Raw genomic sequence first — 56723 nt, forward strand, 5'->3', positions numbered from 1 at the left:
CGACTGGTCAATGCCTGTGCCGGCCGCTATCTTCGCCTGCGCCTGGAGGAGCACGAGCTCACCCTGATCGGTACCGACGGTGGGCTGCTCGAGCAGCCCCGGTCGCTGGAGGAACTGCTGCTGACACCGGGCGAGCGTGCCGATCTGCTGGTGCGTATCAGCGAGCAGGGGGGGGAGCGCTTCGTACTGGCCAGCCACCCCTACGAGCGAGGCTGGATGGGCGCTCGGCCTGCACATCTGGACGAGGTGGCCCCGCTGCTGACGATCCATACCCGTGAGGCCGATGTGCTCCCCGCCGTGATCCTGCCGGCGCGGTTGGCCAGGATCGAGCCCCTCGGCGAGCCCGCCGTGCGCCGCACGATCGCACTGACGGAAGTGATGCCCGACATGGAGCATGACGCCGGCGAGGCCGATGCCGGTGGCACGATGGATCATGGCGGACACGGTGGCGATGCCGGTGGCACGATGGACCACGGCGGTCATGGCGGCGACGCTGACGGCATGATGAGCGACAACGGCCGCCCGCCGGTGGACTTCCTGATCAATGGCCGCAGCTTTGCCATGGGCGAGGTGATGTTCGAGGGCCAGGTCGGCGAAGTGGAAGAGTGGGAAGTGTTCAACGACTCCCACATGGATCACCCCTTCCATGTACACGGCACGCACTTCCAGGTGATCGCCAGCCGCGAGGCCGATGGCGAGTGGCGGGAGGCGCCCTGGCTGGCCTGGAAGGACACCGTGAACCTGGCGCCGAACCAGCGCCTGCGCTTGCGGCTGGTCTTCCGTGAGCCCGGCGACTGGCTGTTCCACTGCCACATCATCGAGCATGAGGAACTGGGCATGATGGCGGCGATCCGTATTCGCTGATCGTTTGGCTTCACTGACGCCCGGCGCCGCCCCGGCAGGCGGTGGTGCCGGCCCCCGAGATCACGATGAGAGTTCAGGCATGACCAATTTCCGAGGGCGCCTCGCCCCCCTGTTGCTGGTGTCCGCGCTGCTGGCCGGCTGCTCCAGCGAGCCAGACGGCACCAGTCTGGAGCAGTTGCGCCAGCAGACCCATATCCACGGCCTGGCCTTCGATCGCGCCGACAGCGAGCGCATCCTGCTGGCCACCCACCATGGTTTCCATGTCGTCGGTGGCGATGGCCTGGCCCGTCAGGTCTCGAACGAGACCCACGATTTCATGGGCTTCACGCCCCATCCCCAGCACGCCGAGACGCTCTTCTCCAGTGGCCATCCGGCGCGTGGCGGCAATCTCGGCGTGCTGGTCTCCAGTGACGGCGGCCGGAGCTGGGAACAGCGCTCGCCGGGTGTCGACGGGCCGGTGGACTTCCATCAGCTGACCATCAGCGAGGCCGACCCGGACGTGCTCTACGGGGCCTATGCCGGCCGGCTGCAGGTCAGCCGCGACGGTGGCCATGGCTGGCGGGTGCAGGCGGCCGTGCCGGACGGATTGATCGGGCTGGCGGCCTCCAGTCGCGACCCGGAGCATCTCTATGCCGCGACCCAGGCGGGGCTGCTGATGAGCCCGAATGGCGGCCAGCGCTGGCGCCAGCTGCATCCCGAGCGTCGCCCCGTCAGCCTGGTGGTGGCCGATGGCGAGGTGCTCTACGCCTTCATGCTCGGTGTCGGCCTGATCCGCGCCGATGAAGCCACCCGCCAGTGGGAAGTGGTCAACGGCGACTGGGGCGAGCGCTACCTGACCCACCTGGCGGTGGCTCCCGATGATCCTGCCCGGCTCGTGGCGGCGGATGACCAGGGTCGGCTGCTGCTCAGCACCAACGGCGGGCAGGACTGGTCGCCGCTGTGAGCGAGCGCCCCGCACCACCCACGATTGACACTGAAAGGGACATCATATGATCCAGTATCCTCAGATCGACCCCGTGGCCATCGGCATCGGACCGTTGCAGGTCCACTGGTATGGCCTGATGTATGTGGTCGGCTTCGTCGCCGCCTGGTGGCTGGGCCGGCGTCGCGCTCACCGCCTGGGCCTGAACCACGACGACATCGGCGACCTGCTCTTCTATGGCGCCCTGGGGGTCGTGGTCGGCGGGCGCCTGGGCTACGTCCTCTTCTATGGCATGGAGCAGTTCCTGGCCAATCCGCTGTGGCTGTTCAGCGTCTGGGAGGGGGGGATGAGCTTCCACGGGGGCCTGGCCGGCGTGCTGATCGCGGCGCTGCTGTTCGCCCGCAGGCACCGGCTCGCCTTCTTCCAGCTCACCGACTTCATCGCTCCCCTGGTGCCGATCGGCCTGGGGGCGGGGCGCCTCGGCAATTTCATCAACCACGAGTTGCCGGGCCGTGTCAGCGAGCTGCCCTGGGCCATGCCGTTCCCGCACATGGGGCCGGAGCCGCGCCATCCCTCGGCGCTCTACGAGTTCGCCCTGGAGGGTGTGGTGCTGTTTGCCATGCTGTGGTGGCTTTCCCGCGAGCCCCGGCGGAGGGGGCTGATCTCGGGACTGTTCCTGTTGCTGTACGGCGTCTTCCGCTTCGCGGTGGAATTCGTGCGCCTGCCCGACGCCCATATCGGCTTCATCGCCTTCGACTGGGTGACCATGGGCATGCTGCTGACGCTGCCGATGCTCGCGGCGGGTACGGCACTGGTCGCCTGGTCGCGTCGACGGCCGGTGGACGAGGCGAAACGGCCGGAGCCGACCGGGTGTGCCACCCTTCGTTGAGCCTCGCTGTCACGGCAAGAAGGCGTATCGAGATGCTTTCAGCCCCGTTTCAGGGTCGTGGCTTATAACGGAGGCTCCACTGACGACTACAAGAGGGATTCACATGCGTAAGATGCTGCTGGCGATGGCCGTTGGGGTGTTCTCCACCGCCGCCCTGGGTGCGGGGGAGCATGGTGGTGGTCACCAGGGTGACTCGGGCGATGTCCAGGTCGACCGCACCATCAGCTTCGAGGCCGGCGATATGTGGTTCACCCCCGGCCAGCTGGACATCAAGCCGGGCGAGACGGTGAAATTCGAGATCACCAACACCGGCAATCTCGAGCACGAGTTCGTGATCGGTGATGCCCAGGCCCAGGAGGAGCACCGCGAGATGATGCAGGCGATGGGGTCGGGCGGCCACGGCGGCCATGCTGGTCACGGTGGCCACGACATGGCGGAAGGCGCGCACGGTGGCCAGATGCCTTCGGTGACCATCGCACCGGGCGAAACCGCTACCCTGGTGTGGACCGCCTCCCAGGACGTCACCGCCCTGGAATTCGCCTGCAATCTTCCCGGCCACTACGAATCCGGCATGGCGGGAGACATCCACATCCGGGGTTGAACGCATGAAGCTGTTGCTTCTCGAAGACGATGATCTGCTGGCCGAAAGCCTGGCGGAAACCTTGGGAGACGACGGCTATAGCGTCGATTCGGCCACAAGCATTCGCGTGGCCGAATCGTTGATGGCCACCGAGGAGTATGCCCTGGCCATTGTCGACCTCGGCCTGCCCGATGGCTCGGGTCTCGACCTGTTGCAACGCTGGCGTGAGCAGGGGCATCGCTTGCCCATCCTGGTCCTCACGGCCCGCGACACCTGGGAAGACAAGGTCATCGGCCTGCGCCGCGGTGCCGACGACTATCTGACCAAGCCCTTTCACGAGGCCGAATTACTCGCCAGGCTGCATGCCCTGCTCAGGCGGCGGTCGGGCGGCCTGACGCAGATACTGACCGTCAATGGGCTCCAGCTCGACGAGCATACGCAGCGGGTCAGCACGGATGGCGCTACCTGGCAGGTCCTGACGGCCACCGAGTTTCGGCTGCTCCGCTACCTGATGCACCACCCCGATCGCGTGCTCTCCAAGTCGCAACTGCTCGACCAGCTCTACGCCCTGGATCAGGACGCCGCGGCGCCTAATCTGGTGGAGGTCTATATCGGCCGATTGCGCCGTCGACTCGGCAAGGAGGTCATTCAGACACGCCGCGGCCAGGGGTACCTGCTTGCGTCACGTTGACCGGCGCAGCCTGCGCTTTCGCCTGCTCACCTGGCTGGGCGGCGTGGCCGTGATCGTGGTCGGCGTCACCTGGCTCTTGCACGGCATCCTGCTGCACGATCTCGCCCGCGGCTTTCTCGGTGAACGTCTGCGCCAGGAGGCCGAGCACACGCTGCAGCAGTTTCGCCAGGAGCAGGACTCGCTCCCCGCCTGGCTCGAGTCGGCTGGCGGGGGCTACCAGGTCTTCCATCACCTCTATGCGCTGCGGCTGGATGGCGAGATCACCACCTCCCACCCTCGCTGGCTGGCGCCGCTGGAACCCCACCTGAAAGGAGACGACGACACCCTCGTCGATATCCATTGGCAGGGTCGGCAACTGCTGGCCTATCGCAAGGTGTTCACTCTCGATGGCCACTCAGGGGTGCTGCTCATCGGCGAAGATTTCGCCCAGGTGGCGGCGGGGCTGACCACGCTGCACTGGTGGGTGGGGGGAATCGCCGGCGTGCTGCTGATGCTGCTGGTCGCGCTCAATCTGATCGCCGTCAACCGGGGGTTGCGGCCGTTGTCCCGGCTTCAGCGACAGCTCGACGAGCTGCAGTCGGGAGAGCGGGAGCGACTGCGCCTCGACACTCCCTCCGAACTCGACAACCTGGTGGCGCAGCTCAACCGTTTCATGGACGACCAGGACCGGCGGTTGCAACGCTCCCGAGAATCCGTCGCCAACCTGTCGCATGCCCTGAAGACGCCGCTGGCCGCCGTCACCCAGGTGCTGAGAGGCTCCCGTCCCATCGATGACGGGCGTCGCGCGAAAATGCTGCTCCGCCTGGAAGACATGCATGCCCAGCTCGAGTCCGAGCTGCGTCGCTCTCGCATTGCGGGGCCCTATACCGGCCAGCGGACCCTTATCCGGCGCGAGGTCGAGAGATTGATCGACATGTTCGGGGCCCTGCATCCCGACAAGCGCTTTCGCCTCGCGGCAATACCGGCGGCAGAGGCCAGCGTGAGCGTGGAGCGCCAGGATTTCACCGAGATGCTGGGCATCGTTCTCGACAATGCCGGCAAGTGGGCCGATCGCGAGGTGGTCTGCCGTCTGGAACTGGCGGAATCGTTGACGCTCACCGTCGAGGATGATGGCCCCGGCGTCTCCGCGGAAGACATCGCCCTGCTGGGCAGGCGCGGCCTTCGCCTCGACGAAGGCAGGCCCGGCCACGGGCTGGGGCTCTCCATCCTGCGGCAACTGGTCGAGCAGTACGGTGGCGTGCTGAAGTTCGAGGTCGGTGGGCGAGGCGGCCTGCGGGTGGTGATCACCCTTGCGCATGGCGATCCGGGGCCCTGACCGTGCCGTTCAGCCTTGTTTCAGCTTGTTGGGCCACTATCGACTCCTGTTTCATCCCCGACAGGAGACACGCATGGCAAGCTCGAAAGCGGCGGCTTTCCCTCTCTCGCGCCGTCAGCTCCTCATGGGCGGTGCCGCCCTTGGGCTGAGCACGGCCTCCCTGGGTCTGCGGCCGGCCTGGGCCAATCCCTGGGGCCAGGCCAATCCCTACCCCAAGGGGGTGGAAACCGGCCCCGAGGTCTCGCTGGCCATCCGCCGGGAGTCACTGCCCATCGATGGCCGGGCCGCCCGCCCGATCAGCATCAATGGCACCAGCCCCGGCCCCTTGATCCGGCTCAAGGAGGGGCAGGATGCCGTCCTGAGGGTCACCAACCTGCTCGAGGAGCCGACGTCCATTCACTGGCATGGCTTGATCCTGCCGGCGGAACAGGATGGCGTGCCGGGGGTCAGCTTCGCCGGCATCGCACCGGGGGAAACCTTCACCTACCGGTTTCCGGTCCGCCAGAGTGGCACCTACTGGTATCACAGCCACTCGGGGATGCAGGAGCAGCTCGGCCATGCCGGGCCGCTGATCATCGATGCCGCCGAGCGTGAGCCCTTCCGTTACGACCGCGAGCACGTGCTGCTGCTCACCGACTGGACCTTCGAGGACCCGGCCAGTGTCTTCCGTAACTTGAAGACCGCCGAGGGGTATTACAACTTCCAGGAGCGCACCATCGCCGACTTCCTGGCCGACGCACGCGCCGACGGCTTCGCCGACACGGCCAGGATGCGCGCCATGTGGGCCCAGATGCGCATGAGCTCACGGGATATCGCCGACGTCACCGGCAGCACCTATACCTACCTGCTCAACGGGCATGCCCCGGGAGAGAACTGGACGGCGCTGTTCCAGCCCGGCGAGCGGGTTCGCCTGCGTGTGATCAATGGCTCGGCGATGAGCTACTTCGACGTGCGCATCCCCGGGTTGAAGATGACCGTGGTGGCCGCCGACGGCCAGCCGGTACAGCCCGTACCCGTCGACGAGTTCCGCATCGGGGTCGCCGAGACCTATGACGTGCTCGTCACGCCCGAAGCCGATACCGCCTATACCCTGTTCGCCGAGGCCATGGACCGCAGCGGCTATGCCAGCGGCACCCTGGCGCCCCGCGAGGGGATGACGGCGGCCATTCCGGAGCGTAGACGGATTGCCGACCGCGGCATGGAGGCGATGGGCGCGCATGGCGGCATGGACCACTCCAGCATGCCGGGTATGGATCACTCCAATATGCCGGACATGGATCACTCCAATATGTCGGACATGGACCACTCCAGCATGCCGGGTATGGATCACTCCAATATGTCGGACATGGATCATTCCAATATGGCGGGCATGGACCACTCCAGCATGGCGGACATGGATCATTCCAGCATGGCGGGCATGGATCATTCCAATATGGCGGGCATGGACCACTCCAGCATGGCGGGCATGGATCACGCCAGCATGGCGGACATGGACCACTCCAATATGGCGGGCATGGACCACGGCGAAGCCCCGCCTTCTGGAGAAGGCGAGGGCGCCATGCTTCCCGCCGGTGTCGCTCAGCCCGGCTCCCAATACGACCAGGCCGGTATCGGCATCGATCCTGACGAGCGCCGCGTGCTGGTATATCGCGACCTCAAGGCGTTCACGCCGTGGCCCGACCGCCGTGAACCGGGCCGTGAGCTGGAGTTGCATCTGACCGGCAACATGGAGCGCTACATGTGGTCCTTCGACGGCAAGAAGTTCAGCGAGGTCACCGGTCCCATCCACTTCCGCAAGGACGAGCGCCTGCGCCTGATCCTGATCAACGACACCATGATGGAGCACCCCATTCACCTGCACGGCATGTGGATGGAACTGGAGAACGGCGCCGGTGAGCTGATCCCCCGCAAGCACACCTTGAACATCAAGCCGGGGGAGCGGGTCTCGGCCCTGATCACCGCCGATGCCGAAGGCAGCTGGGCGTTCCACTGCCATCTCCTCTATCACATGGATGCCGGCATGTTCCGGGTCGTCAAGGTCTCGTAAGGAGTTCGCATGAAAACCAGCACTGCATTGCCCGTTGCCTGCGCCGCCCTTGCCATGCTGACGGTGACCGGGGCTCACGCCGAGGATGGCTACGACGCCCCGGCCGACTGGCCCTCGCCGATGATGGAACACAACACGGGCGCGGTGCTCTTCGACCGCCTCGAGTATGTCGTTCCCGACAAGGGCGACGAGGCGCTGGTCTGGGATTTCGAGGCCTGGTACGGCGGCGACATCAACCGCGTGTACCTCAAGAGCGAAGGCGAGAACGTCCAGGGCGACGGTGAAAGCGCCGAGTTCGAAGCCCTCGACCTGCGTTACAGCCGCCTGATCGCGGATTTCTGGGAACTCCAGGGCGGTATCGGTTACCAGGGCAACGTCGGCTCGAACGACCATCCCGAGCGCTTCTACGGCGTGATCGGCCTGCAGGGGACGGCGCCCTACCGCATCGAGACCAGCCTCGACCTCAAGGTCAGCGAGGATGGCGACGCCTGGGCGCAGCTCGAGGCCGAGCACGACGTGCGCCTGACCCAGCGCTGGTACCTGCAACCCCGCGCGGAGGTGGTCGCGGCAGGTAGCGAAGTCCCAGAGTTCGGTGTCGGCGAGGGACTCAACTCGGTCAACGCCAGCCTGCGGTTGCGTTACGAGATCACCCGCAGGTTCGCCCCCTATGTCGGCGGCTACTGGGAAAAGCGCTATGGCGACACCGCCGACCTGGCCCGGGCGCGAGGCGGCCATGTGGAAGATACGGGCATCGTGGCTGGCATCCGTGTGCTGTTATGACGTGAGACGCCGTGCGCTTCTGCCCCCGGGCGGCGCCGTGACCTGGGCCTGACCGGAACACGCCGGCGCTTGATCTGCATCAACGCGGTCGGCGTCGTCCATTGCCATACTGGATGTGTCGGCATGCCATTGTCGCGTATCGTCGGACCCCCTTGGCATGAAAGGCACATCTTATTGCCTCTCGAGATGGACGGCGCACCGTTCCCCATCAGTCGCTTACCACATACCGTCACATCCGTTTATCTCGCCACGGCACGGCTGCGTATCTGAGCGCGTCCCTCCTCGACGATACCCAGACACGAGCCGTCCATCGAGTTCGGCCCTTGAGATGGCCGCACTCCACCATGCGAGGTGAACCATGGAACACGACAAGCCCCCCTCCGATTCCGGTGGCCTGCAGCCAATACGCTTCTGGTTGCCGCTGGGACTCTTTCTCGCCTTCGTGGTGTACCTGCTCTGGGCCGAGCACAGGGTTCACTTCATACAGTTTCTGCCATTTCTCATTCTACTGGCTTGCCCGCTGATGCATGTGTTCATGCACGGTGGTCATGGGGGGCATGGTAAACACGGCAAGGGCGGAGGGGATGAGACATGAATGCCGAGCAAAGCGCCTACGGGCTATGGATACTGGTGGTTCTGAACTCGGCGGTATTCATCTTTTTTGCTTTCAGCTTCATCAAGCCCCGCAGCAAGACGGGCTCGCGAAGTCTGAGTGCGACGCAAACTTAGCAGAAGAGGTGCCGGTTGAGCAGGACCGGTACCACACGTGTCAGGAGTCTGCGTCGCCGCTGTCTTTCCCGGTGCGGGTTGAGCTTGGGATGGGATGCATTCATCGTGAAGGGCCTCTCACTCATGTCGTGACCAACGCTTCATCGGCGCCGAAATATCGTCCATGCCGTCAGGTACAGCGGTACGCCGATCAGTGCCAGGGCGAGGGCATGGGGCCACAGGATCTCCATGCCGGCGCCCTTGAGGAAGATGCTCAGGGTGATGTCCAGGTAGTGTCGCAGTGGACTGGCCAGCGACAGCTGCTGGAGCAGGTTCGGCATGCTCTCCACCGGCACCATGGTGCCGGACAGGAACATCAGTGGGAACAGGCCGAAGAAGGCGAGCAGCAGGGCCTGCTGCAGGGTTCGCGAAACCGCCGCCACCAGGACGCCGAGGCCGATGGCACTGAGCAGAAACAGCGCGGTGAGGGCGAAGAACAGCGGCAGGCTGCCTCTGACCGGTACGCCGAACCAGCCGACCAGCGCCAGGCTGGGGAAGAGGGCGATCAGGCCGATCAGCAGGGTGGGCACGGTCTTGGCGATGAACAGTTCGCCACGGCGAATGGGCGTGACCATGAGCTGCTCGATGGTGCCGACCTCTTTCTCCCGGACGATGGAGGCGGCAGGGTGGACAACGCCGATCATCAACCCCGCCAGGGCGATCATCGCCAGTACCGTGAAGCTGACGTTGGTCTGGTCCGGGTTGTACCAGGTGCGCAGTTGCGGTGCTACCGCCGCTAATTGTCGCGCGTCGAGTGTCCCCTGGCGCATCCGGAAGCCCTCCACCGTCTGCAGCGCATAGCCACGGGCGACGGCGGCCGTGTTGGCGTTGCTGCCATCGGCCAGGAACTGCAGTGCCTGACCGCCGCCGCGCTGGAGTTCGCGCTCGAAAGCGACGGGGATGACCAGTACCGCCTGTGCCTCACCGCGTTCCAGGTACGGCTCGGCCGCCGCAACATCGCGCAGGTGCGCCACCAGACGGAAGTTGCCGCCTGCGACGAAGTCATCGATCAGGCGGCGGCTGGCCGGGCTCTCGTCGGCATCGACCACCGCCAGCGGCAGGTCGCGCATCTCCATGCCCAGTGCGTAGGCGCAGATCACCACTTCGATGGTGTAGAGCCAGAAGATCAGGAACAGCACCACGGGATCGCGGAAGAACTGGATCAGCTCCTTGTGCAACAGGCTCGACAGGCGCATCAGGCCACCTTCTTCTTCAGCCGCCAGGCCGCCAGGGCGAAGACCAGCAGGGTGTAGACGGCGACGATGGCGATGCTCGGCCACAGCACCTCGAGCCCGACGCCCTTGAGCACCACGCCACGGGAGATATCGACGAAGTAGCGGCCCGGAAAGGCCAGGGTGTAGAGCTGGACCACATAGGGCATGGTGAAGATCGGAAACAGCATGCCCGAGAACAGGATGGAGGGCATCAGGGTCACGATCAGCACGGCCAGCAGGGCGACCAGCTGGGTACGGGTCACGGCCGACACCAGCAGGCCGATCCCCAGGGTACAGAGCACGTACAGCAGCGATATCGCCAACAGGAAAGCGACGCTGCCCCGGAACGGCACCCCGAACCAGAGAAAACCGACGGCGATCACCATCGCCATCTGCACGAAGGCGATGATCGCGTAGGGAATCAGCTTGCCGGCGAGAAACTCGACGGAGGAGAGCGGCGAGGCATAGATCTGCGCAATGGTGCCGGTCTCCTTCTCCCGCACCAGGGCGAGCGCGGTGAGCAGCGGCGGGAAGGCCATCAGGATCACGGCATAGAGGCCGGGCACCACGGTGTGCACGCTGCTGAGCGAGGGGTTGTACCAGACGCGGGTTTCCAGCTGCAGGGCCGGCGGCCCCGCTGCATGGCCGAAGCCGCTGGCGATGGCCAGCGCATGACTGCTGACCAGCGTCGCCGTGGCGGAATAGGTGCCGTCCACCAGCAGTTGGAGCGGGCTCGGCTCATGGCGGGTGAGGGCGCGTTCGAAACCAGGCGGGATGATCAGCGCCAAGCGGATCTCGCCGCGTTGCAGGGCTCGCTCCACTGCATGCGGGTCGGTCAACTCACGCTCGAGTTGGAAGACGCCGCTCGCCGTGAACGCTTCCGTGAGTTGTCGACTGGCGGGGGTGTGGTCCTCATCCAGTACGCCCAGGGTGATGTCGTCGACATCGAGCGTGATCGCATAGCCGAACAACAGCAGCATGATCAACGGCATGATCAACGCGACCCCGACGGTGATCGGGTCGCGCAGTACGTCTTTCGCCTCCTTGGTCGCCACGGCGGCGATGCGCCTCGGGTTCATGATGCCAGCTCCCGCTGTGCGTGCTCGATATGGCCGAGGAAGACCGCTTCCATGCCGGCATCGGCCGGAAGCCGCAATGCCTGGCGCAGCTGCTCGAGGGTGCCAAGGGCGACCAGGCGGCCCTGGTGCATCAACCCCAGACGGTGGCAGTAGCTCGCCTCTTCCAGGTAATGGGTGGTGACGAACACCGTCATGCCGCCGCTGGCCAGGGTCTGGATCAGCTGCCAGAAGCGCTGACGGTTGAGCGGATCGACGCCGGAGGTAGGCTCGTCCAGAAACAGCACGGCCGGGCCGTGCAGGATGCTGCAGGCCAGCGCCAGGCGCTGGCGTACCGCCGCCGACAGCTCACTGACCCGGCGTGCCTCCATCCCGGTCAGGGCCGTCATCCCACTGGCCCACTCGATCGTCTGGCGTCGACGCTTGCCGCCAAGGCCGTAGGCGCCGGCGAAGAAGCGCAGGTTTTCGGCCACCGTGAGATCCGGGTAGAGCGAGAAGCGCTGCGACATGTAGCCGATGCGGCTACGCAGGGCACGTGCCTGCCGGTTCACCGAGAGGCCGGCGACGAAGGCCTCGCCATCGCTGGGCATCAGCAACCCGCAGAAGACCCGGATCAGGGTGGTCTTGCCGGCCCCGTTGGGTCCCAGCCAGCCGATCACCTCGCCCGGCGGCACACTGACCGAGACTCGGTCAACGGCAGTGAAGTCGCCGAACCGCACGCAGAGTCGTTCCGCCCGCACCTCGCCACCCTGCGTTTCCATGACGGCCGGTGACACCGGCGGCGGCGCTGCTGCCGCTGCTGTGCTCAGGGCGATGAAGGTCTCCTCCAAGCCTGGCTCGGCAGGCGTCAGAGTGGCGAGCCCGCGCAGCCGCGCCAGGGTGGCCGGCGGCAGGTCGGCACCGGCATGCAACTGGATGCGCAATCGGTCCGCCAACCACTGCAGATTCAGCACCTCGGGGGCATCGCGCAGGATGGCCTGCACGGCGGCGGTCATGGCGGTCCGCACCTCGTAGATCCGCCCCTGGACCCGGGCACGCAACTGCGCCGGGGTGTCCACCGCCAGCACCCGGCCCTGGTCGAGAAAGGCGAGCCGGTCACAGTATTCCGCTTCGTCCATGTAGGGGGTGCTGACCACCACCGTGCTGCCGTGTTGCTGGTAACGCCGCAGCAGTTGCCAGAGCTCACGGCGCGACACGGGATCGACGCCCAGGCTGGGCTCGTCGAGCAGCAGCAACGGTGGGGCATGAATCAGGTTGGCGCACAGCGAGAGCTTCTTGCGCATGCCGCCGGAGAGCTTGCCGGCGGGTCGGTCGAGGTAGGCCTGTAGCCCGGCCATGGCCAGCAGTTCGTGGCTGCGGCCGGCAAAATCCTGCGCCGCGACGCCGCGGATACGGGCGGCAAACTGCAGGTTCTCGAGGACGCTGAGCCGGTCATAGAGCGTGAAGCCCTGTGACATGTAGCCGACCCGGGCATTCACCTCGGCCGCCTGGCGCACCGTGTCGAAGCCGAGCACCGTCGCCTGACCCTCGCTGGGATCCAGGATCGCCGCCCACAGCTGCATGAGCGTGGTCTTGCCGGCGCCGTCCGGGCCCAGCAGCCCGAAGATTTCGCCCTGCTGGACCGCCAGCTCGACCCCTGTGAGCACCTGGCGGCCGGCGAAGCGCCGCCCCAGCCCGGTGGTGCGGATCACTGCGGTCATGGTGGCACGACCAGGGTGTCGGGCCACGGTGCCTCGTCCTGCCAGCGGAGCCAGGCGTCGGCCGGCATGCCGGGCTTGAGCACGCCGTCGGGATTGGTGACCCGCAGGGTCACTCCGAAGACGGTACGCGCCCGCTCGTCGGGCAGGTGAGTGTCGCGTGGGGTGAACTGGGCCTGGCCGTCGATGGCACTGACCTCGGCTTCGAAGTAGCGGTTCGGGAAGGCATTGACCCGCACCCGGGCCGGGGCACCGAGCCGAACCCGGCCCAGCACCTGTTCGGTCACGTAGATCTTCAGCCGGGGGCGGCCCAGGTCGACCAGCACGCCCAGTGACTGTCCCGGCGCGACCACCTCGCCGATCTCCACCGCCTTGACCAGCACGGTGGCATCGAGGGGGCTGCGCAGCAGCGTCTTGTCGAGCTGGAGGGCGAGCTGGCTGCGTTGCTGCCGCAGCGCCTCCAGATTGGCGGTGGCCTCTGCTCGCTGCGCTTGCAGTACCTCGACTTCGCCCGACGCCTCGCGGCGGCGATCTTCGCTGTGCTCCAACTGCTGCGCGGGGATCGCGCCGGTGCGACGCAGGGTGCGCGCGCGTTGCAGCTCGGCCTCGGCATTGCCGAGATGGTGGCGTGCCGTGTCGAGCATGCGCTCGAGCCGAACCACTGCCTGTTCACCGGCACTCAGGCGCGCCTCGAGTTCGGCCTGTTGCAGGCGAATGAGGCGATCGTCCAGGCGGATCAGCTCGGCCCCCTCGCCGACGGTCCGGCCCTCGACCAGAGAACTTTCCACCACGCGTCCGGGGATTTCGGCGGCAAGGCGGATCTCGGTGGCTTCGATACGGCCACTGCCATACAGCAAGCCGGGCGGCAGTTCCGCCGGTCGCAGCGCCAGGAAGCCCAGATAGCCGCCGGCGGCGAGCAGCATGATCGCCGCGATCGTCCACAGCGAGTATCGCATTGCCGCTCCTATTGTCTCTGCACCTCCCCCCCCCTTCATCTCGGGAGAGGTGTCGGCTGGAGAACCCTCCCACGATCAGTCCGCATTCGCTGCCGACATGGCAGGATCATGAACCCTTCAGAGATCCCGGGCGCGGTTGGTCTGGTGGACCAGGCGCATCGCTTCATGCTGCTCCAGCTTCAGCAGCTCACCGATCAGCTCGCGCGTCTCGGGAATCTCGGCACGCCCCTCGAGATAGCGGTAGAAGCCGATGACCTGACTGTGGAGATCGAAGATTTCCTGGCAGATCTCGTCGAAGCTCATCTCCGCATAGGGCGCGCTGCACGACAGGTGGGACTTGATGGGCGCGTAGGAAATGTAGTCGTAGAGCCAGGTATTCAATGCCTTGGGGGCGGCCTGCCCCTCGAAGCCGGCCACGGCCCTTTCCAGGGCCGCCTCGTGTTCCGCCAGATACTCCAGCAGCCACTTGGCGCGCTCTTCCTCCTGCTGTGTTGAGCAGTGCTGCAGGCACTCAGCCAAGTGTTGATGCAATGCCCGTGTCCACTCGACCACATCGTGAAAGGTTGAAACGTACATCGGTCGATCTCGCTTGAGGAGCCGGGGGGATGGCTCAGGTGAGGAGGTAACAACGTTTTCAGCGTAGTCCAATGGCTCCCGGGTCGGCTTGATCCGCGTCAAGGCGAGCTGTGCTGGCCAGCCCGCATGTCCCATCGAGGTCGTCAAGATTGCCTGGCACCGATCACCATGGAACACTGCGTCTCTAGTCGGTAGCCAAGCTGGTCCGCTGGGCGCTGTCGACGCCGTACCTGTTCCGGAGGTAAGTCATGGCGGTGGGACCATCCAGGCCTGGCGGGCTGAAGCGGGGACTGGCCACGCCGGAGTTCAACGTGACGCTGTTCGCCTTTCTGCTGAACTATCCGTGGGAGTTCCTGCAGGTGCCGCTCTTCGCCGGCATGCCGACCATGACGCACTGGGACGCGGTGCGCTTCTGCACCCGGGCGGCACTGGGGGACGTGCTCATCGCGCTCGTGGCCTTCTGGAGCGTGGCGGCTGTACGGCGGCGGGCCTGGATTCGTTGTCCCGATGCCCCGGCGCTATTCGGCTTCGTGGCAGTCGGCGTCGCGATCACGATAGGACTGGAGTGGCATGCCACCGTGCTCCAGGACCGCTGGCAATACGCTGAGCTGATGCCCACCCTCCCGCTGCTGGGAACGGGGCTGGCCCCACTGCTGCAGTGGCTCGTCTTGCCGCCGCTGCTCGTCTGGCTGGTGCATCGCCAGATGCTCGGCGAGCGTTGGCTGATGGCGTGCGGCGAGCGTGCCGGTGCGGGAAGCGAGGTTCAGGAGTGACGGGTGCCAAACGTCGTCGGCCCTGGCGCCGGTTGCTGCTGCTGCTCGGCATTGTGCATCTGGTGGGCCTGGCCTCGTCGGTGGACGCCATGATGTCGAGCCGCACCGCCCAGGGGGCCATTGCCTGGATCGTGTCGCTCAATACCGTGCCCTATGTGGCGGTGCCCGCCTATTGGGTCTTCGGGCGCACCAAGTTCCAGGGCTATGCCACCTCGCGGCGTGACGAGGACTCTGAGCTGACCAGGGCGTTGGCTGACAAGCTGGCCGAGCTGCGTTCGCACCGAGTGGCGGCGGCCCAGAGCGACAAGCACCTGGCCGGAGTGGAGCAGTTGGCCAGGCTGCCCTTTCTCGGCAGCAACCGGGTGGAGCTCTTGATCGATGGCGCACAGACATTCGAGAGCCTGTTCGCCGGCATCGAGTCGGCGGAGCGCTATCTGCTGGTGCAGTTCTACATCGTCAGGGCCGACGAATTGGGGCTGGCATTGCAGGCGCGACTGATCGAACGGGCCCGGCAGGGGGTCGAGGTCTATTTTCTCTATGACGAGATCGGTAGCTATGCACTGCCGGGCGCTTACCTGCAGACCCTGGAAGATGCCGGCATCAGGGTCCACCGTTTCCACTCCACCCGGGGGCTGGGTAACCGCTTCCAGTTGAACTTCCGCAACCATCGCAAGATCGTCGTGGCCGACGGTGTCAGGGCCTGGGTCGGCGGTCTCAACGTCGGCGACGAATACCTGCAGGGTCACCCCCGTATCGGGCCATGGCGGGACACGCACCTGATGATCGAGGGGCCGGCCGCCCTGGCACTACAGCTGGTATTCCTCGAGGACTGGCACTGGGCCACCGAGGAGCTCCCCGACCTGCCTTGGGAACCGGTGGTGCCGTCGCACCACGCCACCCCGGTGTTGATCCTGCCCTCGGGGCCGGCGGATCGTTTCGAAACCGCCAGCCTGATGATCCAGCAGGCGATTCATGCCGCCCACGAGCGGATCTGGATCTCGAGTCCCTATTTCGTACCCGACGAGGGCGTGCTGTCGATGCTCAAGCTGGCCGCCCTGAGTGGGGTGGACGTGCGCATCCTGATCCCGGAGCGGCCGGACAACCCCCTGACCTACTTCGCCGCCTATGCCTTTCTCGGGCCGCTGCTGGAGGCCGGGGTCGAAGTGCGTCGCTTCCAGGAGGGCTTCCTGCACGGCAAGGCCTTCCTGGTGGATGATGTCGGTGCCGCCGTGGGAACGGTGAACCTGGACAACCGCTCCTTCCGGTTGAACTTCGAGGTGACGGCGCTGGTAATGGACCCGGCGTTCGCCGCCGAGGTCGAGGCGATGTTCGAGGAGGACTTCGCTCGAGCCCGGCAGATGCGGCGCGAGGACATCGAAGACCAGCCGCTCTGGCACCGGGTGGCGGCGCGGGCGGCCCATCTGCTGGCGCCGGTGCTGTGATCGCCGGCTGCCAGGGGGGCAGGGGGACAGGGGGACAGGGCCCTGCGTAAGGTTGGGGAGGCCTTTGTGACAAAACCCAACAGTGTTCCTGCTCATGATCGGGGCGCTCCCCCGGTACACTGTTCGCATGATGATTTCGCCGAGGTCTCGCGGACCGCGGCAACATGGATGAGGCGAGAAGATGGCAATGGCGAGATGTAATCCTGGGATGTCGGGGCAAGCCCCGCGGTGGTTGAGGCGGACCCTGGGCGGCCTGCTGGCAGCCGGTGGCCTGCTCTTCTCGGCCGGTACCCTGGCCGAAGAGGAGCCCGAGTGGCCCAGAGGGCATTACCCGTTGCCCGCGGAAGGCGACGTGATCGGCGAGGTCTACACCGTCGAGACCCGCGGGGACGAGACGCTGCTCGACGTGGCCCGCGAGCACAACGTGGGCTACGAGGAGATCCGCCGGGCCAATCCGGAGGTCAGCATCTGGGTGCCGGGCGAAGGCACCGAAGTGGTGATCCCGGCACGCTTCATTCTGCCCGATACCGAGCGCACCGGCGTCGTGATCAACATCGCTGAACTGCGCCTCTACTACTTTCCCGAGACGAAGACGGGGGAGGCGCCGCGGGTCGAGACCTACCCGATCGGCATCGGCCGCGAGGGCTTCGACACGCCCCTGGGGGTAACCAAGACCACCATGCGCCTGGAGGATCCGGCCTGGTACCCCCCGCGTTCGGTTCGCGAGGAGGCCGCCGCGCGCGGCGAGTCGGCGCCGGGGGTGGTGCCGCCGGGGCCCGACAACCCCCTGGGCCGCCACGCCATCCTGCTCGACATCCCCGGCTACCTGATCCATGGCACCAACCAGCCCGACGGCGTCGGCATGCGTGCCAGCCGTGGCTGCATCCGCATGTTCCCGGAGGACATCGCGTCGGTGTTCGGTCGCGTGCCGGATGGCACCCGGGTCGAACTCGTCGACCAGCCGATCAAGGCCGGTTGGGCCGATGGCACCCCCTATGTGCAGGCCTATGCCGCGCTCGAGGATCAGGAGGAGGGCATGGCGGCGCTGCTCGAGACGCTCTCCCTGCTCGAGCGGGCCGACGACGGAGCCGCCATGGTGCTCGACTACGAGCAGCTGCGCCGCCTGCTCGACGCCCCCGATGGCCGGGTCGTCGCCCTGGAGCCGCCCCCCGAACCCGAGAAGGCACCCGCCGCCGACAGCGGCAACGGCTTCCTCGACGAGGTCAAGGTCTAGCGAGCCCGGTCGGTGGCCGCCCCGTGCGCCTCGGCAAAGGAGACCAGGCGACGCTGCTCCTCATCCCACAGCACGAGCCGCACCGACTCGAGGCTTTGCCCCAGGGTGAGGCGGCCGATATGGCGGAGTGCGGGATGGTCGCGCAGCACTTCGGGCAGCCGATAGGAGGGGATGCGGCTGCAGAGGTGATGGACATGGTGGATCCCGATATTGGCGGTGATCCAGCGCAGGGGGCCCGGCAGGTCATAGTGGGAGCTGCCGTACAGCGCCGTCTCGTGGAACGTCCAGTCGGCGTCGTGCTCCCACAGGGTGGCCTCGAACTGGTGCTGGACATAGAACAGCCAGACGCCGATCGATGAGGCGAGAAGCGTGATGGGCAGTTGCACGAGCAGGAAGGGGATCACGCCGACCAGCCAGATCATGGTGGTGACGAGCAGCGCGATCGCCGCGTTGGTGCTCATGGTGCTCAGCCAGGGCATCCAGCCTGCGCGCATGAAGCCCACTGGCAGGCGATGGTCCAGGATGAACAGGTACGTCGGGCCGACACCGAACAGCACCAGCGGGTGCCGATACAAGCGATAGAGGAGCCGCTGCGTTCGCGGCAAGCCCCGGTACTCGCGCACGGTCAGGGTGTCGATGCCGCCGACACGCGGGCGATCGAGATTGCCGGAGCCGGCATGGTGGAGGGCATGGCTGTGCCGCCAGAGATCGTAGGGCGTCAGGGTCAAGACGCCGATGGCTCGGCCGACCCAGTCATTGGCATGTCGGGAACGAAAGAATGACCCGTGGCTGCAGTCGTGCTGGATCATGAACAAGCGCACGAGAAAGCCCGCGGCGGGCACGGCGAACAACAGGCCAAGCCAGTAGCCGGCGCTCAGGGTGCCCCACATCAGTATCCAGAGGGCGGCGAAGGGGATCACCGTGACCGTGAGTTCCACGATGCTGCGCGCCAGGCGCGGCGTGCGGTACTCGCCCAGGGCGCGCTTCAATGCCCGTGGCTCGGCGGTGATGTCGATAGTCGGCGCTGAGAGATCCATGAATCGTAGGTTGGTGTCCGGCACGCACGAAGTCTGTACGGTACCGCACCCTCCGGTGGAGGAACCGTCTCCACCTACCGCTGCCGAGGTGCCGTCGGTAGCGCCTCCACCAGCCCCAGCGCCACGCAGATCCTGACCAGCTCGGCGAGGTTGGCCGCCCCCAGCGCCTTCATGGCGCGCAGCCGGTAGACCTCCACGGTCTTGGCGCTGACGCCGAGGTGGTCGGCGATCTCGCGGCTGGTCATGCCCTCGGCCACGTGCACCAGGATCCGCTGCTCCTTGGGGCGCAGGGTGGCGTAGCGCGCCTGGAGGGCCTCGAGCCGTGATCGGGCCAGGCGCTCGCGCTGGTGCTCGGCCAGCGCCTGCTGCACGCAGTCGATCAGCTGCTGGTGGTTGAAGGGTTTCTCGATGAAGTCGAAGGCGCCGGCCTTGAGCGCCGCCACCGCCATGGGCACGTCGCCGTGGCCGGTCATGAAGATCACCGGGGTGGCGTCGCCGCGCTCGTTGAGCCGTTGCTGCACCTGCAGGCCGGACAGGCCGGGCATGCGCACGTCGAGCAGGATGGCGTCGTGGGCCTCGGGCAGGGTGGCGAGGAAGGCCTCGCCGTCGCCGTAGGCACGCGTCGACAGGCCCACCGATTCCAGCAGCCAGGCGAGGGAGTCGCGCAGGGCCTCGTCGTCGTCGACCACGGCGATACAGGGCGGGGGACTGGCGGTCTCGGTCACGCGGGGCTCCGGGCAGTCAAGGCGGGGTGGGCTCGGTGAGCAGTGTACCGGCAAAGGTGGCACCGCCGGAACCGTCGTCCGGGGCCAGCGCCAGGCGGCCGCCCATGGCCTCCATCAGCGAGTGGCTGATGGCGAGCCCCATGCCCAGGCCGTCGGGGCGAGTGGAGTGGAAGGGGGCGAAGATGCGTTCGCTGTCGCCCGCCGCGATGCCCGGGCCGCGGTCGCCGACCGTGAAGGTGACCTCCCGCGGGCCGGTGCGCTGCGCCCGGATCTCGACCCGGTCGGCACCGGGATGGTCGCGGCTCGCCTCCAGGGCGTTGAGCAGCAGGTTGACCAGTACCTGCTCGAGCGCCACCGGGTCGGCCTGTACCCGCGGCAGGGTGGCGGCGAGCTCGTGGGCGAGCCGCACGCCGGCCTGGTGGTACTGCCATTCGCAGAGCCGGCAGGCGGCGTCGACCACCTCGGCGAGCACCACCGGCCGCGGGCGCGTCTGGCCCTTGCGCACGAAGGTGCGGATATGGCGCAGCCGCTCGGCCAGGCGCTGGACCTGGTCGCTGATGCGCGTCAGCGGCAGTTTCAGGTCGCCGGCCGGCCGGCACGGGTCGGCGGCGAGCTGCCCCAGGGCGCCGCTGGCGTAGTTGGCGATGGCGCCCAGCGGCTGGTTGAGTTCGTGGGCGATGTTGGAGGCCAGCTCGCCGGTGGTGGCCAGGCGGTTGGCGTGGGCGATCTGCTCCTGGTGGCGGCGGGCCTGTGCCTCGGCGGCCTTGCGCAGGCCGATGTCGCGGTTGAGCAGCGAGAGGTGGTCGGGCTCGGCGCCTGGGCCGCGGTGGGCGAGCACCACGCTGAGCACCGGCACCGGCCCCCGCGGGCCGCACATCTCCAGCTCGCCGCTCCAGGAGCCGTAGCGGGCCACGGCGGGCAGCACGATCTCGCGCAGCTCGGCCAGCGACGCCGGCGTATAGGCCTGCTCGAGGCGGGCATCGCCCCCCTCGCGGGGCAGGGAAAGCAGCCGGCGCGCGGCCTCGTTGGAGTAGAAGAGCCGCTCCTGGCCGTCGACGAACAGCACATAGTCGGTGGTGGATTCGACCACCCGGGCGAGGCGCTCGCGGTTGGCCTCGGCGCGGATGCGCCGGCCCACGTCGCGGGAGACGCAGAGGATGTCGAGCAGTTCGCCGGTGGCCGGGTCGCGGCGGGTGCGGCTGGTGGTCTCTAACCAGACGTAGTGACCGTCCCGGGCGCGGAAGCGGTAGGTCTGCTGGTAGAAGCCGTCGTGATAGTAGACCCGCGGCGACTTGTTGAGCAGGTCGGCCAGGTCCGCCGGGTGGAAGAGGTCGTAGGCGGAGGCGCCGATCAGCTCCTCGGGGTCATAGCCGAGCAGGTCGCGGGCGGCCCGCGAGGCGTAGAGGAAGGTACCGTCCCGGGCGTGGCGCGAGATCAGGTCGGTGGTGCTCTCCGCGAGCCATTGGTAATGGCGTTTCTCCACCTCGAGGGCCGCGTTGCGGGCCTCGAGCTCGGCACAGCGGGCCTCGAGCACGGCCCGCCGCGACGGGCGCCGGCGGGTGTCGTCGTCGCCCGCCATCAGCGCGCCGGGTCCACCCGGCCACCCAGCGAGGCGTTGCGCCGGAACCAGCCGGCGATGCTGGCTCGCGGCAGGCGGGTGGGCAGCACCTCGTGGGGAACGGTCTCGGAGAGGAAGCAGGCGAAGGTGCCGGCGGCGGGGCGCACCCGGGCCACCTCGCGCTCGAGATCCATGGCGTCGAAGAGCACCATCTCGCCGCCGCCGTCGGCGGGCCAGTCCGGGTTGAGGTAGCCCACGGTGGAGATGACCCGGTTGGCGCGGCCCCGAAAGCTGTCGAGATGGCGCTGGTAGAAGGCACCGGGCGGGTAGTGGGCGAAGTGGGCCTCGTACTCGAAGAGCCCCAGGAACAGCGCCTGGTTGAGCGCGTTCTGCAGTTCGCCCATGGCCTCGAGGTAGCGGCGCTGGGCCGGGCTCTCGCGGTCGAGCCAGCGAATGGCGTCACCGCGGACGTCGCGGCGCAGCGCATGCGCCTGGCCGCGGCCGATGCCGGCGGGGTCCAGGGCATGGTGGTCGGCCAGGGCCATCAGCTCGCGGTGGAGCTCGGCGCAGAGGTCGGCGTCGATGACGTCCTCGCCGACGTACCAGCCCTGTTCCACCAGGGCGTCGACCAGGCGAGGCAGGGCGGCGGGGTCCAGGACGGGGCGTGCGAGTCGTGGTGTCAGTGGTGTGTCCCCATGCGGCAGAAGAGAGGGGGGTCAGGGGGCCTGGGTCAGGCCATCCCGGGCCCGCAGGAGTCGCTCGGGAAAATAGCACAGCCGACCGCCCGCAGGCTCGCGGTGGAGGCTGATCTCGCGGCCGAAGCCCTCGGCCAGCAGCTCCACCAGCATCATGGCCGAGAGCCCCCAGATCACCTGGCCGGCGACATGGTAGCTCGGCACAAAGTACGGCCGGCCGTTCACCGGGATCACGTCGGTGTGGTGGCGACGGTCCTCGAGGAACAGCGACAGCGGCACCTCGAAGATCGCATCCAGCTCGTTGAGGTCGGGCACGAGCGGCAGGTCCGGGGGAATCAGGCCCACGTAGGGGGTGACGCTGATGCCGTGCAGCGAGATGACGTCCGAGAGCCGGCCGAGCAGCTCGACCCGTTCGCGGGGCAGGGCGATCTCCTCGAGGGATTCGCGCAGCGCCGTGCTCAACAGGTCCGGGTCCTGCTCCTCGCGCTTGCCGCCGGGAAAGGCCACCTGGCCGCTGTGGGTGGTGAGGTGATCGGCGCGGCGGGTGAACAGCAGGGTCGGCGCGTGGCGGTCGACGATCGGTATCAGCACCGCGGCCTGGGGCAGGTCGAGCGCCAGCCGCTGCGGCCGGTGTGCTTGCAGGCGTTCGCGAAGTTTCTCTAACATGGGGTTTCCATCGGGTTTGATCCCTTCTACCCGGCCGCCGTCGCCGGCGTCAAGCCCGGAGTCGGGCGGCATCCGGGCCGCTCGCCAGCTTGCCAGGGAGCACCATGAACTTCTGCAGCCACTGCGGCCATACCGTGCGCTTCGCCATTCCGGACGGGGATGACCGTCCGCGCTACCTGTGCGACGAGTGCGGCACCATCCACTACCAGAACCCCCGCATCGTCGCCGGCACCCTGCCGGTGAGTGGCTCACGGGTGCTGCTGTGCCGCCGGGCCATCGCGCCGCGCAAGGGCTTCTGGACCCTGCCGGCCGGCTTCATGGAGAACGCCGAGACCACCGTCGAGGCCGCCGCCCGGGAGACCCGCGAGGAGGCCTGCGCCGAGGTCAGCATCCACGGCCTCTATACCCTGATCAACCTGCCGCACATCAACCAGGTCTACATGATCTTCCGGGCGGACCTGGCGGGCAGCTTCGACGTCGGTCCGGAGAGCCTCGAGGTGGCGCTGTTCGAGGAGCACGAGATCCCCTGGGACGAGCTCGCCTTTCCCACCATCGAGCGCACCCTGCGCCATTTCTATGCCGACCGCGGCGACGGCCATTTCCCGCTGCATATCAGCGATATCACCGCGGCGGATCGCGAGCGCTACTTCGGTTCCGCCTGATCGGGGCGGGACCGGGATCGTAGGGAGTGGCGACGGTATCATGAACACCGTCGTACCGGCGGAACGAGGATGACAGGCCGTGGACAAGTTCGAACGCAAGCTGGACCAGGCCGCGCGGGCCGCCTGGATGTCCTATGTGGGAGGGATCACCCAGGACGAGATCGCCCTGCAGCTCGGGGTGTCCCGGCCCGGCGTGCAGCGCCTGCTGGCCCTGGCCCGGCAGGAGGGCCTGATCAAGGTGCGCATCGATCATCCGATCTCCGCCTGCATGGCCATGGCCGCGGCCATCCGCGACCGCTATGGCCTGGACTACTGCGACGTGGTGCCGGCCGAGCCGGATGCCCCCGACGGCGCCGCCGCCTATCTGGCGGCGGCCGGGGCGGAGCGGGTGTCCCGCCTGGTGGTGCGCAGCGAGCCGCTGACCCTGTCGCTGGGGACGGGGCGCTCGGTGCGCGCGACCGTCGAGGCCATGAGTCGTCACGATCGGCCGCAGCACCGCTTCGTCTCGCTGGTCGGCAACGTGGCGCGTGACGGTTCCGCCAACCGCTACGACGGCGTCATGGTGCTGGCCGACAAGACCGGCGGCGAGCGTTTCCTGCTGCCCACCCCGGTGGTCGCCGACTCGGTGGAGGAGAAGGAGGCGATGCGCGGGCAGCGCCTGTTCCAGGCGATCATGGCGGTGGCCAAGCAGGCCGAGACCGCCTTCATCGGCGTGGGGCGCATCGACCGCCAGGCGACGCTCTTCCAGGACCACTTCATCGACGAGAGCGACCTCGAGGAGCTGCTGGATCTCGAGGCGGTGGGCGAGCTGCTCGGCTGGCCGATGAACCGCGACGGTGAGGTCATCGACTGCTCCATCACCCGCCGTGTCACCAGCCTGCCGCTGGAGATGCTGAGCGATCAGCCCCTGGTGGCCATCGCGGGCGGCCGGGAGAAGGGGCCGGCCCTGCTGGCGTCCCTGCGCGGCGGTTGGCTCAATGGGCTGATCACCGACGAGACGGCGGCCCGCTATCTCACCGAGGCGTCGTGACGCAGCGCATTATCCGCAATCGCTGAAATCTGTACCTAAAGTCTAATACCCGAGGCTTTGCTTTTTTTCGGGGCATGTTCGATCATTTGATCGTCAGATGATCAATATGATCAAAACAACAACGCCAAGCTGTCCCGACAGGAGCCCACCATGAGACTCACCCGTCATCTGCCCTTGACGAGCCTGGCCGCGGCGATCGCCCTGGCCGGCCCGGCCCAGGCGCAGACCGAGATCACCATCGCCACGGTCAACAACAACGACATGGTGATCATGCAGAGCCTGACCGATGCCTTCGAGGAGGCGCATCCCGACATCGCGCTGGACTGGGTGGTGCTGGAGGAGAACGTGCTGCGCCAGCGCATGACCACCGACATCGCCACCCAGGGCGGCCAGTTCGACGTCATGACCATCGGCACCTACGAGGTCCCCATCTGGGCCGAACGCGGCTGGCTGTCGCCCCTCGACGGTCTCCCCGATGACTACCAGGTCGACGACCTGCTCACCTCGGTGCGCGACGGCCTGAGCAACGACGGGACCCTGCATGCGCTGCCGTTCTACGGCGAGAGCTCGATGATGTACTACCGCCAGGACCTGTTCGACGAGGCCGGCATCGAGGTGCCCGAGCAGCCGAGCTGGGAGGAGGTCCGCGACTGGGCCGTCCAGCTGCATGATCCCGAGGCGCAGCGGGCCGGTATCTGCCTGCGCGGCAAGCCGGGCTGGGGCGAGAACATGGCCCTGGTCTCGACCCTGGTGAATACCTTCGGCGGGCGCTGGTTCGATGAAGACTGGCAGCCCCAGCTCGACTCGCCCGAGTGGCAGGAGGCGATCCAGTTCTATGTCGACCTGCTGAACGACTACGGCCCGCCCGGCGCCAGCTCCAACGGCTTCAACGAGAACCTGGCGCTGTTCTCCCGTGGGAGCTGCGCCATCTGGGTCGACGCCACCTCGGCGGCCGGCAAGCTCTACGACCCCGGCGAGTCCGACGTGGCCGACCGGCTGGGCTTCGCGCCGGCGCCGGTGGCCAGGACGCCCAAGGGCTCGCACTGGCTGTGGTCCTGGGCGCTGGCCATTCCCGCCACCTCCGAGAACCAGGAGGCCGCCAGGACGTTCATCCAGTGGGCGACCTCGCGTGAGTACATCGAGCTGGTCGGCGACACCCGGGGCTGGACCAGCGTGCCGCCCGGCACCCGCGAGTCCACCTACGCCAACGAGCACTACCAGGACGCGGCCCCCTTCGCCGGCTTCGTGCTCGAGGCGATGCGCAGTGCCGATCCCACCGACTCGACCCTGGAGCCGAGCCCCTATGTCGGCGTGCAGTTCGTCGGCATTCCCGAGTTCCAGTCGATCGGCACCCAGGTGGGCCAGACGGTGGCCTCGGCGCTGACCGGTGATGCCACGGTCGAGCAGGCGCTGCAGACCGCGCAGCGCGCCACGCAGCGTGCCATGCAGCGCGCCGGCTACCTCGACTGAGCGGAGTCTGCCGTTCCCGGCCGGGTCTTCCCGGCCGGGCCCTTTTCCCTACCTGGTTTTGCGGGTAATCCCATGAACAAGACAAGAGCTTCCGGGCGCACCGTCGGGGGTCTGAGGACCCTGTCGCTGCAGGCGCCGGCCGTCACCCTGCTGTTGCTGTGGATGCTGGTGCCGCTGGGCATGACCCTGTGGTTCTCCTTCCAGCGCTACAACCTGCTGATGCCCGGCATGACCGGCTTCGCCGGGCTGGAAAACTACGAATACCTGTTCACCGACCCGGCCCTCTGGTCGGCCATGGGCACGACCCTGCTGCTGGTCGGCTGGGTGCTGGCGATCACCGTGGTCGGTGGCACCCTGCTGGCGGTGCTCTTCCAGCAGGAGTTCGCCGGGCGCGGCATCGCCCGGGTGCTGGCCATCTCGCCGTTCTTCGTCATGCCCACGGTCAGCGCCCTGGTGTGGAAGAACATGATGATGCACCCGTCCAACGGGGTGCTCTCCTGGGTCGCCGAGTCGTTCGGCCTGCAGGCCGTCGACTGGTTCTCCGCGCTGCCGCTGACCTCGATCATCATCATCGTCGCCTGGCAGTGGCTGCCGTTCGCGCTGCTGATCCTGCTCACCGCCATGCAGTCGCTGGACGAGGACCAGGTGGAAGCCGCACGCATGGACGGGGCCGGCCCGGTGGCGATCTTCTTCTTCATCACCCTGCCGCATCTCAAGCGGGCGATCAGCGTGGTGATCATGATCGAGATGATCTTCCTGCTGACCATCTTCGCCGAGATCTTCGTCACCACCTCCGGTGGCCCGGGGCTGGCGACCACCAACCTGGCCTACCTGATCTATATCCGGGCCCTGCTCGACTTCGACGTCGGCACCGCCTCCGCGGGTGGGGTGATCGCCATCGTCCTCGCCAATATCGTCGCCATCTTCCTGGTCCGCATGGTGGCCAGGAACCTGGAAGACTAGTGTCTCGGGAGTCCCTTATCATGACGACAACGACCAAGCACGACAGGCTGGAAGCGTCCTCGCGGGGCGGCGGCCAGACCGTGCCGGCACGCGGTGCGACACGGCCGTTCCTGGCCTCGGCCAATACCCGGAAGCTCGGCCTGACCGTGCTGGGATGGACGGTGGCCCTGCTGATCTTCTTCCCGATCTTCTGGATGGTGCTGACGGGCTTCAAGACCGAGTCCGCGGCCATCGCCGATCCCAGCCTGATCTTCTCGCCGACCCTGGAGAGCTACCAGGCGGTCCAGGAGCGGGCGGGCTACGCCCGGTTCGCGCTGAACAGCGTCGCGGTGGCCTTCGGCTCGACCCTGCTGGCGTTGCTGATCGCCATCCCGGCTGCCTATTCGATGGCCTTTCTCCCCACCCGGCGCACCAAGGGCACCCTGCTGTGGATGCTCTCCACCAAGATGCTGCCGCCGGTCGGGGTGCTGGTGCCCATCTACCTGATCTTTCGCGACGTCGGGCTGCTCGATACCCGCACCGGCCTGATCATCATCTATACGCTGATGAACCTGCCGATCGTGGTGTGGATGCTGTACACCTTCTTCAAGGACATGCCCAAGGACATCCTCGAGGCGGGGCGCATGGACGGGGCCACCACCTTCCAGGAGGTGTTCTTCCTGCTGCTGCCGCTGACCCTGCCGGGCATCGCCTCCACCGGCCTGCTGTCGGTGATCCTGAGCTGGAACGAGGCCTTCTGGAGCCTCAACCTGACGTCTTCCAAGGCGGCTCCGCTGACCGCCTACATCGCCTCCTTCTCGAGCCCCGAGGGGCTGTTCTGGGCCAAGCTCTCCGCGGCCTCGACCATGGCCATCGCGCCCATCCTCGTCTTCGGTTGGTTGACCCAGAAACAGATGGTGCGCGGCCTGACCTTCGGCGCCGTCAAGTAAAGGAATCCCATCATGGCAACTCTACAACTCAAGCAGATCACCAAGCGCTTCGGCGACACCGACGTCATCAAGGGCGTCGACCTCGAGGTCAACGACCGGGAGTTCGTGGTCTTCGTCGGTCCCTCCGGCTGCGGCAAGTCGACGCTGATGCGCATGATCGCCGGGCTGGAAAGCGCCACCTCGGGCGATATCGTCATCGACGGGGCGCGCATGAACGAGGTGGGGCCCGCCGATCGCGGCCTGGCCATGGTGTTCCAGAGCTATGCGCTCTATCCGCACATGACCGTCGAGGACAACATGGGCTTCAGCATGCGCCTGGCCGGCGTGCCCAGGGAGGCGCGGCGCGAGAAGGTGCTCGAGGCGGCCAAGATCCTGCAGCTCGAGCCGCTGCTGGACCGCAAGCCCAAGGCGCTCTCCGGTGGCCAGCGCCAGCGCGTGGCGATCGGCCGGGCCATCGTCCGCAACCCGAGCATCTTCCTCTTCGACGAGCCGCTCTCCAACCTGGATGCGGCGCTGCGTGTGCAGATGCGCATCGAGCTGGCGCGGCTCCACGAGGAGCTCGACGCCACCATGATCTACGTCACCCACGACCAGATCGAGGCCATGACCATGGCCGACAAGATCGTGGTGCTGCACGACGGCGTGGTCGAGCAGGTGGGCTCGCCCATGGAGCTCTATCACCATCCGTGCAACCGCTTCGTGGCCGGTTTCATCGGCTCGCCCAAGATGAACTTCCTCGATGTCGACCTCGTCCGGTCGGGCCTCGAAGGGGTGAGCATCCGGCTGCCCGGTGGCGAGGCGTGCACGGTGCCGGTGGACGGCAGCCGGCTGGCGGTCGACTCGCCGCTGGAGCTGGGCATCCGCCCCGAGCACCTGCAACTCGACGACCAGGGGCCGCTGACGGGGGAGATCAGGGTCCTCGAGCGCCTGGGGGGCCAGACCTCGCTCTATGTGCAGATGGGCGAGGCGATGGTCACCCTCATGACCGACGGGGACGTCGCCCATCGCGTCCACGACAAGGTACGTTTCGGCTTCGAGCCGAGGCGCGCCCACCTCTTCGACGCCGAGACCCTGGCGCTGCCCAGCCTGCATCAGCACCCCCTGGCCGGCCTCACCCGCCACGATAACCGCTTGTCGTCCACAAGCGGCTGCCAGTGACGGGGAGCGCCCATGGATACCCTGATCTTCGACTGTGACGGCGTGCTGGTGGACAGCGAGGCGATCGCCGAGGCCACCCTGGTGGGGCTGCTGGGGGAGTGGCTGCCCGACCTGGCCGCCGATACCGTGCTGCGCCAGGCGCTGGGCATGACCACGGCCAACATCCTGGCGCACCTGGAGCCGCTGAGCCGCCACCGGCTGCCGGCCGATGCCACCGAGCGGGTCGACCGGGCCATCGAGGCGCGGCTGGCCAGGGAGCTCGAGGCCGTCGACGGCGTGGCCGCGGCGATCGCCTCGCTGCCCCTGCCCAAGGCGGTGGTCTCCAACAGCCGCCGTCGCCGCGTCCTGGCCTCGCTGGCCACCACCGGCCTGGAGCGGTTGATCGGCGAGTCGCCGGTCTTCACGGCGGACCAGGTCGCCCGCCCCAAGCCCGCCCCCGACCTCTACCTGCTGGCGGCCCGTGAGCTGGGCTGTGCTCCCGCCGACTGCCTGGTGGTGGAGGACAGCGTCTCGGGCGTCACCGCGGCCCACGCCGCCGGCATGACGGTCATCGGCTTCACCGGGGCCAGCCACGTCGAGCCGGGGCAGGCACGCCGACTGGTCGAGGCCGGGGCCTGGCGCATTCTCGACCACATGCACGGACTCGAGTCGCTGGTCGACGACTGGCGGCACGCCCGCCCGCACACCGCGGCTCGCTAACCCCATCACCAGAGGCAGGAACACATGAAACTCGACAGCAAGACGAGCGTGATCACCGGCGGTGCCCGCGGTATCGGCCTGGCCATCTCCCGGGCCTACCTGGAGGAGGGCGCCTCGGTGGTCATCGCCGACGTCGACCAGGGGGCCATCGACGAGGTGCTGGCCACGCTGGAAGGCGAGGGCCATGCCGCCTCCCGGCTGATGGGCGTGCGCCTGGACGTCTGCGATCGCCAGGCCATCGACGCCATGGTGGCCAGCGTCACCGAGCGCTTCGGCGGCATCGACATCCTGGTCAACAACGCCGCCATCTTCGACATGGCGCCGGTGCTCGAGGTGACCGAGGAGAGCTTCGACCGGCAGTTCGCGGTGAACACCAAGGGGCTCTTCTTCACGCTCCAGGCGGTGGCGAAGGCCATGGTCGCGCGGGGCCGGGGCGGCAAGATCATCAACATGTCGTCCCAGGCCGGGCGCCGCGGCGAGCCGCTGGTCAGCGTCTACTGCGCCAGCAAGGCGGCGGTGATCAGCCTGACCCAGTCCTGCGGCCTGTCGCTCATCGCGCACGGCATCAACGTCAACGGCATCGCCCCCGGCGTGGTGGATACCCCGATGTGGGACGAGGTCGATGCGCTCTTCGCCCGCTTCGAGAACCGCCCGCTCGGCGAGAAGAAGCGCCTGGTCGGCGAGGCGGTGCCCTACGGTCGCATGGGGCGCCCCGAGGATCACGCCGGGGCCGCGGTCTTTCTCGCCTCGGCGGACAGCGACTATGTGGTGGCCCAGACCCTCAACGTCGATGGCGGCAACTGGATGAGCTGACCCGTGAAGGGCAGGGTGAGACGGCGTCAGGCTTGCGCCCGGTGTCGCGCAGGCGATGATGGCGGTTCGCCAGCCCACTGTGAGGACACTGCCATGTATCCCGAACTACAGGATGTCGCCCGCCAGATCAGCGAGGCCGCCTCGGACCGGCGGCGGTTCATCGTCGCCCTGGCCGGCCCGCCGGGCGCCGGCAAGTCGTACCGCTCTGAGCTGTTGAGCGATGCCATCACGGCATTGCGCCCCGGCGAATCCGTCGTGGTGCCGATGGACGGCTACCACTTCGACAACGCCGTGCTCGAGCCCGACGACCAGGTGCCGGTGAAGGGGGCCCCGCACACCTTCGACGTCGACGGCCTGCGTGTCGATCTCGAGCGTATTCGTCGCGCCGACCGGACGGTGGCGGTACCGGTGTTCGACCGGCCCCTGGACCTGGCCCGCGCCGGCGGACGCCTGATCACGCTCGGGCACCGCATCGTCATCGTCGAGGGCAATTATCTGCTGCTCGACGAGGCGCCCTGGACCGAGCTGCATCCCCTGTTCGACCTGACCGTGATGCTGGACGTGGCCGACGATGTCCTCGAACAGCGGCTCTTCGAGCGCTGGCTGGACATGGGCCAGGACGCCGCCGGCGCCCTGGAGAAGGCCCGCCACAAGGACATGTCCAACGCGCGCCTGGTCAAGACGCGCTCCATTTCGCCCGACCTGGTGTGGCGCTGACCGCCAGGCTCCGGGCCCCGTTCACGCCGAGTGCGGCTCGGCCGGAGAGACTCCATGACCCGACTCAACAATGACAACCTGGGCCGGCTGGCCCCCGAGGTGGCGGTGCCCGGCTATGACCGTGGCGCCGTGACCGCCGGCATCGTCCACTTCGGCGTGGGGGGCTTCCACCGTGCCCACCAGGCCATGTACCTGGATGCGCTGATGAACCGCGGCGAGGCCCTGGACTGGGGCATCGTCGGCGTCGGCGTGATGCCCGGCGACCGCCGCATGCAGGAGGCGCTGGCCGCCCAGGACCACCTCTATACCCTGGTGGTCAAGCACCCCGACGGCCGCCGCGAGCCCCGCGTCATCGGCAGCATGATCGATTACCTGTTCGCCCCCGACGACCCGGAGGCGGTGATCGCCCGGATGGTCGACCCGGCCACCCGCATCGTCTCGCTGACCGTCACCGAGGGCGGCTACAACTTCCATCCGGTCAGCGGCGCCTTCGATCTCGACGATCCGGCGGTGCAGCACGACCTGGCCCACCCTGCCGCACCGACGACCCCCTTCGGGCTGATCACCGAGGCGTTGGCGCGGCGCCGCACACGAGGCATCCCGCCCTTCACGGTGATGTCCTGCGACAATATCCAGGGCAACGGCGAGGTGGCAGGTCGCATGTTCACGGCCTTCGCCCGGGCCCGGGACGGCGAGCTCGGCGCCTGGGTCGCCGCCGAGGTCGCCTTCCCCAACTCCATGGTCGATCGCATCACCCCGGTCACCGCCGCCGCGGACATCGAGGAACTGGCCGGCCGTTTCGGCGTCGAGGACGCCTGGCCGGTGGTCTGCGAGCCCTTCACCCAGTGGGTGCTGGAGGAGCGTTTCGTCACCGGCCGTCCCGCCTTCGAGGCGGTGGGGGTGCAGGTGGTCGAGGACGTGGAGCCCTACGAGCTGATGAAGCTGCGGCTGCTCAACGCCAGCCACCAGGCGCTGTGCTATTTCGGCTACCTGGCCGGCTACCGCTACGCCCATGAGGTGTGCCAGGACCCGCTGTTCGTCGACTTCCTGCTCGACTACATGCGCCGCGAGGGGGCCCCGACCCTGGCGCCGGTGCCGGGGGTGGATCTCGAGCGGTACCGGCTGACCCTGATCGAGCGCTTCGCCAATCCCGAGATCAAGGACACCCTGGCGCGGTTGTGTGCCGAGAGTTCGGATCGCATTCCCAAGTGGCTGCTGCCGGTGATCCGCGAACAACTGGACAGGGGCGGCGAGATCCATCGCTCGGCCGCGGTGGTGGCGAGCTGGGCCCGCTATGCCGAGGGCGCCGACGAGCGGGGCGATGCCATCGCGGTGGTCGACCGCCTCAAGGACGATCTGATGCGCCGGGCCGCCCGGAACCGCGAGCAACCGACCGCCTTTATCGAGAATCGTGAACTGTTCGGGGATCTGGCCGAGAGCGAGCGCTTCCGCACGGCCTATCTCGAGGCCCTGGCTTCCCTTCACGAGCGCGGTGCGCGTGCCACACTGGAAGCTCTGGTGTCGGTGCGAGGACGTGCGTGATGTATATCGGAGTGGATTGCGGGACCCAGAGCACCAAGGTGGTGGTGCTCGATGTCGAGGGAGAGTGCATCCTCGGCGAGGCGAGTCGCCCCCATCGCCTGATCGAGGGCGAGAACGGGCGGCGCGAACAGCGGCCCGGCGACTGGGTCGAGGCGCTGCGCGGTGCCTTCGCCGAGGCCGTGGCCAGGGCCGGCATCGACAGCCGGGCCATCCGCGCCATCGGCGTCTCCGGCCAGCAGCACGGCATGGTGGCGCTGGACGGTCGGGGTGAGCCGGTCCACCCGGCCAAGCTGTGGTGCGATACCGAGACGGCCGCCTGGAATGCCGGCCTGGTCGCGCGGCTGGGAGGCGAGGCGGGGTGCCTCGACAAGCTCGGGCTGGTGCTGCAGACCGGCTACACCGCCTCCAAGATCGCCTGGCTGCGCGACACCCATCCCGACGCCTACCACCGCATCGACAGCCTGCTGCTGCCCCACGACTACCTGAACTTCTGGCTCACCGGCGAGCGGGTCACCGAGGCCGGCGATGCCTCCGGTACCGGCTATTTCGATACCCGCTCGCGGCGCTGGCGCCATGACGTCCTGGCCGAGGTCGCCCCGGAGCTCGACGCCGAGCGAGTGCTGCCGCGGCTGATCGATGCCCAGGAGCGGGCCGGCATCGTGCGCCCCGAGGTGGCCCGGGCGCTGGGGCTGGCCGAGGACGTGCTGGTGGCCAGTGGTGGCGGCGACAATATGCTCGGCGCCATCGGCACCGGCAATATCCGGCCGGGGCTGGTGACCCTGAGCCTGGGGACCTCGGGGACGGTGTGTGCCCACTCCCCCGAGCCGGTGGTGGCCGACAGCGCCATGGTCGCCAACTTCTGTTCGAGCAGCGGCGGCTGGTTGCCGCTGGTCTGCACCATGAACGTGACCTCGGCGACGACTCGCGTGCGCGAGCTGTTCGGCCTCGACCTGGCGGGGTTCGGCGAGCGGCTCGCCGGTGCGCCGATCGGCGCCGAGGGGGTCACCGTGCTGCCGTTCTTCAACGGCGAACGGGTGCCGATGCTGCCCGAGGCCACGGCGAGCTTCCTGGGCCTGACCAGCGTCAACACCACCCAGGCCAACCTCTGCCGGGCGGTGGCCGAGGGCGCCACCTTCGGCATGCGCTATGGCCTGGAACTGCTCGGTGGACTGGCCGAAGGGGCCAGCCAGATCCGCCTGATCGGCGGTGGCGCCAACAGCCCGGTGTGGCGGCAGATGGTCGCCGACATCACCGGCACCCAGGTGATCTGCCCCGAGATCACCGACGCCGCGGCGCTGGGCGCGGCCCTGCAGGCGGCCTGGTGCCATCGGCGCGAGCAGGGGGTCACCCTGGAGCAGCTCTGCGCACGGCTGGTGCATCTCGACGAACGCTCCCTGGCCGATCCCGAGCCGGCGAGTGTCGCCGCCTATCAGGGGGTCTATGCTCGCTATCGTGAGGCCCTCGCCGAACGTCATGCCGTCGCCTGCTGACGCGCCGGTCCACCCCAACCTTCGACAGATGGAGCCACCCATGCCTTCTCTACTCGACGCGCTCAAGCAGCACTCGCTGGTGGTCGCCGACACCGGCGACCTCGACGCGATCAAGCGCTACCGGCCCCAGGATGCCACCACCAACCCCTCGCTGCTGCTCAAGGCCTTCGACCTGCCGGGCTACCAGGAGCTGATCGCCGAGACCCTGGACGCGGTCAAGGCCGAGGGCGGCGATCGCCAGCAGCAGGTCGAGCACGCGGCCGACCGGCTCGCCGTGGCCAAGGGCGCGGAGATCGCCAGGCACGTGCCCGGCCGGGTCTCCACCGAGGTCGCGGCGCGACTCTCCTTCGATACCCGGGCCAGCATCGCCAAGGCTCACGAGCTGATCGGCCTCTATGCGCGCCACGGCGTGGGCCCGGAGCGGGTGCTGATCAAGCTGGCCTCGACCTGGGAAGGCATCCGCGCCGCCGAGGTGCTGGAGCGCGAAGGCATCAACTGCAACCTGACCCTGCTGTTCAGCGACGCCCAGGCCCAGGCCTGCTTCGACGCCGGGGTGTTCCTGGTTTCGCCCTTCGTCGGCCGGGTCACCGACTGGTACAAGCAAGCGACCGGACGCGACTACAGCCCGGACGAGGACCCGGGGGTGAACTTCGTGCGCGGGGTCTGCGCCCGTGCGAGCCGGGGCGGCTACGACACCGTGGTGATGGGGGCGAGCTTCCGCACCACCGGCCAGGTGCTGGCGCTGGCCGGTTGCCCGCGGCTGACCATCTCGCCGGCGCTGCTCGAGGAGCTCGCCGCCGGCGACGGCGAGGTGGAGCGCCGGGTGGTGATGGAGGACGCCAGTGACCTGCGATCGTCGCCATTGTCCGAGGCCGCCTTCCGCTGGGGCCACAACCAGGACGCCATGGCCAACGACAAGCTGGCCGAGGGCATTCGCCGCTTCGATGAGGACCAGCGCACCCTCGAGGCGCGGATCGATCGGCGGCTGGGGTAAGCCGGGCAGCGCCCCCGCTTCACAGCGCCTCCAGCCGCCAGACGTCGAAGGCCGGTTCCTCGTAGGGGTGGGCCGCCCGGAGTGCGGCCACCGCCTCGCGGATCAGGGCGTCGTCGCAGACCAGCTCGACCTTGAGCTCCTCGACCCGCGCCAGGTCACCGACCCGGCCGATGTGCGGGTCGGCGCCGGCGAGGGGGCGAAACTGCCCGGTGCCGGCCGTCTGGAAGCAGCAGGCCTCGTAGTCGCCGATGCGCCCGGCACCGGTGGCGAACACGGCTTCCTTGACCGCCTCGGCATCTTCCAGGGGGACATAGAAGGCTAGCTTGTACATCGCGGGGCTCCTGTCTCGTGGGGTGGACTCGGCGGGGGAGTGGCGGTGTCCCGGCGTCAAGGTTCGCCGCGATCGGGCTCCCCGCACTCGGCAAGGATGAACGATCGGGCGGCGTCGCGCAGCCTGACCGCTTCCGCCCAGCCGGTGGTCGTCGGTTGGATCGCCTCACCGACGCTGACCCGCACCTTGCCGGGGTGGGGCAGCCACTCGCGACCGCGCAGCGCGTCCCGGGTACCCTGCAGGGCCACCGGCAGCACCGGCACGCCGCTCTGCACGGCGATGACGAAGGCCCCCATGTGGAAGGCCCCGACCCCGGCCTGCGAGTGGAAGGTGCCCTCGGGAAAGAACGCCAGGGAGTCGTCGCCCTCGACGGCGGCGAAGATCCGTTGCGTGTCGCGGGTGGCCTGGCGGGGGTCGAAGCGCTCCACGAACAGCACCCCCATGCGCGTCAGCACCAGGCGAGAGAACCAGCGGCGCTGGAGCTCGGCCTTGGCCAGGTAGCGGAAGCCGCGGGGTAGCGCCGCCGTCAGCACCAGGGCGTCGAGGTAGCTGGCATGGTTGGCCACCAGCACGCAGGGCGCCCGGCGGGGCAACCGATCCACGCCGTGCCGTTCGATGGAAAGGCCGGCGAGCTCCGCGGCCAGGCGGGCGACATGATGCGCGACGCGCCAGCGCCAGGCGAGCCGCGGCAGCGGCATGGCGAGCATGCACAGCAGGGCGGCCCCCAGCCCGAAGACGCCCCAGGCGTAGGCGGCATAGAGCCGTTCACCGAGTCGTGCCAGCCACAGCCGGGCGCGTTGCGTGCCGGCCCTCGCCGCCAGGCCGAGCGCCTGGCGCCAGACGGGCGCGCCGCCCTGGCCGAGGCGACCGCTGCGGTAGAGCTCGGCGGTGGCCGCACGGCGGAGCTTGCCGCTGGAGGTCTTCAGCACGCTATGGGGCGGGACCAGGCGGATGGCATCGGCCGGGACGTTGACGATGTCGACCGTGACATCGCGGATCGCCTGGGTGATCGCATGGCGTCGGGCCGGTTCGTCGACCTGGGTTTCGGCCACCACAACCAGCGCCTCGATGCCGCTCTCCGGATCGGGGTCACCGAACACCGCCACGCATCCCTTCCTGACCCCCTCGACGCGGCCGATGGCCTCCTCGAGGTCGTAGGGGTAGAGGTTGCGTCCGCCGCGCACCAGCACATCCTTGACCCGTCCGCTGATGTAGAGGTCGCCATCGGCGAGGTAGCCGCGGTCGCCGGTGCGCAGCCACTCGCCATCGAAGAGCTCGCGGGAGGCCGTCGGGTTGTCATAGTAGCCCGCGGTGGCCGAGGGGCCGCGGAACTCGATGTCGCCCTCGTGTCGCTCCGCCAGCTCGCGGCCATCGCGATCGACGATGTGGACCGCGTAGCCGGGCAGCGGTGGACCGCAGTTGACGAAGGTCAGGGGCGGTTCGCGGCCATGGACCGGACGCGCCTGTTGCTTCCCCGTGAAGGCCGCGCGCTCGACCCGGTCGAGCACGAGGCCGCGGCCGGGCGGGGAGATGCACAGGCCCACCGCCGCCTCGGCCAGCCCGTAGACCGGCATCAGCGCACCGGGGCGTAGGCCACAGGGCGCCAGGGCCTCGGCGAAGCGCTGCATGGTGCGGGCACTGACCGGCTCGGCGCCGTTGAAGGCGATCCGCCAGCTGCTCAGGTCCAGCCCCTGGAGCCGCTCGGGCGTCAGCGAGCGCAGGCAGAGCTCGTAGCCGAAGTTGGGGCCGCCGGAGAGGCTGGCCCGGTGGTGATGGATCAGCTCGAGCCAGCGCAGCGGGCGGGCGAGGAAGGCGAGCGGCGACATCACCACCAGCGGGATGGCGTGGTAGAGGCTGCCGAGCCAGGCGCCGATCAGGCCCATGTCATGGTAGAGCGGCAGCCAGCTGACGAAGACGTCCCGGGAGGTCACCTCCAGCCGCTCGCCCATGGCGCGGATGTTCGCCAGCAACTGGCCATGGGTCAGCGTGACGCCCTTGGGGTCGCCGGTGCTGCCCGAGGTGTACTGCAGCAGTGCCAGGCTCGACGCGGTGGGCGATTCGGCGTCCGCGATGCCGGCAGTCGTCGAGGCATCGAGTTCCGCCACCGTGACGATGGCCGCGAGTCGCGGCGCCTCGGCCCGCAGCAGGCGCGCCACGCGGCGGGCCTCGGGGACGGTGATCAGGATCTCCACGCCGGCATTGGTCAGGATGCGCCCGTGGCGTCGCAGGTGCTCCTCGAACTGGGCCGGCCGGGCGGGAGGATAGATGGGCACGGGCACGGCGCCGGCACGCAGGATGCCGAAGAAGGCGATGAAGTAGTCCGGTTCGGTGGGCAGCATCAGCGCGACACGGCTCCCGGCTGGCAGGCCGCGCCTGCGCAGGGCCGCGGCGATGCCCCGGGCGCCCCGCTCGAGGTCGGCATAGCTCAGCGTTCGTGGCGTGTCGTCGCCGGCGTAGATGTGCAGGTGGACACGATCGGGGTGGCGTGCCAGGTGCCAGTCCAGCACGGCATTGAGGCTTTCGGCGGCGCCGGGGGCGCCCTCCACCGGCGCGCTGTCTGCCGCGGGCGCGACGGGCGACGTCTCGCGACTCGTGCCCGGGGTGGCCAGCAGGATCTCCAGCAGCTCCGCCGGCGTGTCTGCCATCAGTACGTTCTCGGGGAGCGTGACAGCGAAGGCATCCTCGAGCCTCAGCAGCAGCTCGGAGCGGGCCATGCTGTCGAGGCCGAGGTCGCGGTCCAGCCGGGTCTCCAGGGTCGGCCGGCGGGTCCCGGCCTGGTGAGGCCGCGTCTCGCGCACCAGGGCATCGATCACCTCGAGCAGCCGCCGCTGCAGCGCTTCGGCTTCCTGGGGGGGGCGGGTCTCGTTGGATCGGGCCATCGGTTACCTCGCGGCTGGCCAGCCTGTTACCCGGATCATTCCGGGCATGCAGTGACGACTCCAGGGGCCGGCCGGAGTTCATGAGGGGCCACCCCTGGGACGCCCTGTCCCGGGGCGCCATGGCAGCGTATGCTGAGTTGGACCCCAGGAATGGCGAGTCTGTGGCAGTCGGGCCGAGGAGAAATGCATGCAAGCCGATCTCGTGGAGCTGCTGGAGAGCTGCGGGCTGAGGCCGCAGGGCGAGCTTCGCCCGCTGGGCGGCGGCGATATCGCCGCGGTCTACCGCCTGACGACCGACCAGGGAGCGGTGGTGGTCAAGCGCGACGAACCGCCGCGTCTGGCCGGTGAGGCCGAGGGGCTGCGAGTCCTGCGCGAGGCCGGTACCCGGCTGGTCGTGCCCGCCGTGCTGGCGGAAGGCAACGGCTGGCTGGTGATGGAGGCGCTGGAGACGACCGCCCGGTCCGCGGCCGACGGGGCCACCCTGGGCGCCGGGCTGCGCGAACTGCATGCCTGTACCGGCGCCGAACACGGCTGGCCACGGGACAATGCCTGCGGCAGCACCCCCCAGCCCAATGCACCGCTCGCCGATGGTCGGGCCTTCCAGCGCGAGCGGCGGCTGCTGCCGCTCGCCACGGCCTGCCACGCCCGGGGCCTGCTCGATGGCCGCCTGCGCTCGCGGCTCGAGGCCATCGCCGAGGGGCTCGATGCGTGGTTGCCCGATGCCCCGGCGAGCCTGGTCCATGGCGATCTGTGGTCGGGCAACGTGCTCTTCACTCGGCAGGGGCCGGCGCTCATCGACCCCGCGGTGTACCGCCACTATCCGGAGGTGGACCTGGCGATGCTGACGCTGTTCGGGTCTCCGGGCGAGGCCTTCTTCACGGCCTACTGGAACGGCGAGGCCCCGGCCGACTGGCCGAGGCGCGAGGCGCTGTTCCAGCTCTATCCGCTGCTCAACCACCTGCTGCTGTTCGGCGGTGCCTACCGCAGTGGGGTGGAGCGCACGGTGGCGCGGCTGGAGGCGGCCTGATCAGCCGGCGCGCTTCCGCCTCAGCCAGGCGAGTCCCCGCCGCCACCAGGGCACTCCGTGGTGGCGGTCGGTGGCCGGCAGCAGGTCGCGCCGGGGGCGAGTGAGGAAGTCGGCGATGGGGGCGACCTGGCTCGCCCGGTCGAGCATCGGGGCGTGGCCGCAACCGGGTACCTCGAGGCGGACCAGGCCGGGATGGACCTCGGCCATGCGCGTCACGCTGTCGGCGCGCAGCAGCGGCGAGGTCGCGCCGCGGATCACCATCAGCGGGCAGCGGATCGCCTGCCAGTCGGCCCAGGTGTCGCGGGGGGTGTCGTGGATGAATTGCTCGCCGATGCGTGGATCGTAGTGGTAGGTCCAGCTGCCGTCGGGCAGGCGGCGGGCGCTGTCCAGTGCCAGGCGGCGCCAGGCATCGTCGCCCGTGATGCCGAAACCGCCGTAGTGGCGGCGCAGTTCCGCCTCCAGTTCGCCGAAGCGAGAGAAGCGGTGGGGCACGCCGAAGTAGGTGGCCAGTGAGGCCAGGCCGTCCGGGTCGAGCTCGGGGCCCACGTCGTTGAGCACCAACCGCTCGATGCGCCCGGCGGTGTCGGCCTCGGCGGCCAGCAGCATGCCCAGCAGGCCCCCCATGGAGGTGCCCACCCAGGGCACCCGCTCCAGGCCGAAGTGGTCGAGTACCGCCACGGCCACCGTCATGTAGTGGGAATAGAGATAGTCATGGGCGGGGTAGAGCGACCAGCTCGATAGCCCGCGCCCGGGCGTGTCCGGCGCCAGCACCCGCCACCCGGGGCCGAGCTCGCGGGCGAAACCGGCGAAATCGCCACCGTGGCGCGCCAGGCCATGCCAGGCGATCACGGTCCTCGGCGCCCCGGGGTGCCAGATGCGCACGGCCACGTCGAGTTCCCGTACCCGGACCAGTTCCAGTGCCTCCATCGCTGCCTCCATCGAAGGATCATGCTGCATGGCAGCATAGCGGACTTTCTTGCGTTGCGGAAAAGTTCCACATTTCGCCGCCTGGGTGCGATTGATTCGTCATAAAAACATGCGAGAATGTATGTATGTTCTCGCTCCCAGATCAAGGATGAGCCGATGATGCCTCTCCGCACCTCCCGTCATTCATCTCGAACCGGCGGCTGGCTGGCCCGCCGCGCCCTGCTGCCGGCCCTGATCGCGTCGGCCTGCGCCGGGCCGCTGCAGGCCGCCGACCTGCTGACCATCACCCGGGACGCCCTGGACAACAATGCCGAGCTGGCCTCGGCACGTTCCCGGTTCGGCAGCGTGGAGGCCGGCCGGGACGTACAGCGGGGGGATCTGCTGCCCCAGGTCAATGTCTCGGGCAACGTGACGCACAACCGCCAGTACGAGAGCCAGACGGGGGGATTCCAGACCGGGGTCGGGCTCGACGACCGCTTCAACAGCGCCGGCGTGGTGCTGGAAGCCAGCCAGGCGCTCTTCGATGCCCGCAACCGCCGCGAGGTGGAGCAGGCCGAGCGACAGATCGACCAGCAGACCTATCGGTTGGCGGCCACCGAGCAGCAGGTGCTGCTCGACGTCGCCGGCGCCTACTTCGATATCCTGCGTGCCCACGAGATACTCGGCGCGCGCCGTGCCCAGGAGCGTGCCATCGGCCGCCAGCTCGAGCAGGCCCGCGAACAGTTCGAGGTGGGGCTGATCGCGATCACCGAAGTGGAGGAGGCCCAGGCGAGATTCGACCAGTCGCGGGCCGAGCGCATCGTCGCCGAGAGCAACCTCCAGGTCAGCTTCGAGGCGCTGGAGCGCCTGACCGGTCAGCGCTACCCTGACATCGATGCCTTGAACGAGGAGATGCCCATCGTGCCGCCGAGTCCAGGTGGCCGCGACCACTGGGTGGAGCTGGCGCTGGGGCACAACCCCCTGGTGCTGGCCCAGCAGGCCGGCGTCGAGGTCTCGCGCAGCGCCGTCGGGGTGTCGAGGGCGCAGCGACTGCCGGTGGTCGGGGCCTTTGCCAACTATCAGCGTGCCGACAGCGACAGCGATGCCATTGAGGGCCATGACTCGTCCAGCCAGGTCGGTCTCTCCGTCAGCCTGCCGCTCTACACCGGCGGCAGCACCAGTGCCGGCATCCGACAGAGCACCTACCTGCTGGAGTCCAGCCAGTACGACTTCGAGGCACAGCGGCGCGATACCATCCAGCAGGTGCGTTCGCTCTATACCCAGGTGAGTAACGACGTCTCGACGGTGGAAGCCCGGGCCCAGGCCATCGTCTCCAACGAGAGCGCCCTGGAGGCCACCCGCTCGGGCTACGAGGTGGGCACGCGTAACATCGTCGATGTGCTCAATGCCGAACAGAACCTCTACGATGCCGTCGCCGACTACGCCCAGGCCCGTTACGACTACGTGATCAACCTCCTGTCACTGCGGCAGCAGGCGGGGGCGCTGGATGTCGCGGTCATCGAGGAGCTGAACGGTTGGCTCGACGGCGACAGCGTCTCCTTCATGTTGCCCCGGGAGGGCGAGCGCTTCGACGAGGCCATGCAGATCGGTGAGCGCCACGCCCCTGACGAGGGTGGTTAGTCATCTAACATTTACATCCATACATGGATGAATGTAAAATTCGTCCACTTACCGATCTACTCAACGGGTTGAGAGAAGTCATGAGAACGATGATCCGTAGTGGCCGGGCCGTTCTGCTGGTGCTGGCCGCAGGCCTGTTGCTGGCGGCCTGTGGTCAGGACGAGACACCACAGCAGCAGGCGGCCGGTGGCCAGGAACGGCCTCCGCGGTCGGTGGAGGTGGGGCAGATGGCCCGGCAGGATATCCCGCTGGACAAGTCCTATCCCTCGTTGTTGCGCAGTGATGACGAGGTCACCCTGGTGGCCCGGGTCACCGGCTTCCTCGAGGCCAGGCACTTCGAGCCCGGTCAGCTGGTGGAGGCCGGACAGCGTCTCTATACCATCGAGCCGGACCTCTACCAGGCGGCGGCCAGCCAGCGTGAGGCCGACCTGCAGAGCGCCCGTGCCGAGCTGTCCCGCGCCCAGCGGGATGCCGACCGCTTCGAGCAGCTGTTGAGCCAGAACTCGGTGAGCCGCCAGCAGTATGACCAGGCGAGAACCGAGCTGGGCGTCGCCCAGGCCAGCGTCGCCCAGGCCGAGGCGGCCCTGGCGAGCGCCAACATCGATCTCGGCTATGCCGAGGTGACGGCGCCGGTGGCCGGCATGATCGGCCTCGGCCAGGTCAACGTGGGCAACCTGGTCAGCGCCGGTACCGAGCTCGCCACCATCACCCCGCTGGATCCGCTGGAGGTGCGCTTCCAGTTGCCCCAGCGCGATGCCTTCGAGCTGCGCCGTCAGCTCGATGACCAGCCCCTGTCGGCGGTCGGTGCCAGCCTGCAGACGCCGGTTCTGGAGGGCAACGCGACAGGGCACCTGCAAGGGAGCCTGACCTTCCTGGGGTCGCGGGTCGACGAGGGCACCAGTACCGTGCAGGCTTCGGCCACCTTCGCCAACCCCGATGCTCAGGTGCTGCCCGGCCAGTTCGTGCGAGTGCGCCTCGAGGGCATGAAGCGCTTCGATGTGCTGGCGGTGCCCGAGATCGCGGTGACCCAGGGGCTGATGGGCCCCCAGGTGTTCGTGCTGGACGAGGACAACGTCGCCCGTTCCCGTACCGTGGCCCTGGGCGAAGTGGCCGGGCCCTGGCAGATCATTCGTGAGGGGCTGGAGCCCGGTGACCGGGTCGTGGTCGGTGATCCGGCCGGCATCGAGCCCGGTACGCCCATCGACCCGCTGCCCTTCGGGGGGGATGCCGGCGAGATCGTCGACGCGGTCGAGGAGGCCGAGGCCGAGGCCCGGGAAGAGGCCCAGGAAGCCGCGGCGACGGCCATGGAGGAGGGCCAGGCCTCGGCGCCGAATGAAGAGGAAGGGGATCAATGAGCTTTTCCAACTTCTTCATCAAGCGCCCCATCTTTGCCACGGTGCTGGCCATCATCCTGACCCTGGTCGGGGTGGTGAGCATGCGGGTGCTGCCCATCGAGCAGTACCCCAGCGTGGTACCGCCCACGGTGTCGGTCCAGGCCACGTTTCCCGGCGCCAATGCCGAGACCGTCGCCCAGACGGTGGCCGCCCCGCTGGCCGAGGCGATCAACGGCGTCGAGAACATGCTCTACATGACCTCGAACAGTGCCGACAACGGCTCCATGAGCCTCGATGTCGCCTTCGACATCGGCACCGACGGGGACATCAACACCATCAACGTCAACAACCGGGTGCAGGGCGCGCTCTCGCAGCTGCCCGAGGCGGTGCAGTCCCAGGGGGTGACCGTGGAACTGCGCTCCAGCTCGATCCTGATGCTGGTGGCGCTGATCTCGCCGGAAGGCGACTACAACAACGTCTTCATGCAGAACTACGCCACCCTCAATATCCTCGACGAGCTGCGCCAGGTGCCGGGGGTGGGTAACGCCGAGGTGCTCGGTGGCGGCGAATTCGCCATGCGCGTCTGGATGGACCCGGACAAGCTGGCCCAGTACGACCTGACGCCCACCGAGGTGGCCAGTGCCATCCGCGCCCAGAACACCGAGGTGCCGGCGGGTAACCTGGCGGCCACGCCCCAGGGCGAGCCGCGCGCCTATACCTACACCATCACCGCGGGCGGGCGACTCTCCGACGCCGACGACTTCCGCGATATCTTCCTGCGCACCAACCCCGATGGCTCCGCCCTGCGACTCTCCGATGTGGCGCGGATCGAGCTGGGGGCGTCCTTCTACGGGGTCGAGGCGCGGCTCAACGGCGCCACCATGACGCCGATCATCATCAACCAGCAACCCGGGGCCAACGCGCTGGAGACGGCCAAGGCGGTCGAGGCCACCATGGAGGAGCTGGAAGGGCGCTTCCCGCCCGGGCTGGAGTACGTGGTGCCCTATGACACCACGCTGTTCATCGACGCCTCGGTGAATACCGTCACCAAGGTGTTCATCGAGGCCTTCCTGATCGTCGGCGTCATCCTGTTCATCTTCCTGCAGAACTGGCGCTTCACGGTGATCGCCATGTCGGTGGTGCCGGTCTCGGTGCTGGCCACCTTCGCCGGCTTCTACATGTTCGGCTTCTCGATCAACCTGCTGACGCTGTTCGCCCTGGTGCTGTCGATCGGCATCGTGGTGGATGACGCCATCCTGGTGGTGGAGAACGTCGAGCGGGTGCTCGGCGAGGACGAGTCGATCTCGGTGCGGGACGCCACCATCCGTGCCATGCGGGAGGTGGGGGGGCCGGTCATCGCCACCTCGCTGATCATGGCCGCGGTCTTCGTGCCGGTGGCCTTCCTCGGCGGCTTCACCGGGCAGATCTACCAGCAGTTCGCCCTGACCGTGGCCATCTCGGTGGCCTTCTCGGCGTTGATGGCGCTGACCTTCACGCCGGCCCTGAGTGCGATCTTCATCAAGCACAAGCCGCGGCTCGGCGAGTCGAAGCTGAGGCGGGCGATCAACACGCCGCTGCGCCTGTTCGACCGGCTCTTCGCCGGGATTACCGCCGTCTACATGTGGGTGGTGAGGGGGCTGGTGAGGTACTGGGGGGTCGCCCTGCTGCTGACCGCGGCGGTCGGCGCCGGCTCCTGGTGGCTCTACGAGCGCACTCCCTCGACCCTGGTGCCCGAGACCGACCAGGGCATCGTGCTGGCCAGCATCTCGCTGCCCGACTCGGCCTCGCTGGACCGCACCAGCGCCTACATGGCCAGGCTCAGCGAGCAGATCGAGGCGATCCCGGGAGTGCGCTACTCCTCGGCGGTGGCGGGGTATGACATCCTCTCCAGCGCGGTGAACACGGCGCGGGGCATCATGTTCATCAACATGGACCCCTGGGACGAGCGCGAGCTGACCGCCGACGAGCTGGTGGGCCGCATCATGCAACTGGGGGCGCAGATCGAGGGCGGCTCGGCCATGGCCTTCAACGTGCCGCCGATCATGGGGCTCTCCACCACCGGCGGCTTCACCGGCTACCTGCAGTCCTTCGAGGGGGCCTCGTCCCAGGAGCTCTACCAGGCTTCGCTGCAGGTGATGCAGGCGGCCAACCAGCACCCCGCGCTGAACCAGGTGTTCACCACCTTCAACGTCAACGTGCCGGGCTACCGGGCCGAGATCGATCAGCAGAAGGCGCTGAGCTATGGCGTGGCGCTGGAGGATCTCAATGCCACCCTGTCGAACACCTTCGGCAACGGCTTCGTCAACTACTTCAGCTACCAGAACCGCAACTTCCAGGTCTACCTGCAGAACGAGGACGAGTTCCGCAAGACGCCGGACGACATCGGCAACGTCTATGTGCGGGGCGGCAACGGCGAGCGGATCCCGCTCTCCGAGTTCGTCGAGCTCGAGCGCCAGGCCGGCCCGGCGGTGGTCTCGCGCTTCGGGGTCTATCTCGGCGCCCAGTTCCAGGGGAGCCCGGCGCCGGGCTACAGCTCCGGCCAGGCCATCGAGGCCATGGAGCAGGTCGTCGCGGAGACCCTGGGGGGCAACTGGGGCATGGGCTGGACCGGCACGGCCTACCAGGAGAGCAACATCGGCAACACCGCCACGCTGGCCATCGTCTTCGGCCTGCTGATGGTGTTCCTGATCCTGGCGGCCCAGTACGAGAGCTGGTCGTTGCCCCTGGCGGTGCTCACGGCGACCCCCTTCGCCTTCCTCGGCGGGATCGGCGGGATCGTGTTGCGCGGCCTGGATACCAGCGTCTATGTGCAGATCGGCATGCTGGTGGTGGTGGGGCTGGCGGCCAAGAACGCCATCCTGATCGTGGAGTTCGCCGAACTCCAGCGCAAGGAACTCGGCAAGACGATCCGCGAGGCGGCGGTGACCGCCGCGGAGCTGCGCTTCCGGCCGATCGTCATGACCTCGTTGGCGTTCATCTTCGGCACCCTGCCGCTGGCCCTGGCCACCGGGGCCAGCGACACCAGCAGCCACCATATCGGCACTACGGTGGCGGTGGGCATGGCCGCGGTGGCGATACTGGGCAGCTTCTTCGTGCCGACCTTCTACGCGATGATCGCCCATGTCACCGACTGGCTGAGGCACAAGCTGGGCGGCCATGAGGCCTCCGAGCACCAGCCGGCACTGGAGAGCGATCGGCGCTGATCGCCTTTCGTCTCCGGCGACGGGGCACCACTCCTGGCGGGGTGGTGCCCTTTTTCTTTGCCCCGGTGGTGCCGTCGAGGGGCGCGTCGCCGGTCGGCCCGAAGCCGGGTGGCTCCCCACCGGGGTAGTCTACGCTGAAGGAGACAACCCATATGCCGGCCCGTTTCTTCGACTCGGTACCGGCAGGAGGAGCGCGCCATGGCAACCGTTCTGCAGTCGGCCCTGAGCTTTCCGCTGGTGGTCTTCACCGTGCTGCTGGCGCTCGTGATGCTCTACTGGTTGCTGGTAGCGCTACGCCTGGTGTCGGTGGAGCTCTTCGAGCACGACAGCCTCAAGGGCGATCACCTGGCCAGCACCCTGGTCGCCCTGGGCTTCGCCGGCGTGCCGGCGTCCTTCTCGCTGACGGTGCTGCTGGGGTTGGCGAGCGTCATCACCCTGGCCGTGGAGTTCGTCGTGCTGCGCTGGCTGCCGCTGGGGCTGTTCCGGATACCGGTCGGGGTGGCGGTGCTGTGGGGGGCCTTCGTGCTCGCCTCGCCGCTGGCCGCATCGCTCTGCCATCGTTTGCATCGCTGGTTCCATCGCCATTCGCCGCGGCGTTGCCTGCTGGGCGAGACGGTGGTGGTGAGCGAGAATCCCGGTGAGGACGGTTGCGCCATGGCGACCCTGACGGATGACCCGGAGTGCCGGGTGCGCCTGCACGGCAAGGCCGACGCCATGCCCGCCCGCGGCGAACGGCGGGTGCTGGTCAAGTACCTGGCTGGCGAGGGAAGCTATCGCAGCGTGCTCCAGCGCGACTACCTGGAGGCACGGACCCGCCTGAGTCGCCTACGGGGACGGCGGCGGGGGGGAGGCGAGGCCGTCCCCCATTGAGCGTGCCAGGGCTGCTGCCCGCGGGATCAGGGGGCGCTGACCAGGCGCAGCAGGGTATTCACCAATTCCATGCCGCGCTCGAGGATCGAGAATTGCTCGTAGTTGCGCAGCCAGTCGTGGAAGAGTCCGCCGAGGCAGGACTGCAGCAACTGCGCCGCCACCTCCGGGGGAATGTCGGGTCGCAGTTGGCCGAGCCTGGCGGCGTTGGTGAAGTACTCCTGGAGGGCGCCACAGGACTCCTCGGCCATCTCGTTCTGCATGGCGAGGGGGTCGATGTCGCCGAATACCTCGCAGTGATGGATCAGGATGGCGTGCACGCGGCGATAGCGCGGCTGCTCGAGGCGGATGAACCCCAGCCGGCATGCCAGACGAACGGCTTCCAGGGGGGCGTCGGCGAGGCCGGGGTCATCGATCTCCTCGACCAGTTCCTCGAAGGGCATGCGGACCCGCTCGAGCAGGGCGCGGAAGAGATCGGCCTTGTTCTTGAAGTGCCAGTAGACGGCACCCCGGGTCATGCCCGCATGGCGGGCGATCTGCTCCAGTGAGGTACGCGCCACGCCCTTCTCCAGGAAGACCTCCTCGGCGGCATCGAGCAGGGCTTCACGGGTAGCGGCGGCCTCGGCCTTGGTACGTCTGGCCATGGGGAGGGATCTCCGAAGATGACGGGATAGCCGTATTCTACCCGAGTCGGCCGGATTTTACATTCATGGGTGTATGGATGGGAGGCTCGTCCTGCAGGGATCCTGAGCGTATAAGGAATACATGAAGAACAGCGTTGTCGTCGTGCAAGGATGGTCCCATGGCTCGTGCTCCCTTCGAACTCGCCGGCGTCCGGGTGGCGGCGGGGTCCCGCACCCAGATCGACGTGCCCGTCGCCCGGCTCTACACCCATGCCCCGCTGCACATCCCGGTGGAAGTGGTACATGGTCGCCAGCACGGCCCGGTGCTGCTGGTCTGTGGCGGCATCCACGGCGACGAGATCAACAGCGTCGAGATCGTGCGGCGGCTGCTGCGCTCGCGGCAGCTGCAGAGCGTGCGCGGGACCCTGATCGCCGCCCCCATCGTCAATGTCTTCGGCTTCGTGCAGCACAGCCGCTACCTGCCCGACCGGCGCGACCTCAACCGCTGTTTCCCCGGCAGCGAGTCGGGCTCGCTGGGCGGCCGGGTGGCGGCGCTGTTCCGCGAGCAGATCGTCGATCACGCCACCCACATCATCGATCTGCACACCGGCGCCATTCATCGCACCAACCTGCCGCAGATCCGCGCCCAGCTGAGCCCGGGCAGCGAGACCGAGCGCATGGCCAACGCCTTCGGCGCCCCGGTGATCCTCAATGCCGAGCTGCGCGAGGGCAGCCTGCGCCACTATGCCCAGAGCCGTGGCATGCCGGTGCTCACCTACGAGGCCGGCGAGGCGCTGCGCTTCGACGAGTGGGCGATCGCCCCGGGGGTGCGTGGCGTGCTGCGGGTGATGCGGCGGATCGGCATGCTGACCGGCGAACACCGCCGTCGCCCGCCGCCGCCGGCGGAGCTGGCCAACGGCTCGAGCTGGGCGCGGGCGCCCATCGACGGCATCCTGCGCCCCCAGGTGCGCCTGGGGGCGCGGGTAGCCAAGGGCGAGCTGCTGGGCAAGGTGGCCGATCCCTTCGGCAACGCCGAGGGCGAGGTGAGATCGATGGCCGACGGCATCGTCATCGGCATGAGCCGGCTGCCGCTGGCCAACGAGGGCGAGGCGCTGTTCCATGTCGCCCGCTTCGACGCCATCGAGGAGGCAGAGAGTGCCGTGGAGAGCTTCCAGTCGAGCCTGGAGCCGCCGCCCGATTCGCTCTATTGAGCCTCAGGCGGTCTCGAGGGCCGGTTCGTGCTCGGGCACCAGGCCGAGGGCGTCGTCGAAGACCCGCAGGCAGGCGCCGTCCAGGTGACCGTGCTCGGAGAGGTGGCGGCGGAAACGCCTGCCCCCCGGCTGGCCCTGGAACAGGCCGAGCAGATGGCGGGTGATGTGGTTGAGCTTGGCGCCTTCCTCGAGCCGCCGGGCGATGTAGGGGCGCAGGGCGCGGGCCGCGGCGTGGCGGCTGGCTGCCGGGCCCGGCTCGCCGTAGAGCGCCTGGTCGACGCTCGCCAGCAGCCAGGGGTTCTGGTAGGCCTCGCGGCCGACCATCACGCTGTCGACATGCGCGAGCTGCGCCCGGCACTCGTCGAGCGTCCTGATCCCGCCGTTGATGCCGATATGCAGCTCCGGCCGGCTCGCCTTGAGGCGGTGCACGCGCGGATAGTTGAGCGGCGGCACGTCGCGGTTCTCCTTGGGCGAGAGCCCCTGCAGCCAGGCCTTGCGGGCGTGGACGATAAAGACGTTACATCCCGCATCAGCCACTTGCGAGATGAAGCGCTCGAGGTCGGCGTCCTCGTCCTGGTCGTCGATGCCGATGCGGCACTTCACCGTGACCGGAATCGTCACCGCCTCTCGCATGGCGCGCACCGCCGCGGCGACCTTCCCCGGGTGGCCCATCAGGCAGGCCCCGATCAGGTTGTTCTGCACCCGGTCGCTGGGGCAACCGACGTTGAGGTTCACCTCGTCGTAGCCCCACGCCTCGGCAATCGCCGCACACTCGGCGAGCTCGCCGGCATCGCTGCCACCCAGCTGCAGCGCCACGGGATGCTCCACCTCGTCATGGCCGAGGAATCGGCTGCGCGGGCTGCCATGCAGGATGGCGCCGGTGGTGACCATCTCGGTATAGAGCAGCGCACGCCGGGTCAGGGTCCGGGCGAAGACTCTGTAGTCTCTCGTGGTCCAGTCCATCATCGGCGCGATGGAGAAGGTGCGGTCGAGCTGGGGCATCGGCATCACAAGGGGTAGGGCAGGGAGGCGCACATTCTACCAGCCTGTTGCGTGATGTGGGCAATGGCTTACAGACATCGCCGCCAGGGATTACGGCGATACCGAGGAGAGGAGGCTAGAGTGAGGGTATGCATGGCCCATCTCATCCAGATGTCAGGTGTGTGAGTCCTTGTCTTTGCCCGCTTCCGGCGGGTTTTTTTTGATCCCCTTGGTCCCTGCCCGGTTGCGCGTGCCTTGCTGCATCCCATCCTGGCATCGCCATCGTATGGCGTGTGCTATGAAGTAGGGAGGAGAGCGGTGTCCCCGCTCGTGATTCCGCGACCTGCACGAGGTGATCTCATGGCGGATCGGAAGGTGGAACTGGATGCGTTGCGCGACGAGCTGATCGATCGGCTGGATCGCTACCGGGCGCACAAGGAACACAGGGGCGGCCCGCTGGACAAGGACATGGAGGAACAGGCCGTCGAGGTGCAGAACGACGACGTGATCGACTCCCTGGAAGACGAGGCCGAGGCGGAGCTGCGCCAGGTGATGCATGCCTTGGCCCGCATCGAGGCCGGGAAGGGCGAGACGTGCGAGGTGTGCGAAGAGCCGATCTCGCCGGCGCGACTCAAGGCGCTGCCTTTCACCACTCTCTGTCGGGCCTGTGCCGAGCCCCGTTGAGCCATCACGCCATCCCCAGCAATCCGATCGCCCCGCCCCCTGCCCGGCGGCGAGCCGCCCATGGCTGGCGAGCCCAGACCGTGCGGCATGGCCGATTCGGGCGGGACGCGGATGGAGGCGCGGTGGTAGGCTGAGGGTCAATCAACTGGGCTGGAGGGCGTGCATGAAGGCGTGGTGTCGACTGTCCGGCATGGGACTGCTCCTGCTGTTGCTGGCGGGCTGCGGGGGGAACGACGACGGCACGGAGGCCCCCGGGGAGATCGAGGACGAGGCGGTCGAGGAGGTGGCCGAGGAGGCGCCGGCACCTCCTCCCGAGCCGCAGGTGGAGCCCTTCAGTGAGCCGGTGGAGATCGATTTCGAGGCCACGCTGCGCAGCGACCGGCGCCTGATGGTCGAGGGAGAGAGCAATCTGCCCGACTCGACTCGACTGCTGATCGTGGTCGAGCGTGAGCTCAGCGGCGTGCGCTGGCAGTCACGTGTCGGTCTGGAGGAGGGGCGCTTCGCCGCGGGCCCCTTCGGTCCCGGCAGCGGGTTGCCGGATGGCGGCTATCGCATCACCGTGAACCTGCCCGAAGCCAGCGTGCAGCCGCTGTCCGTGAGGCAGCGCATCGGCGAGCAGGGCGAACACCTGAGCGGGCCACTGGTCAGTACGTCGCGGCACGGGCTGGGTCAGGTGGCGAGCAGTTCACGTCGTTTCCTGGTCGGCAGTGAGCCCCGACGCACCACCGACCAGGTCGAGGTGCTGGGCGTCGAGTGAGTCCCGCCGGGCCGTCCGGGGTCAGAGCGGGTTGGCCTGCCAACGGGCCACCAGCTTGCCGAGCAGCCGGCAGTCGGGTGTGTAGGGCGTGATCTCGTCGCTGGTCTGGCGTTCGAACTGCAGCTCGCCGGTGGGGCCCTGGCTCACCCGTCGCACACACTGAGCACCGGCCAGTTCGACCAGATAGAGCCCGGGCTGGCGGAACACCTCGGTGGGGGCGATGGCGACCAGGTCGCCCTGGTCGAGGAAGTCGAACGGTTCCCCGGGCGCCGGGGTCAGCAGGTAGCACTCGCCCTCCCAGCGTTGCGAGGGCACCAGCTCGAAGGGCAACTCGATGGCGCGGGCTCCGGGATCCTGCCAGGGCGCCGGCGGCAGGCGACGCAGATAGAGGGGCGAGGCGCGGCCCCGTTCCTCGCTCTCGATGAGCCGCGACAAGGGGCAGCCGAGGGCCTGGGCCAGGGCGACCAGCCGTTCGTGGCCGATCTGCTTGATGGCGCCGGATTCCCAATAGGAAATCGTGACGTCGGATACACCGACCCTGCGGGCAAGAGCTGCCTTGTTGAGGTTGGCCTCCAGCCGGAGTTCCTTGATACGAGGGCCTAGTGAATCCATTTCTCCATCCTGTCGACGATTAATGGGATTGCGATCATCTGCGATCGCTCACGACTGTGCAATACCGCGCATCAACGCTAGTCGGCATCACGGTGCCGCCGAAGCCCCGCATCGGTCAGGGCTCGCTCGCGTCTCCCTCGGCTGCTCACGGGTGCCTCGGCGCCGGCTCGAACCGAGCGGGCCCGCGACGAGCGCCGGCGAGTGCCCTCAGACTGTGCCCTTCAGGGGCGCGAGTCGCAAGGCGGGGTGACACATCCTGTTGGCCGGGCGATGGTGCCGAGGTTGACGAGAGACTCAGGCATGGACCACGCCAGGGAGGAATGATTCCCCCGACACACGGCTGCCGGGTGCGAGTCAGGCGCGTATAATGCGGCCATTGCCCTGTTCGCAGGGGTCATTTCCATTGCCAGGACCAAGGACGACATGACCGTACGCACCCGTATCGCGCCGTCACCCACCGGCGATCCCCACGTGGGCACCGCCTATATCGCCCTGTTCAACCTCTGCTTCGCGCGCCAGCATGGTGGCCAGTTCATCCTGCGAATCGAGGACACCGACCGCGTGCGCTCCACCGCCGAATCCGAGCAGATGATCCTCGACTCGCTGCGCTGGTTGGGGCTGGAGTGGGACGAGGGCCCCGACGTGGGCGGCCCCCACGGGCCCTACCGCCAGAGCGAGCGCGGTGACATCTATGGCGAGTATGCCCGTCAGTTGATCGCCTCGGGTCATGCCTTCAAGTGCTATCGCACCGCGGAGGAGCTCGACGAGCTGCGCGAGTCGCGCAAGGCCGCCGGCATGCAACTGGCGCTCAAGCCCGCCGATCTGGCGCTGCCCGCCGAGGAGGTGGCTCGCCGCGAGCGGGAGGGATGGCCTCATGTGGTGCGCATGAAGGTGCCCAGTGACGGCACCTGCGTGATCCAGGACATGCTGCGCGGTACCATCGAGGTGGATTGGGCGCAGGTCGATGCCCAGGTGCTGCTCAAGTCCGACGGCATGCCCACCTATCACCTGGCCAACGTGGTCGACGACCACCTGATGGGCATCACCCACGTGCTGCGCGGCGAGGAGTGGATCAACTCGGCGCCCAAACATCAGCTGCTCTACGAGTATTTCGGCTGGGAGATGCCGGCGCTCTGCCACATGCCCCTGCTGCGCAACCCCGACAAGTCGAAGCTCTCCAAGCGCAAGAACCCCACCTCCATCAACTACTACCGGCGCATGGGCTTCCTGCCCCAGGCGGTGATCAACTACCTGGGTCGCATGGGCTGGTCGATGCCCGACGAGCGCGAGAAATTCTCGCTCGACGAGATGATGGCGCACTTCGACATCCAACGGGTATCGCTGGGTGGGCCGGTGTTCGACCTGGAGAAGCTGACCTGGCTCAACGGCGTCTACATCCGCGAGGAGCTCGACGACCAGGCCTTCCTCGAGGCCCTGATGAAGTGGGCCTTCAACGAGGAGTACGTGCGCGAGATCCTGCCCCAGGTACGCCCGCGGGTCGAGACGCTCTCTCAGGTGGTGCCGCTGGCCGGCCACTTCTTCTCGGGCCTGCCGGCGATCGACGAGGCGAGCTTCGACGACGTCAAGCTCGGCCGCGAGGAGCTGCTCCGGCTGCTGCAGTTCCTGGTGTGGCGCCTCGAGGCCGTGCCGGCCTGGCACAAGGCGGCGCTGCTGGCCGAGGTCAAGGCGCTGGCCGAGCACTTCGAGCTGAAGATGAAGGCCTTCCTGGCGCCGGTGTTCATCGCCATCACCGGCTCGTCGTCGAGCACCTCGGTGATGGATGCCATGGCGATCCTCGGCTCCGACATGACCCGGGCGCGGCTGCGCCACGCCATCGAGGTACTCGGCGGTGTCTCCAAGAAGCAGGCCAAGCGCTTCGAGAAGGAGTACCGCGAGCTTTCCTGAGTTGCTGGAATCGGCGCTGTGGGAGCTACGCGCTGCGGAGCGATTCGCCGCGAAGCGGCGCTGGGCGGTCATCGGCCAGGTTGGCGGCCACCGCCAAGGCGCCTGGCGGCGCCAATCGCTCGGCGGAGCCAAGCTCCCACAGGGGACGATAAATCGGCGCTTTTCCTGTTGACGAAGACGAGGCGAATCAGTACTATACGCCTCGTCTTCACGAGATGCGGGGCCTTAGCTCAGCTGGGAGAGCGCAACACTGGCAGTGTTGAGGTCAGCGGTTCGATCCCGCTAGGCTCCACCACGACATCTCGATCGGAAGCACTGCGTCCCATTCGTCTAGTGGTCCAGGACACCGCCCTTTCACGGCGGGAACAGGGGTTCGAACCCCCTATGGGACGCCACTTCTAACTGCCCTCCATCGCCCTTCGATGTCGACAAGTGTGGACGCCTCGAGGCGTCTTTTCTTCGTTTCCACCCCCCGGTGGGCTTGGCCACAAGTACCAGATGGCATCAGCCTCTCAAGGCTTAACACCCCGTTACCTTCCGTTGTCAAGGGTCCGACATCTCGTTACATTGCGGCGTTTAGGGCTTGACATGGGCCTTCACTTGTCCACTTTGCCGGCGGCCGCGAGATCGTCTGTGCACAGCTTCGGCGCAAACCCGCATGGTTGTGGGGTTTTCTTTTATTCCCTTTAAAATCATCTAGTTACAAAAGATCAAAAATTGATCAATCTAAGGTGGTTCCCCATTTCATGGCGATTCGACGGCCTTTTCGAGTGGTTGTGAACAGGCTTATCCACAGAATGTGTGGAAAACACGTCGCCCAGTCCCGGGGGTGGGGCGAACCCCGGTGGGCATGGTTGTAATCGTGTGTCGGTATGAGAATTCTGATACTCGTGGAGAAGCGGGGGATGCCGCGGTCACCAGGGGGCCGCGACAACCGGGCCGGGTCACGGCTGGCCGAAGGCGCGCAGGCGGCGCAGCAGCGAGGAGGTGTCCCAGCGGCCGCCGCCCATGACCTGTAGGTCGCCGTAGAACTGGTCGACCAGGGCCGTCACCGGCAGGCGGGCCTGCAGGCGTCGGGCCTGCTCGAGGCAGATGCCGAGATCCTTGCGCATCCAGTTCACCGCGAAGCCATGCTCGTACTCGTCGCCGATCATGGTCTTGTGGCGGTTGTCCATCTGCCAGGAGCCGGCGGCCCCCTGGGCGATGACGTCGACGACCCGCTGCCGGTCGAGGCCGGCCTGTTCGGCGAAGTGCAGTCCTTCGGCCAGGCCCTGGACCAGGCCGGCGATGCAGATCTGGTTGACCATCTTGGTCAGTTGGCCGCTGCCGGCGGCGCCCATCAGGGTTACCGCGCGACCGTAGTGGGCGAGGGTGGGGCGGGCACGCTCGAAGTCGTCCTCGGTGCCGCCGCACATGATGGTCAGGGCGCCGTTCTCGGCGCCCTGCTGGCCGCCGGAGACCGGGGCGTCGATGAAGCCGATGCCCTGCTCGCGGCAGGTGGCGTCGAGCTCGCAGGCCAGGTCTGCCGTGGCGGTGGTGTGGTCCACCAGCAGGCTGCCCGGGGCCATGCCGTGCAGGGCGCCATCCTCGCCGGTGGTCACATGGCGCACGTCATCGTCGTTGCCCACGCAGACCAGTACCAGGTCGGCGCCGTCGGCGGCGGCGCGCGGAGTGGGGTGGTGGCTGCCGCCGTGCTCGGCGACCCAGGCCTCGGCCTTGGCGACGGTGCGGTTGTAGACGCGCACGCTCAGCCCCTGACGGGCCAGATGGCCGGCCATGGGAGAGCCCATCACGCCCAGGCCGATAAAGGCCACTGTCGAGATGCTGCTGCTCATCCTGATGCTCCTTCTTTGGGTGTTGCATGACGCAGAAAGCCGCCCGAGGGCGGCTTTCCGTCACGTCGCGGCCGGGGCCGCTGCCTGCCGACTTACTTGGCAGAATAGTCCTTGGCAGGATAGTCGCGTTGGGTATGGCCGGTGTAGAGCTGGCGCGGGCGACCGATCTTGTAGCTGTCGCTGAGCATCTCGTGCCAGTGGGAGATCCAGCCGATGGTGCGCGACACGGCGAAGATCACCGTGAACATGTTGGTCGGGATGCCCATGGCCTTGAGAATGATGCCGGAGTAGAAGTCGACATTCGGGTAGAGCTGGCGCTCGATGAAGTACTCGTCCTCGAGGGCGATCTGCTCCAGGCGCTTGGCGATCTTGAGCTGGGGGTCGTCGGCCATGCCGAGCTCGGCCAGCACCTCGTCGCAGGTCTCCTTCATCACCTTGGCGCGCGGGTCGAAGTTGCGGTAGACGCGGTGACCGAAGCCCATCAGCTTGAACGGGTCGTCCTTGTCCTTGGCGCGATCGACGAAACGCTGGATGTTCTCCTCGGAGTCGTCGCCGATCTCGTCGAGCATCTTCAGCACCGCCTCGTTGGCGCCGCCGTGGGCCGGGCCCCACAGCGCGGCGATGCCGGCGCTGATGCAGGCGAAGGGGTTGGCGCCGGTGGAGCCGGCCAGGCGCACCGTGGAGGTGGAGGCGTTCTGCTCGTGGTCGGCGTGGAGCATGAAGATGCGGTCCATGGCCTTGGCGTAGACCGGGTTGATCCGGTACTCCTCGCAGGGGTTGCTGAACATCATGTAGAGGAAGTTCTCTGCATAGCTCAGGTTGTTGCGCGGATAGTTGAACGGCTGGCCGACGTTGTACTTGTAGGACATCGCGGCGAGGGTCGGCATCTTGGCGATCAGGCGGATCGCACTGATCTGGCGGTCCTCTTCCTGGGTGATGTCCATGTGGTCGTGGT

General features: G+C 68.0%; 51 protein-coding genes and 2 tRNA genes (2 of these 53 only partly in view). 35 read left to right on the forward strand and 18 right to left on the reverse strand.

Annotated elements, in window-relative coordinates:
* The 9 genes from C1H66_RS21015 to C1H66_RS21055 form a co-directional block, all read left to right on the forward strand.
* A protein-coding gene (locus C1H66_RS21015) for a multicopper oxidase family protein (RefSeq protein ID WP_170064209.1) crosses the window boundary here: on the forward strand, positions 1 to 864 show its 3' portion. 759 nt of this gene lie to the left of the window's left edge; only the last 864 of its 1623 coding nucleotides appear in the window; its start codon lies off the left edge, out of view; the stop codon is at positions 862 to 864.
* 79 nt (positions 865 to 943) lie between these two features.
* Complete coding sequence (locus C1H66_RS21020; protein WP_102629820.1) at positions 944 to 1807, forward strand: WD40/YVTN/BNR-like repeat-containing protein; 864 nt, start codon at positions 944 to 946, stop codon at positions 1805 to 1807.
* 46 nt (positions 1808 to 1853) lie between these two features.
* Complete coding sequence (gene lgt, locus C1H66_RS21025; RefSeq protein WP_102629821.1) at positions 1854 to 2675, forward strand: prolipoprotein diacylglyceryl transferase; 822 nt, start codon at positions 1854 to 1856, stop codon at positions 2673 to 2675.
* A gap of 103 nt (positions 2676 to 2778) precedes the next feature.
* Complete coding sequence (locus C1H66_RS21030; protein WP_102629822.1) at positions 2779 to 3276, forward strand: cupredoxin domain-containing protein; 498 nt, start codon at positions 2779 to 2781, stop codon at positions 3274 to 3276.
* Positions 3277 to 3280: 4 nt separating this feature from the next.
* Entirely contained in the window at positions 3281 to 3946 is a 666-nt protein-coding gene (locus C1H66_RS21035; protein WP_102629823.1) for a response regulator transcription factor, read from the forward strand.
* On the forward strand, positions 3933 to 5261 hold the full coding sequence (locus C1H66_RS21040; RefSeq protein ID WP_102629824.1) for a sensor histidine kinase: 1329 nt from the start codon (positions 3933 to 3935) through the stop codon (positions 5259 to 5261). Before C1H66_RS21035 ends, C1H66_RS21040 begins: the two co-directional genes overlap by 14 nt.
* Positions 5262 to 5334: 73 nt before the next feature.
* Entirely contained in the window at positions 5335 to 7308 is a 1974-nt protein-coding gene (locus C1H66_RS21045) for a copper resistance system multicopper oxidase (RefSeq protein WP_102629825.1), read from the forward strand.
* A gap of 9 nt (positions 7309 to 7317) precedes the next feature.
* Entirely contained in the window at positions 7318 to 8088 is a 771-nt protein-coding gene (locus C1H66_RS21050) for a copper resistance protein B (RefSeq protein WP_102629826.1), read from the forward strand.
* A 358-nt stretch (positions 8089 to 8446) separates the two neighbouring features.
* The gene (locus C1H66_RS21055) at positions 8447 to 8683 is read left to right on the forward strand and encodes a DUF2933 domain-containing protein (protein ID WP_102629827.1); all 237 of its coding nucleotides are present in this window, start codon (positions 8447 to 8449) and stop codon (positions 8681 to 8683) included.
* Positions 8684 to 8957: 274 nt separating this feature from the next.
* Here the strand turns inward: C1H66_RS21055 and C1H66_RS21065 are convergent, their stop codons facing one another.
* From C1H66_RS21065 to C1H66_RS21085, 5 genes are all read right to left on the reverse strand, one after another.
* Entirely contained in the window at positions 8958 to 10052 is a 1095-nt protein-coding gene (locus tag C1H66_RS21065) for an ABC transporter permease (protein WP_102629828.1), read from the reverse strand.
* Positions 10052 to 11149, reverse strand: coding sequence for an ABC transporter permease (locus C1H66_RS21070; RefSeq protein WP_102629829.1), 1098 nt, complete (start codon positions 11147 to 11149; stop codon positions 10052 to 10054). The genes C1H66_RS21065 and C1H66_RS21070 overlap by 1 nt, the downstream gene beginning before the upstream one ends.
* Positions 11146 to 12846 carry an ATP-binding cassette domain-containing protein gene (locus tag C1H66_RS21075; protein WP_102629830.1) on the reverse strand — a complete coding sequence of 567 codons (1701 nt, stop codon included), beginning with the start codon at positions 12844 to 12846 and terminating at the stop codon, positions 11146 to 11148. Before C1H66_RS21075 ends, C1H66_RS21070 begins: the two co-directional genes overlap by 4 nt.
* Positions 12843 to 13799, reverse strand: coding sequence for an HlyD family secretion protein (locus C1H66_RS21080; protein ID WP_170064210.1), 957 nt, complete (start codon positions 13797 to 13799; stop codon positions 12843 to 12845). Before C1H66_RS21080 ends, C1H66_RS21075 begins: the two co-directional genes overlap by 4 nt.
* A gap of 117 nt (positions 13800 to 13916) precedes the next feature.
* On the reverse strand, positions 13917 to 14375 hold the full coding sequence (locus C1H66_RS21085; RefSeq protein WP_102629832.1) for an ATPase: 459 nt from the start codon (positions 14373 to 14375) through the stop codon (positions 13917 to 13919).
* Positions 14376 to 14686: 311 nt separating this feature from the next.
* On the opposite strand from C1H66_RS21085, the gene C1H66_RS21090 reads away from it, so the two are divergent.
* From C1H66_RS21090 to C1H66_RS21100, 3 genes are all read left to right on the forward strand, one after another.
* A complete protein-coding gene (locus C1H66_RS21090; protein WP_205738717.1) occupies positions 14687 to 15148 on the forward strand; it encodes a hypothetical protein in 462 nt (153 codons plus the stop codon).
* Positions 15145 to 16590 carry a cardiolipin synthase gene (cls, locus tag C1H66_RS21095; protein WP_102629834.1) on the forward strand — a complete coding sequence of 482 codons (1446 nt, stop codon included), beginning with the start codon at positions 15145 to 15147 and terminating at the stop codon, positions 16588 to 16590. The genes C1H66_RS21090 and cls overlap by 4 nt, the downstream gene beginning before the upstream one ends.
* A gap of 208 nt (positions 16591 to 16798) precedes the next feature.
* The gene (locus C1H66_RS21100; RefSeq protein ID WP_181423462.1) at positions 16799 to 17824 is read left to right on the forward strand and encodes a L,D-transpeptidase family protein; all 1026 of its coding nucleotides are present in this window, start codon (positions 16799 to 16801) and stop codon (positions 17822 to 17824) included.
* Here C1H66_RS21100 and C1H66_RS21105 read toward each other — a convergent pair.
* The 5 genes from C1H66_RS21105 to C1H66_RS21125 all read right to left on the reverse strand — a co-directional run bounded on the left by C1H66_RS21105 (position 17821) and on the right by C1H66_RS21125 (position 22505).
* Complete coding sequence (locus C1H66_RS21105; protein ID WP_102629836.1) at positions 17821 to 18861, reverse strand: fatty acid desaturase; 1041 nt, start codon at positions 18859 to 18861, stop codon at positions 17821 to 17823. The genes C1H66_RS21100 and C1H66_RS21105 overlap by 4 nt on opposite strands.
* A 74-nt stretch (positions 18862 to 18935) precedes the next feature.
* Positions 18936 to 19586, reverse strand: coding sequence for a response regulator transcription factor (locus tag C1H66_RS21110; protein WP_102629837.1), 651 nt, complete (start codon positions 19584 to 19586; stop codon positions 18936 to 18938).
* A 16-nt stretch (positions 19587 to 19602) separates the two neighbouring features.
* Positions 19603 to 21165, reverse strand: coding sequence for a PAS domain-containing sensor histidine kinase (locus C1H66_RS21115; protein ID WP_102629838.1), 1563 nt, complete (start codon positions 21163 to 21165; stop codon positions 19603 to 19605).
* Entirely contained in the window at positions 21165 to 21827 is a 663-nt protein-coding gene (locus tag C1H66_RS21120) for a 2OG-Fe(II) oxygenase (RefSeq protein WP_102629839.1), read from the reverse strand. The genes C1H66_RS21115 and C1H66_RS21120 overlap by 1 nt, the downstream gene beginning before the upstream one ends.
* 33 nt (positions 21828 to 21860) lie before the next feature.
* The gene (locus C1H66_RS21125; protein WP_102629840.1) at positions 21861 to 22505 is read right to left on the reverse strand and encodes a CoA pyrophosphatase; all 645 of its coding nucleotides are present in this window, start codon (positions 22503 to 22505) and stop codon (positions 21861 to 21863) included.
* A 104-nt stretch (positions 22506 to 22609) separates the two neighbouring features.
* Here C1H66_RS21125 and C1H66_RS21130 point away from each other — a divergent pair, with 104 nt between their 5' ends.
* The 12 genes from C1H66_RS21130 (at position 22610) to tal (ending at position 34972) form a co-directional block, all read left to right on the forward strand.
* Complete coding sequence (locus tag C1H66_RS21130; protein ID WP_102629841.1) at positions 22610 to 23167, forward strand: NUDIX hydrolase; 558 nt, start codon at positions 22610 to 22612, stop codon at positions 23165 to 23167.
* A 79-nt stretch (positions 23168 to 23246) separates the two neighbouring features.
* Positions 23247 to 24197: a sugar-binding transcriptional regulator gene (locus tag C1H66_RS21135; RefSeq protein ID WP_102629842.1), complete on the forward strand. Its 951-nt coding sequence runs from the start codon at positions 23247 to 23249 to the stop codon at positions 24195 to 24197.
* 150 nt (positions 24198 to 24347) lie between these two features.
* Complete coding sequence (locus tag C1H66_RS21140) at positions 24348 to 25667, forward strand: ABC transporter substrate-binding protein (protein ID WP_102629843.1); 1320 nt, start codon at positions 24348 to 24350, stop codon at positions 25665 to 25667.
* Between the two features lie 72 nt (positions 25668 to 25739).
* Entirely contained in the window at positions 25740 to 26630 is an 891-nt protein-coding gene (locus tag C1H66_RS21145; protein WP_102629844.1) for a carbohydrate ABC transporter permease, read from the forward strand.
* A 20-nt stretch (positions 26631 to 26650) separates the two neighbouring features.
* The gene (locus tag C1H66_RS21150) at positions 26651 to 27559 is read left to right on the forward strand and encodes a carbohydrate ABC transporter permease (RefSeq protein WP_240618421.1); all 909 of its coding nucleotides are present in this window, start codon (positions 26651 to 26653) and stop codon (positions 27557 to 27559) included.
* A 12-nt stretch (positions 27560 to 27571) separates the two neighbouring features.
* Positions 27572 to 28717, forward strand: a complete 1146-nt coding sequence (locus tag C1H66_RS21155; RefSeq protein WP_102629845.1) for an ABC transporter ATP-binding protein — start codon at positions 27572 to 27574, stop codon at positions 28715 to 28717.
* 12 nt (positions 28718 to 28729) lie between these two features.
* Complete coding sequence (locus C1H66_RS21160) at positions 28730 to 29416, forward strand: HAD family hydrolase (RefSeq protein ID WP_102629846.1); 687 nt, start codon at positions 28730 to 28732, stop codon at positions 29414 to 29416.
* A gap of 24 nt (positions 29417 to 29440) precedes the next feature.
* Complete coding sequence (locus C1H66_RS21165) at positions 29441 to 30229, forward strand: L-iditol 2-dehydrogenase (RefSeq protein WP_102629847.1); 789 nt, start codon at positions 29441 to 29443, stop codon at positions 30227 to 30229.
* A gap of 93 nt (positions 30230 to 30322) precedes the next feature.
* Complete coding sequence (locus C1H66_RS21170) at positions 30323 to 30946, forward strand: nucleoside/nucleotide kinase family protein (RefSeq protein ID WP_102629848.1); 624 nt, start codon at positions 30323 to 30325, stop codon at positions 30944 to 30946.
* Between the two features lie 54 nt (positions 30947 to 31000).
* Positions 31001 to 32488, forward strand: a complete 1488-nt coding sequence (locus C1H66_RS21175; protein ID WP_102629849.1) for a mannitol dehydrogenase family protein — start codon at positions 31001 to 31003, stop codon at positions 32486 to 32488.
* Entirely contained in the window at positions 32488 to 33978 is a 1491-nt protein-coding gene (gene xylB, locus C1H66_RS21180) for a xylulokinase (protein ID WP_102629850.1), read from the forward strand. Before C1H66_RS21175 ends, xylB begins: the two co-directional genes overlap by 1 nt.
* Positions 33979 to 34018: 40 nt before the next feature.
* Positions 34019 to 34972: a transaldolase gene (gene tal / locus C1H66_RS21185; RefSeq protein ID WP_102629851.1), complete on the forward strand. Its 954-nt coding sequence runs from the start codon at positions 34019 to 34021 to the stop codon at positions 34970 to 34972.
* Positions 34973 to 34991: 19 nt separating this feature from the next.
* On the opposite strand, the gene C1H66_RS21190 is transcribed toward tal, so the two are convergent.
* Together C1H66_RS21190 and C1H66_RS21195 are read right to left on the reverse strand one after the other, a co-directional pair.
* Positions 34992 to 35303, reverse strand: coding sequence for a YqfO family protein (locus C1H66_RS21190; protein WP_102629852.1), 312 nt, complete (start codon positions 35301 to 35303; stop codon positions 34992 to 34994).
* Positions 35304 to 35359: 56 nt separating this feature from the next.
* Complete coding sequence (locus tag C1H66_RS21195; RefSeq protein ID WP_102629853.1) at positions 35360 to 38182, reverse strand: AMP-binding protein; 2823 nt, start codon at positions 38180 to 38182, stop codon at positions 35360 to 35362.
* 187 nt (positions 38183 to 38369) lie between these two features.
* Here C1H66_RS21195 and C1H66_RS21200 point away from each other — a divergent pair, with 187 nt between their 5' ends.
* Entirely contained in the window at positions 38370 to 39209 is an 840-nt protein-coding gene (locus C1H66_RS21200) for a fructosamine kinase family protein (RefSeq protein ID WP_102629854.1), read from the forward strand.
* Here C1H66_RS21200 and C1H66_RS21205 read toward each other — a convergent pair whose 3' ends face one another.
* Positions 39210 to 40136 (reverse strand): alpha/beta fold hydrolase, encoded by a 927-nt coding sequence (locus tag C1H66_RS21205; protein ID WP_102629855.1) that lies wholly within the window; start codon positions 40134 to 40136, stop codon positions 39210 to 39212.
* Between the two features lie 156 nt (positions 40137 to 40292).
* Between C1H66_RS21205 and C1H66_RS21210 the strand changes: the two genes are divergently transcribed.
* The 4 genes from C1H66_RS21210 (at position 40293) to C1H66_RS21225 (ending at position 47163) form a co-directional block, all read left to right on the forward strand.
* Positions 40293 to 41756 (forward strand): TolC family outer membrane protein, encoded by a 1464-nt coding sequence (locus tag C1H66_RS21210; protein WP_240618422.1) that lies wholly within the window; start codon positions 40293 to 40295, stop codon positions 41754 to 41756.
* A gap of 80 nt (positions 41757 to 41836) precedes the next feature.
* Complete coding sequence (locus tag C1H66_RS21215) at positions 41837 to 43111, forward strand: efflux RND transporter periplasmic adaptor subunit (protein WP_102629856.1); 1275 nt, start codon at positions 41837 to 41839, stop codon at positions 43109 to 43111.
* Positions 43108 to 46293 carry an efflux RND transporter permease subunit gene (locus C1H66_RS21220; RefSeq protein WP_102629857.1) on the forward strand — a complete coding sequence of 1062 codons (3186 nt, stop codon included), beginning with the start codon at positions 43108 to 43110 and terminating at the stop codon, positions 46291 to 46293. The genes C1H66_RS21215 and C1H66_RS21220 overlap by 4 nt, the downstream gene beginning before the upstream one ends.
* Positions 46294 to 46491: 198 nt before the next feature.
* Positions 46492 to 47163, forward strand: a complete 672-nt coding sequence (locus C1H66_RS21225; RefSeq protein ID WP_102629858.1) for a hypothetical protein — start codon at positions 46492 to 46494, stop codon at positions 47161 to 47163.
* A gap of 26 nt (positions 47164 to 47189) precedes the next feature.
* On the opposite strand, the gene C1H66_RS21230 is transcribed toward C1H66_RS21225, so the two are convergent.
* Positions 47190 to 47804, reverse strand: coding sequence for a TetR family transcriptional regulator (locus tag C1H66_RS21230; protein WP_102629859.1), 615 nt, complete (start codon positions 47802 to 47804; stop codon positions 47190 to 47192).
* A 158-nt stretch (positions 47805 to 47962) separates the two neighbouring features.
* Here C1H66_RS21230 and C1H66_RS21235 point away from each other — a divergent pair, with 158 nt between their 5' ends.
* Positions 47963 to 48994, forward strand: coding sequence for a succinylglutamate desuccinylase/aspartoacylase family protein (locus C1H66_RS21235; protein WP_102629860.1), 1032 nt, complete (start codon positions 47963 to 47965; stop codon positions 48992 to 48994).
* Positions 48995 to 48997: 3 nt separating this feature from the next.
* On the opposite strand, the gene dusA is transcribed toward C1H66_RS21235, so the two are convergent.
* Positions 48998 to 49996 (reverse strand): tRNA dihydrouridine(20/20a) synthase DusA, encoded by a 999-nt coding sequence (dusA, locus tag C1H66_RS21240; protein WP_102629881.1) that lies wholly within the window; start codon positions 49994 to 49996, stop codon positions 48998 to 49000.
* Positions 49997 to 50335: 339 nt separating this feature from the next.
* Here dusA and C1H66_RS21245 point away from each other — a divergent pair, with 339 nt between their 5' ends.
* The gene (locus C1H66_RS21245) at positions 50336 to 50659 is read left to right on the forward strand and encodes a TraR/DksA family transcriptional regulator (protein ID WP_102629861.1); all 324 of its coding nucleotides are present in this window, start codon (positions 50336 to 50338) and stop codon (positions 50657 to 50659) included.
* Positions 50660 to 50822: 163 nt separating this feature from the next.
* Positions 50823 to 51416, forward strand: a complete 594-nt coding sequence (locus tag C1H66_RS21255) for a hypothetical protein (protein WP_170064211.1) — start codon at positions 50823 to 50825, stop codon at positions 51414 to 51416.
* 21 nt (positions 51417 to 51437) lie between these two features.
* Here the strand turns inward: C1H66_RS21255 and C1H66_RS21260 are convergent, their stop codons facing one another.
* On the reverse strand, positions 51438 to 52028 hold the full coding sequence (locus C1H66_RS21260; RefSeq protein WP_102629863.1) for a helix-turn-helix domain-containing protein: 591 nt from the start codon (positions 52026 to 52028) through the stop codon (positions 51438 to 51440).
* 423 nt (positions 52029 to 52451) lie between these two features.
* On the opposite strand from C1H66_RS21260, the gene gltX reads away from it, so the two are divergent.
* From gltX to C1H66_RS21275, 3 genes are all read left to right on the forward strand, one after another.
* Positions 52452 to 53933: a glutamate--tRNA ligase gene (gene gltX / locus C1H66_RS21265; RefSeq protein ID WP_102629864.1), complete on the forward strand. Its 1482-nt coding sequence runs from the start codon at positions 52452 to 52454 to the stop codon at positions 53931 to 53933.
* A gap of 219 nt (positions 53934 to 54152) precedes the next feature.
* Positions 54153 to 54228, forward strand: a tRNA-Ala gene (locus tag C1H66_RS21270).
* 24 nt (positions 54229 to 54252) lie between these two features.
* Positions 54253 to 54328: transfer RNA gene (locus C1H66_RS21275), tRNA-Glu, on the forward strand.
* Between the two features lie 549 nt (positions 54329 to 54877).
* Here the strand turns inward: C1H66_RS21275 and C1H66_RS21280 are convergent.
* Complete coding sequence (locus tag C1H66_RS21280) at positions 54878 to 55768, reverse strand: NAD(P)-dependent oxidoreductase (RefSeq protein ID WP_181423463.1); 891 nt, start codon at positions 55766 to 55768, stop codon at positions 54878 to 54880.
* 92 nt (positions 55769 to 55860) lie between these two features.
* A protein-coding gene (gene gltA, locus C1H66_RS21285) for a citrate synthase (RefSeq protein ID WP_102629865.1) crosses the window boundary here: on the reverse strand, positions 55861 to 56723 show its 3' portion. 439 nt of this gene lie beyond the right edge of the window; the window shows 863 of its 1302 coding nt (coding positions 440-1302); its start codon lies beyond the right edge, outside the window — the gene reads right to left on this strand; the stop codon is at positions 55861 to 55863.

Source organism: Halomonas heilongjiangensis (assembly GCF_002879645.1).
Classification (GTDB): Bacteria; Pseudomonadota; Gammaproteobacteria; order Pseudomonadales; family Halomonadaceae; genus Halomonas; species Halomonas heilongjiangensis.

Excerpts from the sequence above, each read along its gene's own strand:
- C1H66_RS21020 (WP_102629820.1), top strand. The coding sequence starts at position 944 with ATGACCAATTTCCGAGGGCGCCTCGCCCCCCTGTTGCTGGTGTCCGCG.
- lgt (WP_102629821.1), top strand. The coding sequence starts at position 1,854 with ATGATCCAGTATCCTCAGATCGACCCCGTGGCCATCGGCATCGGACCG.
- C1H66_RS21030 (WP_102629822.1), top strand. The coding sequence starts at position 2,779 with ATGCGTAAGATGCTGCTGGCGATGGCCGTTGGGGTGTTCTCCACCGCC.
- C1H66_RS21035 (WP_102629823.1), top strand. The coding sequence starts at position 3,281 with ATGAAGCTGTTGCTTCTCGAAGACGATGATCTGCTGGCCGAAAGCCTG.
- C1H66_RS21045 (WP_102629825.1), top strand. The coding sequence starts at position 5,335 with ATGGCAAGCTCGAAAGCGGCGGCTTTCCCTCTCTCGCGCCGTCAGCTC.
- C1H66_RS21050 (WP_102629826.1), top strand. The coding sequence starts at position 7,318 with ATGAAAACCAGCACTGCATTGCCCGTTGCCTGCGCCGCCCTTGCCATG.
- C1H66_RS21055 (WP_102629827.1), top strand. The coding sequence starts at position 8,447 with ATGGAACACGACAAGCCCCCCTCCGATTCCGGTGGCCTGCAGCCAATA.
- C1H66_RS21065 (WP_102629828.1), bottom strand. The coding sequence starts at position 10,052 with ATGCGCCTGTCGAGCCTGTTGCACAAGGAGCTGATCCAGTTCTTCCGC.
- C1H66_RS21070 (WP_102629829.1), bottom strand. The coding sequence starts at position 11,149 with ATGAACCCGAGGCGCATCGCCGCCGTGGCGACCAAGGAGGCGAAAGAC.
- C1H66_RS21075 (WP_102629830.1), bottom strand. The coding sequence starts at position 12,846 with ATGACCGCAGTGATCCGCACCACCGGGCTGGGGCGGCGCTTCGCCGGC.
- C1H66_RS21080 (WP_170064210.1), bottom strand. The coding sequence starts at position 13,799 with ATGCGATACTCGCTGTGGACGATCGCGGCGATCATGCTGCTCGCCGCC.
- C1H66_RS21085 (WP_102629832.1), bottom strand. The coding sequence starts at position 14,375 with ATGTACGTTTCAACCTTTCACGATGTGGTCGAGTGGACACGGGCATTG.
- C1H66_RS21100 (WP_181423462.1), top strand. The coding sequence starts at position 16,799 with ATGTCGGGGCAAGCCCCGCGGTGGTTGAGGCGGACCCTGGGCGGCCTG.
- C1H66_RS21105 (WP_102629836.1), bottom strand. The coding sequence starts at position 18,861 with ATGGATCTCTCAGCGCCGACTATCGACATCACCGCCGAGCCACGGGCA.
- C1H66_RS21115 (WP_102629838.1), bottom strand. The coding sequence starts at position 21,165 with ATGGCGGGCGACGACGACACCCGCCGGCGCCCGTCGCGGCGGGCCGTG.
- C1H66_RS21125 (WP_102629840.1), bottom strand. The coding sequence starts at position 22,505 with ATGTTAGAGAAACTTCGCGAACGCCTGCAAGCACACCGGCCGCAGCGG.
- C1H66_RS21130 (WP_102629841.1), top strand. The coding sequence starts at position 22,610 with ATGAACTTCTGCAGCCACTGCGGCCATACCGTGCGCTTCGCCATTCCG.
- C1H66_RS21140 (WP_102629843.1), top strand. The coding sequence starts at position 24,348 with ATGAGACTCACCCGTCATCTGCCCTTGACGAGCCTGGCCGCGGCGATC.
- C1H66_RS21145 (WP_102629844.1), top strand. The coding sequence starts at position 25,740 with ATGAACAAGACAAGAGCTTCCGGGCGCACCGTCGGGGGTCTGAGGACC.
- C1H66_RS21150 (WP_240618421.1), top strand. The coding sequence starts at position 26,651 with ATGACGACAACGACCAAGCACGACAGGCTGGAAGCGTCCTCGCGGGGC.
- C1H66_RS21155 (WP_102629845.1), top strand. The coding sequence starts at position 27,572 with ATGGCAACTCTACAACTCAAGCAGATCACCAAGCGCTTCGGCGACACC.
- C1H66_RS21160 (WP_102629846.1), top strand. The coding sequence starts at position 28,730 with ATGGATACCCTGATCTTCGACTGTGACGGCGTGCTGGTGGACAGCGAG.
- C1H66_RS21165 (WP_102629847.1), top strand. The coding sequence starts at position 29,441 with ATGAAACTCGACAGCAAGACGAGCGTGATCACCGGCGGTGCCCGCGGT.
- C1H66_RS21170 (WP_102629848.1), top strand. The coding sequence starts at position 30,323 with ATGTATCCCGAACTACAGGATGTCGCCCGCCAGATCAGCGAGGCCGCC.
- C1H66_RS21175 (WP_102629849.1), top strand. The coding sequence starts at position 31,001 with ATGACCCGACTCAACAATGACAACCTGGGCCGGCTGGCCCCCGAGGTG.
- xylB (WP_102629850.1), top strand. The coding sequence starts at position 32,488 with ATGTATATCGGAGTGGATTGCGGGACCCAGAGCACCAAGGTGGTGGTG.
- tal (WP_102629851.1), top strand. The coding sequence starts at position 34,019 with ATGCCTTCTCTACTCGACGCGCTCAAGCAGCACTCGCTGGTGGTCGCC.
- C1H66_RS21190 (WP_102629852.1), bottom strand. The coding sequence starts at position 35,303 with ATGTACAAGCTAGCCTTCTATGTCCCCCTGGAAGATGCCGAGGCGGTC.
- C1H66_RS21195 (WP_102629853.1), bottom strand. The coding sequence starts at position 38,182 with ATGGCCCGATCCAACGAGACCCGCCCCCCCCAGGAAGCCGAAGCGCTG.
- C1H66_RS21200 (WP_102629854.1), top strand. The coding sequence starts at position 38,370 with ATGCAAGCCGATCTCGTGGAGCTGCTGGAGAGCTGCGGGCTGAGGCCG.
- C1H66_RS21205 (WP_102629855.1), bottom strand. The coding sequence starts at position 40,136 with ATGGAGGCACTGGAACTGGTCCGGGTACGGGAACTCGACGTGGCCGTG.
- C1H66_RS21210 (WP_240618422.1), top strand. The coding sequence starts at position 40,293 with ATGATGCCTCTCCGCACCTCCCGTCATTCATCTCGAACCGGCGGCTGG.
- C1H66_RS21215 (WP_102629856.1), top strand. The coding sequence starts at position 41,837 with ATGAGAACGATGATCCGTAGTGGCCGGGCCGTTCTGCTGGTGCTGGCC.
- C1H66_RS21220 (WP_102629857.1), top strand. The coding sequence starts at position 43,108 with ATGAGCTTTTCCAACTTCTTCATCAAGCGCCCCATCTTTGCCACGGTG.
- C1H66_RS21225 (WP_102629858.1), top strand. The coding sequence starts at position 46,492 with ATGGCAACCGTTCTGCAGTCGGCCCTGAGCTTTCCGCTGGTGGTCTTC.
- C1H66_RS21230 (WP_102629859.1), bottom strand. The coding sequence starts at position 47,804 with ATGGCCAGACGTACCAAGGCCGAGGCCGCCGCTACCCGTGAAGCCCTG.
- C1H66_RS21235 (WP_102629860.1), top strand. The coding sequence starts at position 47,963 with ATGGCTCGTGCTCCCTTCGAACTCGCCGGCGTCCGGGTGGCGGCGGGG.
- dusA (WP_102629881.1), bottom strand. The coding sequence starts at position 49,996 with ATGCCCCAGCTCGACCGCACCTTCTCCATCGCGCCGATGATGGACTGG.
- C1H66_RS21245 (WP_102629861.1), top strand. The coding sequence starts at position 50,336 with ATGGCGGATCGGAAGGTGGAACTGGATGCGTTGCGCGACGAGCTGATC.
- C1H66_RS21255 (WP_170064211.1), top strand. The coding sequence starts at position 50,823 with ATGAAGGCGTGGTGTCGACTGTCCGGCATGGGACTGCTCCTGCTGTTG.
- C1H66_RS21260 (WP_102629863.1), bottom strand. The coding sequence starts at position 52,028 with ATGGATTCACTAGGCCCTCGTATCAAGGAACTCCGGCTGGAGGCCAAC.
- gltX (WP_102629864.1), top strand. The coding sequence starts at position 52,452 with ATGACCGTACGCACCCGTATCGCGCCGTCACCCACCGGCGATCCCCAC.
- C1H66_RS21280 (WP_181423463.1), bottom strand. The coding sequence starts at position 55,768 with ATGAGCAGCAGCATCTCGACAGTGGCCTTTATCGGCCTGGGCGTGATG.